General features: G+C 30.0%; 30 protein-coding genes, 12 tRNA genes and 1 other annotated feature. Of the genes, 41 read left to right on the plus strand and 1 reads right to left on the minus strand.

Annotation, left to right across the window (positions count from 1 at the left end; genetic code table 11):
* The first annotated feature begins 81 nt into the window (after positions 1 to 81).
* From KGF46_RS18000 to KGF46_RS18120, 25 genes are all read left to right on the plus strand, one after another.
* Positions 82 to 158, plus strand: a tRNA-Arg gene (locus tag KGF46_RS18000).
* 9 nt (positions 159 to 167) lie between these two features.
* Positions 168 to 243: transfer RNA gene (locus KGF46_RS18005), tRNA-Gln, on the plus strand.
* An 11-nt stretch (positions 244 to 254) separates the two neighbouring features.
* A tRNA-Lys gene (locus KGF46_RS18010) sits at positions 255 to 330 on the plus strand.
* Positions 331 to 332: 2 nt separating this feature from the next.
* Positions 333 to 421: transfer RNA gene (locus KGF46_RS18015), tRNA-Ser, on the plus strand.
* 3 nt (positions 422 to 424) lie between these two features.
* Positions 425 to 500, plus strand: a tRNA-Phe gene (locus KGF46_RS18020).
* A gap of 6 nt (positions 501 to 506) precedes the next feature.
* Positions 507 to 583, plus strand: a tRNA-Met gene (locus KGF46_RS18025).
* 11 nt (positions 584 to 594) lie between these two features.
* Positions 595 to 671: transfer RNA gene (locus tag KGF46_RS18030), tRNA-Ile, on the plus strand.
* A 20-nt stretch (positions 672 to 691) separates the two neighbouring features.
* Positions 692 to 768: transfer RNA gene (locus tag KGF46_RS18035), tRNA-His, on the plus strand.
* 8 nt (positions 769 to 776) lie between these two features.
* Positions 777 to 852: transfer RNA gene (locus tag KGF46_RS18040), tRNA-Lys, on the plus strand.
* A gap of 7 nt (positions 853 to 859) precedes the next feature.
* Positions 860 to 933, plus strand: a tRNA-Cys gene (locus tag KGF46_RS18045).
* A 7-nt stretch (positions 934 to 940) separates the two neighbouring features.
* A tRNA-Arg gene (locus tag KGF46_RS18050) sits at positions 941 to 1,017 on the plus strand.
* A 12-nt stretch (positions 1,018 to 1,029) separates the two neighbouring features.
* Positions 1,030 to 1,105: transfer RNA gene (locus tag KGF46_RS18055), tRNA-Val, on the plus strand.
* Positions 1,106 to 1,179: 74 nt separating this feature from the next.
* Complete coding sequence (locus tag KGF46_RS18060; RefSeq protein WP_227830198.1) at positions 1,180 to 1,593, plus strand: hypothetical protein; 414 nt, start codon at positions 1,180 to 1,182, stop codon at positions 1,591 to 1,593.
* 303 nt (positions 1,594 to 1,896) lie between these two features.
* The gene (locus tag KGF46_RS18065) at positions 1,897 to 5,328 is read left to right on the plus strand and encodes a pyruvate carboxylase (protein ID WP_227830197.1); all 3,432 of its coding nucleotides are present in this window, start codon (positions 1,897 to 1,899) and stop codon (positions 5,326 to 5,328) included.
* A 239-nt stretch (positions 5,329 to 5,567) separates the two neighbouring features.
* On the plus strand, positions 5,568 to 7,496 hold the full coding sequence (locus KGF46_RS18070) for an elongation factor G (RefSeq protein ID WP_227830196.1): 1,929 nt from the start codon (positions 5,568 to 5,570) through the stop codon (positions 7,494 to 7,496).
* 504 nt (positions 7,497 to 8,000) lie between these two features.
* Entirely contained in the window at positions 8,001 to 8,465 is a 465-nt protein-coding gene (locus KGF46_RS18075; RefSeq protein ID WP_227830195.1) for a CtsR family transcriptional regulator, read from the plus strand.
* A 6-nt stretch (positions 8,466 to 8,471) separates the two neighbouring features.
* Positions 8,472 to 8,966: a UvrB/UvrC motif-containing protein gene (locus tag KGF46_RS18080; protein WP_227437113.1), complete on the plus strand. Its 495-nt coding sequence runs from the start codon at positions 8,472 to 8,474 to the stop codon at positions 8,964 to 8,966.
* A 15-nt stretch (positions 8,967 to 8,981) separates the two neighbouring features.
* Positions 8,982 to 10,007, plus strand: a complete 1,026-nt coding sequence (locus KGF46_RS18085) for a protein arginine kinase (protein WP_227830193.1) — start codon at positions 8,982 to 8,984, stop codon at positions 10,005 to 10,007.
* Positions 9,994 to 12,441 carry an ATP-dependent Clp protease ATP-binding subunit gene (locus KGF46_RS18090; RefSeq protein ID WP_227842881.1) on the plus strand — a complete coding sequence of 816 codons (2,448 nt, stop codon included), beginning with the start codon at positions 9,994 to 9,996 and terminating at the stop codon, positions 12,439 to 12,441. The genes KGF46_RS18085 and KGF46_RS18090 overlap by 14 nt, the downstream gene beginning before the upstream one ends.
* 179 nt (positions 12,442 to 12,620) lie before the next feature.
* Positions 12,621 to 13,994, plus strand: a complete 1,374-nt coding sequence (gene radA / locus KGF46_RS18095) for a DNA repair protein RadA (protein ID WP_227830191.1) — start codon at positions 12,621 to 12,623, stop codon at positions 13,992 to 13,994.
* 2 nt (positions 13,995 to 13,996) lie between these two features.
* Positions 13,997 to 15,067: a DNA integrity scanning diadenylate cyclase DisA gene (gene disA / locus KGF46_RS18100; protein WP_227437106.1), complete on the plus strand. Its 1,071-nt coding sequence runs from the start codon at positions 13,997 to 13,999 to the stop codon at positions 15,065 to 15,067.
* An 88-nt stretch (positions 15,068 to 15,155) separates the two neighbouring features.
* Positions 15,156 to 16,250, plus strand: coding sequence for a PIN/TRAM domain-containing protein (locus tag KGF46_RS18105; RefSeq protein WP_227830190.1), 1,095 nt, complete (start codon positions 15,156 to 15,158; stop codon positions 16,248 to 16,250).
* A gap of 128 nt (positions 16,251 to 16,378) precedes the next feature.
* Positions 16,379 to 18,556, plus strand: a complete 2,178-nt coding sequence (locus KGF46_RS18110; protein WP_227862218.1) for a hypothetical protein — start codon at positions 16,379 to 16,381, stop codon at positions 18,554 to 18,556.
* Positions 18,557 to 18,780: 224 nt separating this feature from the next.
* Entirely contained in the window at positions 18,781 to 22,212 is a 3,432-nt protein-coding gene (gene uvrA / locus KGF46_RS18115) for an excinuclease ABC subunit UvrA (protein ID WP_227862219.1), read from the plus strand.
* A 12-nt stretch (positions 22,213 to 22,224) separates the two neighbouring features.
* Positions 22,225 to 23,436 (plus strand): MFS transporter, encoded by a 1,212-nt coding sequence (locus KGF46_RS18120; RefSeq protein ID WP_227862220.1) that lies wholly within the window; start codon positions 22,225 to 22,227, stop codon positions 23,434 to 23,436.
* Here KGF46_RS18120 and KGF46_RS18125 read toward each other — a convergent pair.
* A complete protein-coding gene (locus tag KGF46_RS18125; RefSeq protein WP_227862221.1) occupies positions 23,419 to 24,249 on the minus strand; it encodes a MerR family transcriptional regulator in 831 nt (276 codons plus the stop codon). The two genes, KGF46_RS18120 and KGF46_RS18125, sit on opposite strands and share 18 nt — an antisense overlap.
* 403 nt (positions 24,250 to 24,652) lie before the next feature.
* Here KGF46_RS18125 and KGF46_RS18130 point away from each other — a divergent pair, with 403 nt between their 5' ends.
* The 16 genes from KGF46_RS18130 (at position 24,653) to proS (ending at position 43,738) form a co-directional block, all read left to right on the plus strand.
* Complete coding sequence (locus KGF46_RS18130; RefSeq protein ID WP_227830185.1) at positions 24,653 to 25,606, plus strand: sugar-binding transcriptional regulator; 954 nt, start codon at positions 24,653 to 24,655, stop codon at positions 25,604 to 25,606.
* A gap of 37 nt (positions 25,607 to 25,643) precedes the next feature.
* Positions 25,644 to 26,606 (plus strand): thiamine pyrophosphate-dependent dehydrogenase E1 component subunit alpha, encoded by a 963-nt coding sequence (locus KGF46_RS18135; RefSeq protein WP_227830184.1) that lies wholly within the window; start codon positions 25,644 to 25,646, stop codon positions 26,604 to 26,606.
* A gap of 24 nt (positions 26,607 to 26,630) precedes the next feature.
* A complete protein-coding gene (locus KGF46_RS18140) occupies positions 26,631 to 27,617 on the plus strand; it encodes an alpha-ketoacid dehydrogenase subunit beta (protein WP_227842884.1) in 987 nt (328 codons plus the stop codon).
* Between the two features lie 12 nt (positions 27,618 to 27,629).
* Positions 27,630 to 28,676: a 2-oxo acid dehydrogenase subunit E2 gene (locus KGF46_RS18145; protein WP_227862222.1), complete on the plus strand. Its 1,047-nt coding sequence runs from the start codon at positions 27,630 to 27,632 to the stop codon at positions 28,674 to 28,676.
* 169 nt (positions 28,677 to 28,845) lie between these two features.
* Positions 28,846 to 30,576, plus strand: coding sequence for a dihydrolipoyl dehydrogenase (lpdA, locus tag KGF46_RS18150; protein WP_227857058.1), 1,731 nt, complete (start codon positions 28,846 to 28,848; stop codon positions 30,574 to 30,576).
* A gap of 390 nt (positions 30,577 to 30,966) precedes the next feature.
* Positions 30,967 to 33,918, plus strand: coding sequence for a sigma 54-interacting transcriptional regulator (locus KGF46_RS18155; RefSeq protein WP_227861538.1), 2,952 nt, complete (start codon positions 30,967 to 30,969; stop codon positions 33,916 to 33,918).
* Positions 33,893 to 34,357, plus strand: coding sequence for a PTS sugar transporter subunit IIA (locus KGF46_RS18160; protein WP_227830179.1), 465 nt, complete (start codon positions 33,893 to 33,895; stop codon positions 34,355 to 34,357). The genes KGF46_RS18155 and KGF46_RS18160 overlap by 26 nt, the downstream gene beginning before the upstream one ends.
* A gap of 81 nt (positions 34,358 to 34,438) precedes the next feature.
* A complete protein-coding gene (locus KGF46_RS18165) occupies positions 34,439 to 34,741 on the plus strand; it encodes a PTS sugar transporter subunit IIB (RefSeq protein WP_227437087.1) in 303 nt (100 codons plus the stop codon).
* A gap of 77 nt (positions 34,742 to 34,818) precedes the next feature.
* Positions 34,819 to 36,174, plus strand: a complete 1,356-nt coding sequence (locus KGF46_RS18170; RefSeq protein ID WP_227839845.1) for a PTS galactitol transporter subunit IIC — start codon at positions 34,819 to 34,821, stop codon at positions 36,172 to 36,174.
* A gap of 29 nt (positions 36,175 to 36,203) precedes the next feature.
* A complete protein-coding gene (locus tag KGF46_RS18175) occupies positions 36,204 to 36,677 on the plus strand; it encodes a hypothetical protein (RefSeq protein WP_227839846.1) in 474 nt (157 codons plus the stop codon).
* 175 nt (positions 36,678 to 36,852) lie between these two features.
* Positions 36,853 to 37,503 carry a class II aldolase/adducin family protein gene (locus KGF46_RS18180; RefSeq protein WP_227830176.1) on the plus strand — a complete coding sequence of 217 codons (651 nt, stop codon included), beginning with the start codon at positions 36,853 to 36,855 and terminating at the stop codon, positions 37,501 to 37,503.
* 178 nt (positions 37,504 to 37,681) lie between these two features.
* On the plus strand, positions 37,682 to 38,614 hold the full coding sequence (locus tag KGF46_RS18185) for a lipoate--protein ligase family protein (protein ID WP_227839847.1): 933 nt from the start codon (positions 37,682 to 37,684) through the stop codon (positions 38,612 to 38,614).
* A 277-nt stretch (positions 38,615 to 38,891) separates the two neighbouring features.
* The gene (gene ispD, locus KGF46_RS18190; protein WP_227839848.1) at positions 38,892 to 39,605 is read left to right on the plus strand and encodes a 2-C-methyl-D-erythritol 4-phosphate cytidylyltransferase; all 714 of its coding nucleotides are present in this window, start codon (positions 38,892 to 38,894) and stop codon (positions 39,603 to 39,605) included.
* Complete coding sequence (gene ispF / locus KGF46_RS18195; protein ID WP_227839849.1) at positions 39,602 to 40,087, plus strand: 2-C-methyl-D-erythritol 2,4-cyclodiphosphate synthase; 486 nt, start codon at positions 39,602 to 39,604, stop codon at positions 40,085 to 40,087. The genes ispD and ispF overlap by 4 nt, the downstream gene beginning before the upstream one ends.
* Before the next feature lie 94 nt (positions 40,088 to 40,181).
* Positions 40,182 to 40,390 (plus strand) — a binding site (T-box leader).
* Positions 40,391 to 40,453: 63 nt separating this feature from the next.
* On the plus strand, positions 40,454 to 42,169 hold the full coding sequence (locus tag KGF46_RS18200; RefSeq protein WP_227839850.1) for a proline--tRNA ligase: 1,716 nt from the start codon (positions 40,454 to 40,456) through the stop codon (positions 42,167 to 42,169).
* 123 nt (positions 42,170 to 42,292) lie between these two features.
* The gene (gene proS, locus KGF46_RS18205) at positions 42,293 to 43,738 is read left to right on the plus strand and encodes a proline--tRNA ligase (RefSeq protein WP_227857055.1); all 1,446 of its coding nucleotides are present in this window, start codon (positions 42,293 to 42,295) and stop codon (positions 43,736 to 43,738) included.
* The last annotated feature ends 301 nt before the right edge of the window (positions 43,739 to 44,039 follow it).

A 44,039-nucleotide genomic window follows, 5' to 3' on the forward strand; every position in this document is an offset into this window, starting at 1 on the left:
CGGGTGTAGCTCAATGGTAGAGTTCTGGCCTTCCAAGCCAGCTGTGAGGGTTCGATCCCCTTCACCCGCTCCAAAAAGCGTGGGTGCATAGCTCAGCTGGATAGAGCAACGCCCTTCTAAGGCGTGTGTCCGGGGTTCGAATCCCTGTGCGCTCACCACATATATATTGGGGATTAGCCAAGTCGGTAAGGCACATGACTTTGACTCATGTATGCGTAGGTTCGAGTCCTGCATCCCCAGCCAAATAAAAACATGGTCTATTAGCTCAGTCGGTAGAGCACCTGACTTTTAATCAGGGTGTCCCGCGTTCGAGTCGCGGATAGATCACCAATGGAGAGGTGTCCGAGTGGTTTAAGGAGCTGGTCTTGAAAACCAGTGACTTCGAAAGGGGCCGTGGGTTCGAATCCCACCCTCTCCGCCAAATGCCCAGATAGCTCAGTCGGTAGAGCAGGGGACTGAAAATCCCCGTGTCGGTGGTTCGATTCCGCCTCTGGGCACCAGAATATGGCGGTATAGCTTAGTTGGCTAGAGCGTTCGGTTCATACCCGAAAGGTCATAGGTTCGACTCCTATTACCGCTACCAAAATTTAATGTGGGCCATTAGCTCAGTTGGTTAGAGCGCCCGGCTCATAACCGGTAGGTCTGGGGTTCGAGTCCCTGATGGCCCACCACATTAAATTAAAGATCTATGGTGGGTATAGCTCAGTTGGTTAGAGCGCCAGATTGTGGCTCTGGAGGTCGTGAGTTCGACTCTCATTATCCACCCCAACTAATATGGTCTATTAGCTCAGTCGGTAGAGCACCTGACTTTTAATCAGGGTGTCCCGCGTTCGAGTCGCGGATAGATCACCAAAAAGGTGGCGACATAGCCAAGTGGTAAGGCAGTGGACTGCAACTCCTTGATCCCCAGTTCGAATCTGGGTGTCGCCTCCAATAAAATGCGCTCATAGCTCAACTGGATAGAGTGTCTGACTACGAATCAGAAGGTTAGGGGTTCGAGTCCCTTTGGGCGCACCATATAAACATCGAGGGATTATAGCTCAGCTGGGAGAGCACCTGCCTTACAAGCAGGGGGTCACAGGTTCGAGCCCTGTTAATCCCACCAGTGTAAACCTCTAGTAATTTTACTAGAGGTTTTATTTTTGATTAAAAAAGATTTATATTTAGGAGGTAAAAAATTTGTATATAATTATAGGAAATGAAATAGTTGATAGTGAAGAACTTAAAATAATCATAGATAAAAATAGTAAATTCAAAGTTGAGAAGGATTTAAGTAAAAGTACAAAAAGAGAGGATGTAATAGCTTATCAATTAAGTATAAATTTGGATTACTTAGATACTATTATAAGTGAACAAGATGAGTATATGACTTTATCTGATGAGGAAAAGTTTGATGAGTATATGACTTTATCTGATGAACTTGCACTAGATTTAGAAGAACTTATGCCAAAGTACACAATAATAAATGCTAGAGCATATAAATTAGATGAGGTAGAAGGAGTAGTAAAAATAATACTAGTTATAGCATATGCAGATTTAGGTCATCTAAAACTTTCTGATGTAATAAAACGTTTGTTAAGACAGATAGATTAAGATATGAACTATATTGAGAAAAGTATGTGAAATATTACGTAAAGATGAAAATAATTATGTAAACAGAGAAAAAAATAGTATAAAATAAAATCAATTGTAGAAATTTTCACACAAGTTTGTCTGAAATTCCATAAAAAATCCCTTAATTTTAGTGAGGTAAATTGAGTTTAGACAGTCTAAAAGTTATATATATTTATAAATTTATCTTATTAATTAAGGAACTTGCTTAAACATCTTCAAAAATAAAGTATTTTAGTCTATAATCTTTAATATTACACAAACAATAAAGGAGAAGAATAGAGTATGCTTAAAAAGTTTAATAAAATACTAGTAGCTAATAGAGGCGAAATAGCTATAAGAATATTTAGAGCCTGTTCAGAATTGGGGATAAAAAGTGTTGGTATATATAGTAAAGAAGATAAATATGGATTATTTAGAACAAAAGCAGATGAATCGTATTTAATAGGGGAAGGCAAAGGTCCAATAGATGCATACCTAGATATGGATGGAATAATAGACTTAGCAAAGAGAAAAAAAGTTGACGCTATACATCCAGGATATGGTTTTCTAGCAGAAAATGCAGAATTTGCTCGTAAATGTGAAGAAAATGGAATTACTTTTATAGGCCCATCATCTAAAGTAATGAATATGATGGGGGATAAGATAAACTCTAAAAAAATTGCAAAAGAAGTTAATGTTCAAACTATACCAGGAGTGGAAAAAGCAATAAGAAGTACTGAAGAAGCAAAAGAAGTTGCAAATAAAATAGGTTATCCTGTTATGATAAAAGCATCTAATGGTGGTGGCGGTAGAGGTATGAGAATCGTACATCATGAAAAAGATTTAGAACTTGAATATGAAACTGCTTGTAGTGAATCAAGAAAAGCTTTTGGTGAAGATATTATATTCATAGAAAAATATATAGCTGATCCAAAGCATATAGAAGTTCAAATATTAGGGGATAACTATGGAAATATAGTTCATTTATACGAAAGAGATTGTTCTGTTCAAAGAAGACATCAAAAGATAATAGAATATGCACCAGCATTTTCATTAGATGAAAAAGTAAGAAAAGAAATATGTGATGATGCAGTCAAGTTATCAAGATATGTAGGATATTCTAATGCAGGGACACTAGAATTCTTAGTAGATGCAAATGGTGGTCATTATTTTATAGAAATGAATACAAGAGTACAAGTTGAGCATACTGTAACAGAAATGGTTACAGGAATAGATATAGTTCAAAGTCAAATATTAATAGCTCAAGGATACAGTTTAGATAGTGAAGAAATAAATATAAAATCACAAGATGATGTTGAAATAAGAGGATATTCTATCCAATGTAGAATAACTACAGAAGACCCTAAAAATAGATTTATGCCAGACACAGGTAAAATTCAAGTTTATAGAACTGGTTCAGGATTTGGTATAAGACTAGATGGTGGAAATGGATTTACAGGAGCAAACATAAGTCCTCACTATGATAGTTTATTGGTTAAGACAATATCTTGGGATAGAACATTCCAAGGAGCAATAAATAAAACTATAAGATCTATAAAAGAACTTAGAGTTAGAGGTGTTAAGACTAACGTAGGATTTTTAGTTAATGTCTTAAATAATCCTATATTCTCAAATGGTAAATGTAGTACTAAATTTATAGATGAAAATCCAGATTTATTTGAAATAACAGAAAGTAAAGATAGAGGAACAAAATTACTTCAATTTATAGGTGATGTAATTGTAAATGATAACGCTTGTCAAGAAAAACCATTATTTGATGCGTTACATGAACCAAGAATGAATAAAGATGGTTCAAAGGCAGAAGGAAGTAAGATACTTTTTGATAAGTTAGGTAAATCTGCATATATAGAAAAAATAAAAAATGATAAAAAACTATTATTAACAGATACAACAATGAGAGATGCACATCAATCATTATTGGCAACAAGATTAAGAACATATGACTTACTAAAAGCTGCTAAACCAACAGAAAAATATCAAAAAGATTTATTCTCACTTGAAATGTGGGGTGGAGCTACTTATGATGTTGCATATAGATTCTTAAAAGAGTCACCTTGGCGTAGATTACAAAAACTAAGAGAAGAAATACCAAGTATAATGTTCCAAATGTTGCTTAGAGCATCAAATGGAGTTGGATATAAAAACTATCCAGATAATGTAATAGAAGAATTTACAAAAGAGTCTGCTAAACAAGGAATAGATGTATTTAGAATATTCGACTCATTAAACTGGGTTGAAAATATGAAACCATCTATTAATACAGCTCTAGAAACTGGAAAAATAGTTGAAGCAACTATGTGTTATACAGGTGATATATTAGATAAGACTAAAACTAAATATGACTTAGAATATTATATTAAGATGGCAAAAGAGTTAGAAAGTTTAGGAGCAGATATAATAGCAATAAAAGATATGTCAGGACTTCTTAAACCATACTCTGCTTACACATTAGTCAAAGAACTAAAGAAAAATGTAAAAGCACCAATACATTTACACACTCATGATACAAGTGGAAATGGTGTGGCAACTTGTTTGATGGCATCAGAAGCTGGTGTAGATATAATTGACGCTGCATTAGAATCTATGGCAGGGCTTACAAGTCAACCATCGCTTAATGCAATAGTAGAAGCTCTTAAAAATACAGAAAGAGATACAGGTATAGATTTATTTGGATATGATGAGTTAGGAAAATACTATAAGGATTTAAGAAAAGTTTATAACAAATTTGAAAGTGACTTAACTAACTCTTGTGCAGAAATATATAATTTTGAAATACCAGGAGGTCAATATACAAACTTAAAACCTCAAGCTGATAGTTTAGGATTAGTTAATAGATTTGATGAAGTTAAAGAAAAATATAAAGAAGCTAATGAAGTTGTAGGAGATATAATAAAAGTAACACCATCTTCAAAAGTTGTAGGAGATTTAGCTATCTTTATGACTAAAAATAAATTAGATAAAGATAATATAATAGAAGAAGGTAAGAACTTATCATTCCCAGATTCTGTTGTAGACTACTGTAAAGGTATGATTGGTCAACCAGAAGGTGGCGTACCAAAAGATTTACAAGAAATAGTTTTAAAAGGTGAAGAAGCTATTACAGTAAGACCAGGTTCACTATTACCAGCAGAAGATTTTGATGAGATAGCAAAATATCTAAATGAAAAATATGATATAAATGCAAATATAAGAAATGTTATAAGTTATGCTTTATATCCAAAAGTTTATGAAGACTATATTAAACATTTACAACATTATAATGATATATCTAAACTTGAAAGTGATGTATTCTTCTATGGATTAAATAAAAATGAAGAATGTGAAGTAGAAATAGAAGAAGGTAAAGTATTAACAATAAGATTAGTTGAAGTTGGCGAAGTTAAAGAAGATGGATTTAGAACTATAGGTTTTGAATTAAATGGAATGGTTAGAGAAGTGGAAATAAAAGATAGAAACTTCTCTGGAAAAGTTACTAATGTTGAGAAAGCTGATATGAATGATCCACTTCAAATCGGAGCAAGTATACCAGGAAAAGTTATAAAGATAATGGTTAAAGAAGAAGATGAAGTAAAAGCAAATCAACCATTAATAGTTATAGAAGCAATGAAAATGGAAACTATAATAGTTGCTAAGACTGATGGAGTAATTAAATCAATTAAAGTAAAAGAAGATGATATGGTTGAAGATAAACAATTATTAATGATAATGAAATAATTGAATTAAAATAACTTATAAAACACTCTAAAATATTTTTATTAAATATTTAGAGTGTTTTTATTTATTTAAATTAAATATTTGTTAAAAAAAAGAGGAAAATTATATCCCTATGTAGAAATAAAGCTAGTAAGGAAAATGTTATCTAAAAATTCTAAAAATAATAAACATTTTCTAGACTATTTCTTAGGAAATAACAGCTAAGAGAAAATACATAAATTTAAAAGGTGGGTGCTTATATGAAAGTTTATGATAGTAATATGTTGAGAAATGTAGCGGTATTAGGACATAGCGGATGTGGTAAAACAAATCTAATCGAAACTATAGCTTACACAGCAAACACTAATAAGATACCTAAATTAACTGACAAGGTAAATATGACTTATAGTATGGGATTAATACCTATAGAATATAATGACTATAAGTTTAACTTATTGGATACTCCAGGATATTTTGACTTTAGCGGAGACGTTGTATCATCTCTTAGAGCAAGTGATGCAGCAATAATAGTAATAGATGCAACAGCACCTATTCAAGTTGGTACAGAGAAATCATTAGAACTAACTGAGAGTATTCCTAAGATAATGTTTATAAATAAAATAGATAATGAAAAAGCAAGATATAAAGATGCAATAGCAATGTTAAGAGAAAAATACAATAATAAGATAGTTCCAATGATAAGTCCTATATACAAAGATAAAAACTTTGTCAAGTTACATAATGTATTTGAAAATATAGATGATTTAGAAGGTGAATTTAAAGAACAAGCTATGAGTGTAAAAGAAGCTTTAATGGAACTTATAGCAGAAACAGATGACCAAATATTAGATAAGTATTTTAATGGAGAAGAGTTAACTACAGAAGAAATCCAAAAAGGTATTGTTATAGGTATACAAAGAGGAGATATTATACCTGTAATATGTGGTTCAACTATAAATAACATAGGGACAAAAGAAATATTAGATACAATATCAAATTATATAGAACCTATATTTACAGAAGAGAGTAAGCCATTTAAAGGATTAGTATTTAAAACTATGGTCGACCCATTTGTAGGAAAAATGTCATATATAAAAATTACTCAAGGTACAATTTCTAAAGATAAAGAAATTTTTAATATAAACAAAAACATAAAAGAAAAAATAGCTAACATATATACATTGAGAAATAGTGAGTTAGTTGAAATAGAAAAAGCTAAGGCTGGTGATGTGGTAGTTGTAACTAAAGTTAATTCTCTAAAAACAGGAGATACTATATCTGTAGATAAAGATGCAGAAGCTTTAGATAAGATAGATTTCCCAAAACCACAAATATATTATGCTGTCAATCCTAAAAATAAGGGTGATGAAGAAAAGGTAGCTGCTGTATTAAACAAACTTGTAGAGGAAGACCCTACATTACATTGGTATAGAAATACAGAGACAAAGCAAGCTCTTTTAGGAGGACAAGGGGAACTTCACATAAAAACAATTAAAAATAAAATGAAAGATAAGTTTGGGGTAGATGTTGAATTAAATGACCTTAAAGTTCCTTATAGAGAAACTATAAAGGAAACAGCTGATGTACAAGGGAAACATAAGAAACAATCAGGTGGCCATGGTCAATATGGAGATGTAAAGATAAGATTTGAAAGATGTGAATCTGATTTTGAATTTGCAGAAGAAATATTTGGTGGTTCTGTACCAAAACAATATATACCAGCAGTAGAAAAAGGTTTAAAAGATTCTATGCAAAAAGGGGTATTGGCTGGTTTCCCTGTTACAAATATAAAGGCTACACTTTATGATGGTTCATATCATGATGTAGATTCTTCTGAAATGGCTTTTAAGATGGCAGCAAGTGCAGCCTTTAAAAAAGGTATGGAGGAAGCTCATCCAATATTATTAGAGCCTATTATGAAACTTAAGATAACTGTTCCAGAAGAATATATGGGAGATGTTATGGGAGATATAAACAAGAGAAGAGGTAAAATATTTGGTATGGAGCCAGATAATAAAGGAAAACAAATAATATTTGCAGAGGCTCCACAAGCAGAGACATTTAAATATGCAATAGATTTAAGAGCAATGACACAAGGTAGAGGATACTTTGAAATGGAATTAGAAAGATATGGAGAAGTTCCATCACAATTTGCAGAAAAAATAATTGGATTAGTTACTGCAAAGTAATAAAGAAGATATAATATTATATAATTAATATCCATCTATTATATAATATTATATAAAAATAATTTTGTAATTAAAGCTAGGTATATGCTTATTTTAAATAAGTATATATCTAGTTTTTATGTGTTTTTATAAAAAACAAGAAAAAATCAAATTAAAGTAATAAAAAATGTGAAGAATAAAAGATACTTTCTTAAACTGTTTTAATAAAAGAAAGTATCTTTTTATATTATTATTTTTAGAAATGTTTAATAATAATGATATGAAGGTATATTTACAAATACAAGGTATAGATACATTAAAAATAAATTAATAACCAAGAATTTTAAAACTTAATTATTGTAAATGTAAGAAGTAGAAGCTTATATTTAAAAAAAGATGGACACTTACATTTAAATTATTATGAAAAAAATAAATTTACACAATTTAGGGCTTTAAAAATTTAAATAATAGGTGTAAAATAGTAGTCAAAGAAAGTCAAAAATAAAAAGGTGTGTGGTGATATAAATGGCAACTATGACAGATATAATTGAAAAATTTATTAAAGATTTGATGGAAGAAGATAGTAGTATACAAATTCAAAGAAATGAACTAGCAAACTTGTTTAGTTGTGCACCATCACAAATAAATTATGTTTTAACGACAAGGTTTACCATAGATAAAGGTTATTATATAGAAAGCAAAAAAGGTGGCGGAGGATATGTTCAGATAGAAAAAATACGAAGAAGTAAAGATGGACATATTAGAGAAATATTGAATGAAAGAATAGGAAGCCAAATATCCTATAAGAAGGCAAAAGAGTTGGTAGAAAGTTTGAGAGAATCAGACTTGATTAGCGAAAGAGAATTAAAACTAATATTATATGCAATAGATGATAAGTCATTATGTATGCCAGTATATGAATTAAAAGAGAAGGTAAGGTCTAATGTTTTAAAGAATATAATAATAGGAGTATTTAGTATAGAGGAGTGATAATTTATGCTATGTCAAAAATGTAATAAGAATAAAGCATCTGTATATTACAATAAAATAGTCAATGGAGAAAAGACTGAAATGTATTTGTGTAGTGAATGTGCTAAAGAGAATACAGAGATGAATTTTAATTTAGATATGCCTTTTTCAATGATGGATATATTTTCTAACTTAGGATTTCAACCTAAAAAAGAGCTTGAAGAAAAGTTAGTTTGCCAAAAATGTAATATGACATATAGTGAATTTAAGAATAATGGAAGATTTGGATGCAGTGAATGTTACAATGCATTTAGCAGTCAAGTAAATCCAATGCTTCAAAATATACATGGCCATATAGAACATATAGGTAAGGCTCCTAAAAAATCATTTTATAAAATAAGTGTAGAAAATGAGATTAGAGAATTAAAAGAAGATTTAGATAGAGCTATAAAAAATGAAGAGTATGAATTAGCTGCTCAATTTAGAGATAAGATTAAGTATTTAAAAGGCTCTATTGACTAAGATTGGAGTGATATTATGAAAGAGAATATAGTCATGAAATCAAGAGTTAGGCTAGCTAGGAACTTGAACAATTATCCTTTTCCAAATAGATTAGATAAAGAGTGTGCTATGGAAATAATAGAAAAGGTAAAAAATGCATTTATGAATTCTAGTTTAGAACATAAAGAAGAGTTTGATTTCTATAAGATTGAAGATTTAGACCAATCTAAAAAGATGCTTATGGTTGAAGAGCATATGATAAGTCCAGACTTAGCAGAAAATGATAAAAGCGCTGTTATAGTAAAAAAAGATAAAACTGTAAGTATAATGATAAATGAAGAAGACCATATAAGAATACAAACTATATGTGATGATTTAAATTTAGAAAATGCTTATAACATAGCAAATGAGATAGATGATTTATTAGAATCAAATTTAGAATATGCATTTAGTACAAAGTTGGGTTATCTAACATCTTGCCCAACTAACACAGGAACTGGAATGAGAGCTTCTGTGATGATGCACTTGCCTGCATTAAGTCAATTAGGTTATATGGATGAACTTTATAAGATTTCATCACAAATAGGTATAGCAATAAGAGGTATATATGGAGAGCGAACAGAAGCATTGGGAAATATATACCAAATATCTAATCAGCTTACACTTGGAAGAACAGAGTCTAATATTATAGAGAATGTAAGTGGCCTTACAAAGGATGCAATTTCAAAAGAAGTGAAAGCCAGAGAAATATTACAAAAAAAATTGGGTATAAAATTAGAAGATAAAATATTTAGGTCAATAGGAACACTTGAAAATTCAAGGGTAATGAGTAGTTCAGAGGCAATGAGCCATCTATCAAATATAAAAATGGGAATAGAAATGAACTATATAAAAAAATTAGATTTAAAAGCTATAGAACAACTTATGATAGGTATACAACCAGCACATCAGTCAATAATGTATAAGAGTGATGATGTTGAGAATAGAGATATAAATAGAGCAACATACATTAGAGAAACTTTGGAAAAATTAAGAGGAGGGATAAATTATGAACTTCAATAGATTTACACAAAGAGCTAAAAAAGCAATTGATTTAGCGTTTGAGTCTGCTAAAAACTTAGGACATAATATTGTTGGAAGCGAGCATATACTTTTAGGTCTTTTAAAAGAAGAAGAAGGAATAGCTGCCAAAGTTCTAAGTAAGGTTGGATTTACAGAGGCTTATTTAGAAGGCAAAATAATTGATATGGAAGGTAAGGGTGAAGGAATCCCAGAGGATATAGTATTAAGCCCAAGAAGTAAACAAATATTGGAACTATCAGGAATGTTTGCAAATAAATTAAAAACAAATTATATAGGAACTGAGCATATATTATTAGCTATTATTCAAGAAGGTGAAGGAATAGCCAATAAAGTTTTGAACTATGCAGGTGTAAATGACAGAACTCTAGCCCAATTAACAATTGATATGATGGGTATAAGTGATAATAATCAATATAAATCAGAAAATAGTTACACGGGCAACCAAAATCAAACAGAGTCTAAGATTCTCGATAAATATGGAAGAAATCTTACACTATATGCAAAACAAAATAAAATAGACCCTGTTATAGGAAGAGAAAAAGAAATACAAAGAGTTATACAAATATTAAGTAGAAGAACTAAAAACAATCCTGTGCTAATAGGAGACCCAGGAGTAGGTAAAACAGCTATAGCTGAAGGTCTAGCAACAAACATAGCATTAGGTAATGTTCCAGAAACACTAAAAAGTAAAACGCTGTATTCTTTAGAGATGGGTTCTTTATTAGCTGGTGCTAAGTACAGAGGAGAATTTGAAGAAAGAATTAAAGAAGTTGTAGATGAAGTTGTTAAAAACGGAAATATAATTTTATTTATAGACGAGATGCATACCATAATAGGAGCTGGGTCTACAGGAGAAGGCTCTATAGATGCGTCAAATATATTAAAACCTGCGTTAGCTAGAGGCGAAATACAAGTTATAGGTGCAACAACAATAGATGAGTATAGAAAGCATGTTGAAAAAGACTCTGCACTAGAAAGAAGATTCCAACCAGTTATGGTGGATGAACCAAGTAAAGAAGATTCAATAAAAATATTAGAAGGATTGAGAGATAAATATGAAGCTCATCACAAAGTCAAAATAACTGATGATGCTATAAAAACAGCTGTAGAATTATCAACTAGATATATATCAGATAGATATCTACCAGATAAAGCGATAGATTTGATTGATGAAGCAGCATCAAAAGTTAGGCTAAAGGAAAATACTCCTCCAGCCGAAATAAAAAAATTAGAATTAGAAATAGAAAATATAGATAAAGAAAAAGAAGAGGCAGTAAGATGCCAAGATTTCGAGAAAGCAGCAAAAATAAGAGATGAGCAAGGTATACTTAAAAAACAATTAGAAGATGTTAGAGAAAGATGGAATAAATCATCTAAACATTCTGATTTAGTTGATGGAGAAGTCATTGCTGAAGTAGTAGGTTTATGGACAGGAATACCTGTTAATAAAATTCTTGAGGAAGAAGCTGATAGACTTTTAAAACTTGAAGAAATCTTACACAATAGAGTTATAGGTCAAGAACAAGCAGTAAAATCTATTTCCAAGGCAATAAGAAGGTCAAGAGCGGGTCTTAAGGATCCTAATAGACCAATTGGTTCATTTTTATTTTTAGGGCCTACAGGAGTAGGAAAAACAGAATTATCTAAGGCATTAGCAGAAGTGCAATTTGGAGATGAAAATCAAATAATAAGAATTGATATGTCTGAATATATGGAAAAACATGCTGTATCAAGAATGATAGGTTCACCTCCTGGTTATATAGGTCATGATGAAGGAGGTCAATTAACTGAAAAAGTAAGAAGAAACCCATATTCAGTTATTTTATTTGATGAGATAGAAAAAGCTCATCCAGATGTGTTTAATATTCTATTACAAATTCTAGATGATGGTAGATTAACAGATTCAAAAGGAAGAACTGTTGACTTTAAGAATACTATTGTTATAATGACATCAAATGTTGGTGCATCTACAATTGGTAGACAAAAAACTTTAGGGTTTAGTATAGCTAAAGGAGACGAAGAAGAAAAGTCTCAATATGAAAAAATGAAAGAAAACATAATGGGTGAATTAAAGCAAAGATTTAGACCAGAGTTTTTAAATAGAATAGATGATATAATAGTTTTCCATTCATTAAATGCAGAACACATATCTAAAATAGTAATTTTAATGGTAGACAAATTACAAGAAAGACTAAAAGATATGGATATAAAACTAGAAATGAGTGATGAAGCTATAAATTTAATTTCTAAATCTGGGTTTGATTTGGAATATGGAGCAAGACCTCTTAAAAGAGCCTTACAAAAAGAACTAGAAGATGAGTTATCTGAAGCGATTTTAAAAGGTGATGTAAAAAAAGGAAGTAATATAATAGCAAAAGTTAAAGATGAAAAAATAGTTTTTGAAACTAAATAATTCAATAGAGTTGCATTTTAAAATCTTATAGATATAAGTTTTATAGTTTAAAGAAAATTTTAAGGGCAATGAATCTATAATAATTCATTGTCCTTAATTATTTTATTTAATCTTTACCTATTCTCTTTCACATATGCTAAAATTATAGTATAGAATAATAAATTAAGGATGATTAAAATATGGCAAAAATAAAAACTAAATATGTATGTCAATCCTGTGGATATGAAACAGCTAAGTGGCTTGGAAAATGTCCAGAGTGTACAAAATGGAATACATTTGTAGAAGAAGTAGATCAAAAAAGCACAAAAAAAGAGGTCTTTATAATAGATAAATCTTCATCTAAACCAGTTAGTATAACTTCAATAGAGAGCAAAGAAGAAGAAAGGTTTACAACAGATATAAAAGAATTAGATAGAGTACTTGGGGGAGGTATAGTTAAAGGTTCTCTAGTACTTGTTGGTGGAGACCCTGGTATAGGTAAATCCACACTTTTAATTCAAGTTTCTAGTAATGTAGCTAAGTTAGGAAAGACTGTTTTATATATAACTGGAGAAGAATCAGAATCACAGATAAAAATGAGAGCAAAAAGATTAGGTATTAATTCAGAAAATTTATATATATTTGCCGAAAATAATTTAAGTATAATTGAATCTTATTTAGAAAGTGTAAATCCAGAATTAATAATTCTAGACTCAATTCAAACTGTCTTTAGTCCAGAAATATCTTCAGCACCAGGAACTGTCAGTCAAATTAAAGAAGGTACTTCAAAATTCATGAAGATTTCTAAAAAAATGGGAATTTCAACATTCATAGTTGGTCATGTAACCAAAGAAGGTTCACTAGCAGGGCCAAAATTATTAGAGCATATGGTTGATACTGTTTTATATTTTGAAGGTGAAAGATATAATACATATAGATTAGTAAGGGCTGTTAAAAATAGATTTGGTTCAACAAATGAACTTGGGGTATTTGAAATGAGGGACTTGGGATTAGTAGAGCTTGATAACCCGTCTAAGATTTTGATATCTGAAAAACCAAAAGATGTAGCAGGCTCAGTTATAATATCTACTGTAGAAGGTACAAGACCAATGTTACTTGAATTACAAGCATTAGTTTCGCCGACAAGTTTTGGTATAGCAAGAAGAACATCTACAGGAGTAGATTATAATAGAGTTGGTATGTTATTAGCAGTCTTAGAAAAACGTGTTGGTCTGCAAATACAAAATCAAGATGTATATATAAATATAGTTGGAGGTATAAAGATAAATGAACCTTCGATTGACTTAGGAATAGCTATTTCTGTAGCATCTAGTTTTAGAAATATACCTATAGATGAAGATATAGCTGTTACAGGAGAGGTAGGGCTTACAGGAGAAGTTAGATCAGTAAGTTTTATAGAAAAAAGAATTGCTGAGTGCAAAAAACTTGGATTTAAAAAGATAGTAGTTCCTAGAAGTAATTATGAGGTTGTAAAAGATACTAAGGGTATAGAAATATGGCCAGTAGATAACTTAAGACAAGCTATAAATATAGTACTTGGGAGGAATCAATAAATATGGAGAATTTTTTGGATAATAAAAATATGCTGTATGCATTAAAAATGATATCTCCTGGAACCCCTCTTAGATTAGGTCTAAACAATGTACTAAGAGCTAAGACTGGTGGTTTAATTGTAATTGCGACAAATGAAGATGTAATGAAAATAGTAGATGGAGGATTTGCTATAAATGCAGAGTATTCACCATCATATCTATATGAATTAGCCAAAATGGATGGAGCGATAGTTTTAAGTGGTGATGTAAAGAAAATATTATTTGCTAATGCACAACTTATACCAGATTACTTTATAGAAACGTCAGAGACTGGAACTAGACATAGGACGGCAGAAAGAGTAGCAAAACAAACTGGTGCTATAGTCATAGGAATTTCACAAAGAAGAAATGTTATAACAGTTTATAGAGGAAATGAGAAGTATGTGGTCGAAGATATATCTAAGATATTTACTAAGGCAAATCAAGCAATACAAACTTTAGAAAAATATAAAACAGTATTAGACCAAGCTATAACTAATTTAAATGCTCTAGAGTTTAATGATTTGGTAACTATTTATGATGTAGCACTAGTCATGCAGAAAATGGAAATGGTAATGAGAGTTACAAGTATAATTGAAAAATATGTAATAGAATTGGGGGATGAAGGAACTTTAGTAAGCATGCAATTAGAGGAATTAATGGGTACAACTAGAATAGATCAGAAATTAATATTCAAAGATTATAACAAAGAAAATACTGAAATAAAAGAACTTATGAAAAAAGTTAAAAATTTAAATTCAGAAGAACTAATAGAATTATTTAATATGGCAAAACTATTAGGGTATAGTGGATTTTCAGAAAGTATGGATATGCCTATAAAAACAAGAGGCTATAGAATTCTTAGCAAAATACATAGACTACCAACAGCAATAATAGAAAACTTAGTAAATTATTTTGAAAACTTCCAAGAAATATTAGATGCATCTATTGAAGAGTTAGATGAAGTTGAAGGAATAGGCGAAATAAGAGCAACATATATAAAAAATGGACTTATAAAAATGAAACAATTAGTATTATTAGATAGACACATATAATGAATTTTAAGTGAATTTTACTACTTTTTTCTTGAATATAATATACACTTTGGTCTATAATAGATAAGTATAACTAGGGGGTGAAGCATTGATAAGGAAAGTAACAAGGATATTGTTTATTTTACTTGGATTTACGATAGGTATAACGACCTATTTAACATTGATGAGAGATTTTGAAATATTAACATTTGGAAAAGAAACGTATGGTTATATAGCAGCTGTAGTAGCAGGTATAGTAATAGCTATTTTAGGATATCTTATAGAGCCGTGGGTTGTAAATAGAACAAAAGAAATTGCTAAAGTTGTGGATAAAGAGTTATCAAAATATCCTCAAACGGATATATTATTAGGGTCTATGGGTCTTATAGTAGGATTCGTAATTGCATATTTATTGAGTGGATTAGTAAACAGAATACCAATAGTAGGTGGAATACTATCTTTACTATTATATTTATTCCTAGGATATCTTGGAATGAAAGTTGCGCTTAAAAGTAAAAATGATTTATTTAATATTGGAAAATTAGGAAGATTAGCAAATCCTATTAAAGATAAGGATAAAGACAAAGATAATAAAAAAGAAGTAAAGGCGATACCTCCAAAAGTATTAGATACAAGTGTAATAATTGATGGAAGGATAGCTGATATTTGCAAAACAGGATTTGTAGAAGGAAAACTTATTATCCCTGCTTTTGTTTTGGAAGAACTAAGACATATTGCAGATTCTTCAGATGATTTAAAAAGAGTAAGAGGTAGAAGAGGTCTGGATATATTAAATATAATTCAGAAAGAATTAAATATAGAGGTTGAAATAAGTGAAAGAGACTTTGATGATATAGCAGAAGTTGATAGTAAATTATTAAAGCTTGCCCAAGTATTAAATGGAAAAGTTGTTACTAATGATTATAACTTAAATAAAGTTGCTCAATTTCAAGGTGTTGAAGTATTAAATATAAATGAGTTGGCTAATGCTATAAAACCAGTTGCAATACCAGGTGAAGATATGGTTGTTCAAGTGGTTAAAGAAGGAAAAGAAGCTCAACAGGGTGTTGCATATCTAGATGATGGAACTATGATAGTTGTTGATGGAGGAAGAAAACATATGAATGAGACTATAAAAGTTTTAGTAACTTCTGTTCTTCAAACTCCTGCTGGTAGAATGATATTTGCAAAACCTAAAAATTGATATATTCAAATAAACCTAAAATTTGGGCTGTTTATTGTAAATAGATGGTCCAAATTTATTTATTTATAACGATAATGTTTAATGTATTCTTAAGTGTGAGGATTTAAATCAGAAAGCAGGGAGAATTTATGAGAAAAAAGATTATATCTTTCTTAGCAACATTTATCATAATATTAATATCGATGAGTCAGTATAGCTTTGCAGATGATATACCAACGCATGGAAAAGTAATATTTATAGATATGAATAGAACTAGTATGAACAATATGTTAAGAATAAAATCATTGAGAGAAGAGCTAGAAAATAGAGGGTATATTGGCTTGATGAACATAAGAGGCGATAAAGGTAGTGATGATAGAAGGTCATATGCCAGTATGGGTGCTGGTGGAAGAGCCAATGTAGCTAATGAAGAAGATATTAATTTTGAAAGCTCAAGCAAAGATAGAAATATAGTTTTTGAATCAGTTACAGGTAAGAAAGCAAAAGGTATAAATGATTTGACTATAAATATGTCAATAAATGAGAATCTAAACTTTGGAGAATATGGCTCTACATTGGGTTCATTAGGTCAAAGTTTATCTGAAAATGAACTGAAAACGTCCATATTAGGAAATGCAGATATAGTTGAAGGTGGTCAACTTGTAAAAAATAGAAATTTATGCCTAACAGCTATGGATGAGTATGGTAGAATTCCTTATGGAAATGTAGATAATATCAATAAAAAAGATTTATCTATGCCTTATGGAATATCAACTGATTATACTAAGCTTGTTGCTGAAACTAAAGAAGCTTATAAAAACAGTGATGTAGTTTTTGTAGAACTTGGAGATACATATAGATTAGATTTATATAAACCAAACTTGAATGAAAATACATATAAAAACATGAAAGACAAGATAGAAAAAAATATAGATGAATATTTAAAAAATATATTTTCTATGGTTGGAGAAAATGATACTGTTTACATATCCAGTGCATTTCCAAGTGATTTAGATTATAAAAATAAAAGAAGACTTTCTCCAATAATAAAGTTAAGTGGGAATGGAAAAGGATTGTTGTCATCTTCAACTACTAGAAGAGAAGGTATTGTAACTAATTTAGATGTAGGAGTAGACATACTAGATAGTTTTGATTTAAAAAATCCAAATATGGTTGGAAGAAAGTATGAACTTATCAATAGAGATGATAATAAAGAATATTTAATGGATGAATATCAAAAGATAGTATCTATTTCAAGTATAAGGTCTGTGATATTAAATGGTTTTGTAAATGTAGTTTTTTTGTCGTGGATAGTTGCGATGATTGCAATTTTATTTAGAAAACATATATCAAAAAAACACAAAGAAACAACATACTTTATACTAAAAGAACTTTTAAAAATAGGAATAGTAATGCCTCTGTCATTTATGATAACCCCAATAATGAACTTTAAAACACCAGTAGCAATTTCCTTAGGCATAATTATAATAACACTTACTATATATTTAATAAGTAAAGTTTTAATAAAAAATGACCTAAAAAATATTCTATTCTTTACAGGATTAACTATATTGATTATGGTTATAGATTCTGCACTTGGTGCATATCTAATGAAAGGTAATGTAATGAGCTATGATTGTATAATTGGAGCTAGATATTATGGTGTAGGAAATGAATATCAAGGTGTGGCAATAGGGAGTGCAATTTTTACATTTGCAATTTTATTGACATATAAAAAGATACCAAAATGGTCTGTAATAGTCTTTTCTTTAGCCATTTTAATTACTAGTGCATCTCCAATTATGGGAGCAAATGTAGGAAGTGCTATTTCTGAATGTGTAGCATTTTTACTATTTATATTATTGATATATGATGTAAAGATAGATTTTAAAAAAGTTATATTGTTAGGCATAGCAGTACTACTTGTTTTAGGAGTTTTTGTAACAATAGATATAGTTTCAGGAAGCAACTCACATTTAGGTATGTTTGTAAAAGACATTTACTTTAATGGTCCAGGAGAAATAATACAAACATTTAGTAGAAAGATAGAAATGAATTTAAAATTAGCTCAAACCAGTGCATGGGTAAATATATTATTAACTGGAATAGGAGTAATTTTAGTACTTATGCTTACTCAAATTAGATATTTCAAACAATTAATTAATGAATATCCAATTGTATTTAAAGGGTTTATAGCATCCGTAGTAGGATGTTTTGTCACTCTTTTAGTAAATGATTCTGGTATAGTTTCATCAGCTACAGCTTTTATATATGTAATTGTACCTATGATTATATTAAGTATAAATATGACAGCATTAAAAGAATAAATTATAGACATCACTATATAAAGGTTAAAATATTAATTTAAATTGATTTTTATATAATACAATTAAAGAGAGTGTCTCAAAATAATTTTTTAAGATTATAGATGAGACACTCTTTTTTATGTAAATACAATATATTATATATTTGTTAATAAAAAATAAAGAAAAAAATATCCCTTGCTATTGACACAGTGTCATGTTGTAACCTCTATTTAGAGAGGTGAATGATGATCAAAATATTAAACTATACAAATCAAAGTATAATTACTAATCCTACAAAATTTGAAAAAGAGTATAAGAACCTTCCTACTACTCCTACTGAACTATTAGAGATTGTTCAGAATTTAATTATTCATGGAGAACATGGAAATCTATATGGTGTATCGTTTAGTAAGCAACAATCAGAAGAAGAATTACTACGTACAGTTTCACAAATGCTAGGGAAGATTATGAAAATAAATTCTCAATCGATAACTATACCTAGAGAACCAAAGCAACGATTAGTAGGTATGTGTAGAGATTATTCTTTACTCTTTGTTTCTTTTCTTAGGTATCAGGGTTACGAAGCCAGAATGAGAGCTGGGTTTGCCAGCTACTTTCAAAGTGAGATTCCTTACGAGGATCATTGGGTTGTTGAATATTATAATAAAATCCAAAACAGATGGATAAAAATTGATGCTCAGATTGATGAGATTCAAAAGAAACATTTTCAACTTGATTTTGATACTCATGATATTGGTAAAGAAAATGGATTTTTAACAGGAGCAGAAGCTTGGATAAATTGCCGACAAGGTACTGCTCATCAGTATGATTTTGGATACAACAAAAACTGGAAAGGATGGCACTCAGTAAAAGGAAATCTTTTACATGATTTTAATAATCTCATTGGATTAGAGTTACTTCCTTGGGATTTATGGACAGAATTGAGTACAAAAAAATATAGTCAACTAACTATAGAAGAAAAAAATTTATTAGATGAAATCGCCGAAATAATATCTGATAAAGATATGAAGATAAATAACATAAATAAGCTGATTTCTAAATTACCAGAAGAATACATTACATCTATTTTTTCTCAACTTAAACTATTAGGTATTTTAGAATCAAAACAATTTAGCAATCCTAAAGAATTGGAGAAAAAATTTGAACTTATTAAGACTTCGAAAATACCTAGTAAATACATACCTTCTTCTAACAAAGATACAATTTATTTAAAAGGAGGGAGACAAAATAATTTAAAGGATATAGAAGTGAGTATTCCCAAAAATAAGTTTACAGTAATTACGGGAGTAAGTGGCAGTGGAAAATCATCCTTAGCTTTTGATACAATTTATGAAGAAGGAAAAAGACGTTATTTTGAGAATCTAAGCAATGCTGCAAAGTTACAAGAACAAATTCAAAAGCCTGAGTTTGATTTGCTTCAAGGGTTAACACCTACAATTTCTATTGAACAGAAAAAAGGAAGTAAAAATCCACGTTCTACAGTAGGAACTCTTACTGGTATTTGGGATTATTTACGAATGCTATTTGTTTCAATTGGGAGAAGCTATTGCCCATACTGTAAAGTACCCTTAAAGAAAAAGAATAAAACAAAAAATTATTGTCCACATTGTGAAACTCTTTTTTCGAAAATAAATACTTCAACATTCAATGCTAGTTCCCATACAGGAGCATGCCATACGTGTAACGGTTTAGGTATTATTTATGAAGTTAACCCTCAATTAATCGTAAAAAATCCTAATATTTCCATATTAGATGGAGCTACTTATTATTGGGGAAAATTAAGAGGTAAAAAGCTAACAGGAAACTGGATGGTAGGCGAATTATTTGCAATTGCAGAACATCAAAATATTGACTTATCTACACCTTGGAACTTACTTCCTAAGGAATTTATTGATGCTATTTTATATGGTACTGGAAATAAAATATATGAATTTAGCTATGAATCAAAAGGTAGATTAGCAAAAATCAAAAGACCTGCTTCTGGAGCAATTAATCATATTCAGCGACTTTTTAGAGAATCTAGTGCAAATAATAATGCTTCACAACAATACATGGAGGAAGTACCATGTCATACGTGTAATGGTGAACTACTTAGCACAGAAGCAAGGTTTACTACCATTCAAGGTTATAGGTTTCCTGAATTAGCTAAACTGACAATAGAACAATTATGGGATTGGTTATCTGAATTACCAAACTACCTTCAACAAAATGAAATAAAGGTTGTACAAGATATACTAATGGAACTAGAAATTCGAGTTAATTATTTACTAAAAGTTGGGCTATACTATTTGACTACTGACAGAACGGCACCAACATTATCAGGCGGAGAATTACAACGTGTCCGTTTATCTAGCCAATTAGGTAGTGAATTAATTGGATTAACTTATATTTTAGATGAACCTTCTATTGGATTACATCCTAGAGATCACCATTTAATGATTAAGATGATGAAAGAACTCAGAGATAAGGGTAACACTGTTATTGTCGTAGAACATGACAAGGATACCATGCTACAGGCAGATTATATTATTGATGTAGGGCCTGGTGCAGGTATAAATGGGGGAAAAATAATTGCGAAAGGAACCGTTCAACAAATTATAGAAAATCCAAACTCTATTACTGGGAAGTATCTTCAAATAACAGAGAAAAAAGGAACACTAACTAAACAAGTACCTAAAAAATGGTTAAGCTTAAAAGGATGTAATGCCCATAATTTAAAAAATATTGATGTAGAAATTCCATTGAACTGTATGTGTTGTATTACAGGTGTGAGTGGTTCTGGAAAAAGCTCGCTTATTTTTCATAGCTTAATACCAGCTTTAGAAGAACAAATAAATCAGAAAATTAATCGTAACAAAAAATATGATGAACTAACTGGAACAGAGCATATTGATGGTTTCATAACGATGGACCAAACACCTATAGGAAAATCAAATCGATCTACTCCAGCTACTTATATCAATATTTTTGATGATATTCGCTATATATTTGCTCAAACACCAGAGGCCAAGATGAGATTATTTGATGATAGTTGTTTTAGCTTTAATAGCAAAAACGGTCAATGTCCTAATTGTCAAGGATTAGGAAAAACAAAAATTACTCTACAATATATGGCTGATAGTTGGGCAACTTGTTGTGAGTGTGGCGGGAAACGATATAAAAAGGAAATTTTATCAATTTTATACAAAGAAAAATCTATTGTAGATATTCTTTCCATGGAAGTACGAGAAGCAAAAGAGTTTTTTAATGACAATTCTGAATTATTTAGAAAATTATCTATATTAGAAGAGGTTGGGCTAGGTTATTTAAAATTAGGACAAAGTACATTAGGTTTGAGTGGTGGAGAATCTCAAAGAATGAAGTTAGCGAAAGAATTGGGAGCAAAAACGAAAAAGCGAATGCTATATATCCTAGATGAACCTACTACAGGTCTTCATTTTCAAGATATTGAAAATTTACTAATTACATTTAAAAAATTAGTAGAAGAACAACATTCTTTGTTAGTTATTGAACATAATACTGAAATTATGAATGCATCTGATTGGATAATTGATGTAGGTCCTAATAGTGGTGCTCAAGGGGGAGAAATCATTGCTTTTGGAACACCTAATGATATAAAAAATAACCATGATAGCATAACTGGAAGATTCTTATAGGAGGAGAAATACATGAGAAAAGAAAAAAGTTGGCAAATGAAATTGACTGCTTACATGTTTAGTCAAACAATCTCCATGTTAGGCTCCTCTATTGTATCTTTAGCAATGATATGGCATGTCACTCTTCAAACAAACTCAGGAATTAGTATTGCAGGAATTACAATAACTACATTTCTCCCACAAGCACTCATTATGTTAGCGGGAGGAGTAATTGCAGACCGCTTTTCCATGAAAAAGATTATCATTTTGTCTGATATTTTTATTGCAGGAGCTACACTCTGCTTAGCAATTTTATACTTTTTAGGTTATCAGTCTATTTTATGGATTTACATTTTTAATACTTTCAGATCTTTGGGGACTGGAATTCAATTACCTGCCTCAAAAAGTATCCTTCCTCTATTTATTCCAGAAGAGGAATTATTGCGAGCAAATAGCTATTCAACAACTATTTGGAGTGTAATACAACTTATCTCCCCTGGTTTAGGAGGATTGGCACTAACCATGTTACCATTAGGAGAAGTTTTTCTTATTGATGTTGTAACTGCACTTATTGGTGTTAGCTTATTGTCAACCATTTCAATACAGGAAACAGAGCAAAAGGTAGCAGAAAATAGTATCAGAGAAATGAAAAAAGGATTTCAATATCTGTCTCGCTCAAAAACATTGAAAAGTATATTAATACTATATACAGTTTTTCAATTTCTAGTTGTTCCTGCTTCTCAACTAACTCCTCTTCTAGCTTCAAATAATTTGGGAGAAAAAGTGTGGATATTAAGTGTAATCGAAATTTCTTTTTCAGTAGGGGCACTGGTATCAAGTCTAGTAATGGGTTATAAAAAGATTAAAATTTCACATTTTAAGCTAATTGGTTGTTCTGCCTTTCTATTTGGCTTGATGATGATTTTAGTAGTAATTAGTAAACAAGTGCACCTATTTCTGGTGAGTATGTTTGTTATGGGTATAGGAAGCCCTCTCTATTATACGCCACTCATTACAATTATCCAGAAAGAAACACAATTAGAATATATGGGACGTGTTTTCTCCTATGTAGACTTATTGGGAACTTTGGCTACACCATGTGGGATGTTTATATTTGGACCATTAAGTTCTATAAATTTGAGCAGTGCCTTTATCATACCTGGATTATTTCTGGCATTTTTAGGTGGAAGCATACTAATAAAAAAGGAAACAATTCTATCCAACAAATCAGATAGAATCGATTAAAACTAGAGGAATTTGAATTTCGGTTAAGTATTCTTGTGGATTATCTGTATGTCTATAATCAACAATGGTAATTTGGCGTGAGTAATCACCGATTGAATATTCATTATGTTCAATTAACCATTGCACAAGTGATGAATAAGCAACCTCAAGATTAGAATAAGGTCCATAAACCATCATTGAAGCCATAACGTCAACAGATTCCAACATTCTAAAACAAATACTACCAGAAGAAGTTCCAAGTTTCTTTACAATGAAAGCAACTTCAATGTCAACTCTATCATCTGCGTGTTCAATATCATGATAAATAGCTATATTGTTGTATCTAGTTTGGTCAATAGTAATATTATTCTGTATGACAAATTCAGTTAGCTCTTTCCAAAGGAGTTCTTCTTCGAAAGGGCTGTTCATCTTTCTTCTTAATGAAATGATAGGAATTGCTTCTACTCTTTTTAAAGATATATTGTAATGTTTTTCAATTTCATTTTTTTGAATATGCTCAATTGCTTCTTTTAGTTTGTTGGCACGAAGTTTTTCTTCTTCTATGTATTCATAGGTTGCATTTAATTTCTTTGACATTTTATCTAAAAGATACTGCTGATTCCAATGGTCAACTATATCTTTTATTTCTACGATACTAAAATTTAAGTCTCTTAACATTATAATTTTTTGAAGCAAAGGGGCTTGATTAGTTGAATATAATCGGTGACCTGTAGAGGAGTCAATGTATTCGGGTTTTAAAATTCCTTTCTTATCATAATACCTCAACATTCGTACTGAAACTTTTGTTAATTTTGAAAAATCACCTATTTTCATTTGTTTCACCTCCATAAATTTAGTATATAAGATTAATTTTGATACTTCAAGATTTAATATAAACAAGAAATAAAAAATAATTTTATTAATGTTTATAAAAAATGAGTTATGATATAGATTTATATTAAAAACTAATTCTTCAAATAAAGTCAATATAACTTACAAAATAGGACATATCCATGTTACTAATAAAATATTCTTACACAAAGGTGAATCTTGTATATCAGGATTTACCTTTTTATATAGGAGAATCTCTATTTTATTTTAAAACAGTATATTTTTTGTTATACAAAAAAACAGTTGACTTTTTATATATACCACTTCTATAATGTTATTGAAATTAAGTAAAATCATTGAACAAATGTAAAAATAATTAAAAAATCTTGATTTTGGAGGAAGGGAAATGAAAAAAATTGGAGATTTAAGATTAATGATGAAATGTTGTTCACTTTATTATGAAGATAATTTGAATCAACAAGAAATAGCAAATCAATTGGGAATATCAAGACCAACAATATCAAGAATACTAAAAGAAGCTTTTGAGCAAGGAATAGTAAAAATACAAATAGTTGATGTTTTAAAAAATGACTATCAAAAAATAGAGAGAAGTTTAGAAAGAAAATATAAATTGAAAGAAGTAATAGTAGTAGATGATAAACAAGATTCATTAACACAAAAGCAAGAACTGGCAAGAGCTGTGTCTGAATATCTTACCAGAGTAGTAAAAGAAAATGATATAATTGGGGTTTCCATAGGAACAACTCTAAAAGAAATTCCTAGATATGTAGAAAAAAATAACTGCAAAAATGTTACATTTATACCTTTACTAGGTGGAATTGGAGATAATGAAATAGATATACATGCAAATCAAATAGCTGTAAGCTTAGCAAGAGCTTTTGGAGGAGATTTTAAGTTATTACATGCTCCTGCTGTGATGTCTGATTTATCTACAAAAGAAAAACTTTGTAAAGATGAAAAAATTAAAGAGGTACTAGATTTAATAGATAAAACAACTATTGCAATTGTAGGTATAGGAAATCCTATGAGTTTAAACTCAACGATAATGGCTTCAGGATATATGCATGAAGAAGATATAGACGATTTAAAAAAGTATAACTCAATAGGTGCAATTTGTTTGCAAGCTTTTGATAAGGAAGGAAAAACTTCAATACTTGAATTTAATCAAAGAGTATTAGGAGTAAAACTAAATGATTTGAAAAAGATAAAAAGAACAATAGGTGTTGCTTCAGGAGATGAAAAAATAGAAGCAATAAAAGCATCATTAAAAGCCAAATTTATAAATAGCTTAGCAATTAATCACAGTTTAGCACTTGAACTATTAGAAGATTGTGACTAATAAAAAGATAGATAAAAATTAATAGGAGGGAATTTATATGACAGTATCAAAAGAAACATTGCTTGAAATGTATAAGAGAATGAATCAAGCTAGAAAGTTTGAAGAGAAAGTTAGTTGGTTTTTTGCAAGAGGTATGGTACATGGAACAACTCATTTATCAGTAGGTCAAGAAGCTTCAAGTGTAGCCGCAGTAATGGCATTAGAAAAAGGCGATTTGGTTTCATTAACTCATAGAGGTCATAGCCAATTTATAGGAATGGGAATAGATTTAAATAAAATGATGGCTGAACTTATGGGGAAAGAGACTGGGTTTTGTAAAGGAAAAGGAGGCTCAATGCACATAGCAGATATTGAGTCAGGCAACTTAGGAGCAAATGGAGTCGTAGGTGGAGGTCTTACTATAGCTCCTGGAGCTGCACTTACACAACAATATAAAAAGACAGGAAAAATAGTTTTATGTAGTTTTGGTGATGGTGCATCAAATGAAGGTACATTTCATGAAGGAATAAACTTGTCATCAATATGGAAATTACCAATAATATTTTATTGTGAAAACAACCTATATGGTATGTCAACAAGTATAAAACGTCATATGAATATAGATAGTGTTGCTACAAGAGCAGCATCTTATGGTATAGAAGGGATATCTATAGACGGATATAATCCAATAGAAGTATATGAAACAGTACAAAAAGCTGCTGAAAAATGTAGAAGAGGAGAAGGGCCTGTACTAATTGAAAGTAGAACTTATAGATGGTTAGGTCATTCGAAATCAGATGCAAATGTATATAGAACAAAAGAAGAGATAGAATCATGGAAGTCAAAAGACCCTATAAAATTTTTAAGAAATTATCTTATAGAAAATAATATGGCAAATGAAAATGAATTAGATACAATTGAAGATTTTGCAAAACAATCAATAGAAGATGCAGTAGAATTTGCTCAAAATAGCCCAAATCCAAAAATAGAATCTTTATTAGAGGATGTATATGCAGACTAAAAATAGTAAAGGAGGAAAATAAAAATGAGTACAAGAGAATTAACATATGCACAAGCAATAAAAGAAGCAATGTCAGAAGAAATGAGAAGAGATGAAAATGTAGTATTTATGGGAGAAGATATAGGAATATACGGAGGAGCATTTGGCGTATCAGTGGGAATGATAGATGAATTTGGTCCAGAAAGAGTAAGAGATACACCTATATCAGAGGCAGCTATAGCAGGTGCAGCAGCAGGTGCAGCGGCAACTGGGTTAAGACCTATTATGGAAGTAATGTTTATGGATTTTGTTACAATATCTATGGATGCGATTGTAAATCAAGCAGCAAAAATGAGATATATGTTTGGTGGGAAAGCCCAAGTTCCAATGGTTGTTAGATGTCCTGGAGGTTCTGGAACTGGTTCAGCAGAACAACATTCACAAAGTTTGGAAGCATGGTTTTGTCATGTACCAGGAGTAAAAGTGGTTGCACCTTCAACACCAGCAGATGCTAAGGGATTATTAAAAGCAGCTATAAGAGACAATAATCCAGTAATATTTGTTGAAAACAAATTGTTATATAGAAAAAAAGGAATTGTCCCAGAGGGAGATTATGTAATTGATATTGGAAAGGCAGATGTTAAAAAAGAAGGTTCTGATGTTACAGTAATCACTTACGGAAGGATGTTGCAAAGTGTTGAAGAAGCTGTAGAAACTCTATCAAAAGAAAATATAGATGTAGAAATTATAGATTTAAGAACTTTATATCCACTAGATAAAGAGACAATCGTAAAAAGTGTATGCAAAACTGGTAGAGTTTTAATTTGTCATGAAGCAGCTAAGACTGGTGGTCTAGGTGGAGAAATATCAGCATTAATAACAGAAAGTGAATCATTTGATTATTTAGATGCACCAGTAAAAAGAATATGTGGAAAAGATGTGCCAATACCATATAATCCAGAACTAGAAAAAGCAGTAGTCCCAAGAATTGATGAAATAGAAGATGCAATAAGATCTTTAATTGTTAGATAAGGGGGGATAGAAATGGTGGCAAATAAAGTAAAAGCCACACCAGCAGCCAGAAATCAAGCAAGAAAAGGCAACATAGAGTTAGATAGGCTGATTGGAAGTGGAGAAAATGGAAGAATACATCTAGTAGATGTGTTAAATTATATAGAAAATAATAAAGTAAAAGCAACTCCTTTAGCAAAAAGAATAGCGGAGGATTTAAATATAGATTTAGAAAATGTTGTAGGTACTGGATATAATAGAAAAATAAAAAAATCAGATATAGAAAAGATACATACAAAAGAGACTCTCGTATCAACTGATGTATCTAAATCTAATGATACAAAAGAAATAAAATCAAAACATGAAAATTTAAGTACATTTAATACTGTAGAAGGAGAGTTTGAAAAGCCAAATCCAATGAGAGCAACTGTAGCAAAACGAATGTCAGAAAGCTACTTCAGTGCTCCTGTATTTACATTCAATATAGAGGTAGATGCTACAGAACTTAAAGCACTTAGAGCAAAATTAATAGATACAGTAAAAGAGTCAACTGGAGTAAAATTAACAATGACAGATTTAATAGTAATGGCTGTGTCTAGAGTACTTCCAAAGCATCAAGCATTAAATTCAGCATGGACGGATAATGGAATATTTAGATATAAAGATATAAATATAGCTATTGCTGTTGGGCTGGATGAAGGTTTATATGTCCCAGTAGTAAAAAATGTAAATGAAAAATCGTTAAAAGAAATAGCCAAAGAAAGCAAAGAACTTGCTGAAAAAGTAAAAACAGGAAAGCTTTTACCAGCAGACCAAGAAGGTAACACATTTACTATAAGCAATGTTGGAATGTATGGAATAACGACATTTACCCCTATAATAAATATGCCTTCAAGTGCGATACTTGGTGTGGGAGCAACTCAAGATAAGTTTGTTCCAGTAAATGGGGAGGCTAAAATAAAACCTATAATGAATTTATCATTAACATCAGACCACAGAATAATAGATGGTACAGTAGCAGCTAAATTCTTAAAGGATTTAAAAGAATTATTAGAAAATCCATTATCAATGCTTGTATAGGTTTTGATATCTTACTCTTTATGTAAATAGATTTAATAGAATACATAAAAGGATGTGTGTAATTTTAATAAATTTAAAATTATTATGTGCAATGTTATTTGTAAAAAATATCTGTATGAATATAAGAGGATTAACTAAAATATATAAAAAATAAATAGGAGGATAGCCTATGTCAGTAGAAGTCATAATGCCAAAAGCTGGAGTAGCTATGGAAGAAGGTACTATAGTATCTTGGCTAAAACAAGAAGGCGAAGAAGTAAAAATTGGAGAACCTATATTAGAGATAACAACAGATAAAGTCAACATGGAAATAGAATCAGAAGGAGAAGGTATACTTGCTGCAATTATACACAAAGAAGAAGGAGAGGTATTACCAGTATTTACAGTAATAGGTGTAATAGCAGAAAAGGGAGAAAAGCAAGAAGAAATAAAGGCTAAATATTTATCTGGAAATATATCAAAAGAGGATTTAATTGTTGAAACAGAAAAAATAGAAATAGAAGAAGAAAAGACAATCAAAAAAGAGGGTAATCATGATTATGATGTGGTAGTAGTAGGTGGAGGTCCTGGAGGGTATTTATCAGCACTAAAAGCAGCTATATTAGGAGGAAAAGTTGCATTAGTAGAAGAGGACACATTAGGAGGAACTTGCCTAAATAGAGGTTGTATTCCTACAAAAACTTATGTAAAAACAGTAGAAATATTAGAAGAAATTGAACAATTATCAAAGAGAGGTGTGAAAGTATCTGTTGATAAGGAACAAGATATAAAAAAGGCTATAAAATATAAAAATAGAGTGGTTAAAAAGCTTACAGCTGGTGTTGGTGGATTGTTAAAAAGCAGAGGAGTAGATGTTTTTAATCTTAAAGCTACTGTCAAAGAAGCACATAAAGTAATATTATCAGATGGAAAAGTTTTAGATACAGAAAATACAATAATTGCCACTGGTTCTAAGGTGAGAATCTTACCAATAAAAGGGATAGAATCAAAATTAATAATAACTAGTACGGAAGCTTTAGATTTAGACATAGTACCAGAAGAGTTAGTAATAATTGGTGGTGGAGTAATAGGTTGTGAATTTGCAGAGATATTCAACTCAAGAGGCTCTAAAGTAACTATAATAGAAATGGAAGACAGAATAATTCCAAGAATGGACAAAGAATTGAGTCAGTCTTTAAGAGATTCACTTAAGAAAAAGGGAATAACTATATTAACTGAAAAGAAAGTTTCTGAATTTAAGGAAGAAGGAAATAAAATAGTAGTATGTATTGAAGGAGAAGAACCAATAAAGGCAGATTTAGGTCTATATGCTATAGGAAGACAAGCTAATCTATCTGGTATAGAAGACTTAGATGTTAAAATAGATAGAGGTTCAATAGCTGTAAATAGCAAAATGGAAACAAGTATACCAAGTATATATGCAGTAGGTGATGTTACTGGAGGTATAATGCTAGCTCATGCAGCTTTTAAAATGGGAGAGGTAGCAGCTTCAAATGCTTTAGGTATGGATGAAGCAGTAGATTTAAGTGCATTACCTAGTTGTGTTTATACAGTTCCAGAGGTTGCATCAGTTGGACTTACAGAAGAAGATGCTAAACAAAAATATAATATAAAAATCGGTAAATTTAACTTTGCTGGAAATGGAAGAGCTTTAGCTTCTGGGCAAGAGCAAGGATATGTAAAAGTAATATCAGATGCTAAATATGGAGAAATTTTAGGTGTGCATATGTTTGGATGTGGTGTAGCAGAACTTATAAATCATGCAGCATCATTTAAGGCATTAGAAATACCTGCCGATGAAGCTAGTGATTTGATTTTTGGTCATCCATGCACTTCAGAAGCTCTAATGGAAGCTTTAGCAGATGTAAATGGTGAGTGTTTACATTTACCAAAAAAATAAGCTATTAACCTAAGTTTATATAATATATAAAATCTTGAAACACTCAATTAGCCATACCCTTTTTGTATAAATGTATGTATTTATACAAAAAGGGGTATTTTTTTGGAAAAATATAACATAGAGTTATTTGTAGTTTTTGTTGTACAAAAAAGATAGTAATATAGAATAATAGTGTCATTTTATATTTATTACAGAAAGATTTAGGAGAAAAGACTTTTTTGTTTTTTAAGATAGTATTATTTGTAAAAAATAAAAAAAATTTTCTTAATATTTAAATAAAAGAATAGCTTGATTTAAACGTTATAAGTTTATGAAGTAAAAAATGGCACAAAAAAAACACTATGTGGCATGTAAGTTGCTTATATAAATAGTAAGGAGGGACAATTACAAATGAGGCAAAGAATAAAAAACTTAATTGAAAATGAAGATAAAAAAAATCCTTTAACAGATGAAGCAATTTCAAGTATGTTAAATATTCGAAGAGAAGATGTTACCTTTTTAAGAAATGAATTAAAAATAGAAGATTCTAGACAAAGAAGAAAAGTTGTTTTGATTAAAGCTATAAAAGATATTGTAAAAGAAGAAAAAAATATAAATAAAAATGATATAACAAGAAGATTAAATAGTATTGGATTTACTGTATCGAGATTTACAGTTATACAGTATTTAAAAGAAATCCAAGATTCTGGTGATTTAAAACATGATAAAGAGCATGATGATAAAAAAGAGAAACTAAATGATAAAGAAGAAAAAATAGATGTAGCCTTTGATAAATTAATAGGAAGTAGTGGAAGTTTAAGTACAATCATCAAATTAGCTAAGGCAGCTATACTTTATCCACCTCATGGATTGCATACTATTATTATGGGTCCAACTGGTGTTGGAAAAAGTGAGTTAGCAGAGTGCATGTATAACTTTGCAGTAGAATCATCTAGATTTCCTAAAAATGCACCATTTATAGTCTTTAATGCAGCTGACTACTCAGAAAATCCACAACTTTTGTTATCTCAATTATTTGGTCATGTTAAGGGTGCTTTTACAGGAGCTGATGAAACTAAAGAAGGTCTGGTAACAAAAGCAGATGGGGGAATCTTGTTTATAGATGAAATACATAGATTGCCGTATGAGGGTCAAGAAATACTCTTTCAATTGATTGATAAGGGAATGGTTAGAAAATTAGGAGAAACAAAGCTTACAAATAAAATAAATGTAATGATTATTTCTGCAACTTCTGAACCAATAGATTCTCATTTACTTAATACCTTTAAAAGACGTATACCTGTGACAATTGAAATACCAGAATTAGTTGCAAGACCATTAAACGAAAGATTTGACATTATAAACAATTTTTTCTTGATAGAAGCCCAAAGAATGGGAGCAAACATACACATAAAATCAGATGTCTTAAAAGCCCTTATGCTTTATGATTGTATAGGAAATGTAGGTCAGCTTAGAAGTGATATTCAGGTAGCTTGTGCTAGAGGACTATTAAATCAACTTACAAATAAACAAAAAGAAGTAACTATAAATATATCAGATGTACCTGGGTATGTGAAACAAGGTCTTATAAGGATAAGAAATTGTAGAGGAAAGATAGAAAATTATGTAGATGGAGATTTAATTATAGATTCAGACTTTCAAATTGAGATAGAAAAGAAAAATGAAGATATATATACTTTCCCAGATGAAATCTACAAACTTACTGAAAGAAGACACATTGATTTATTAGAACAAGGTTTAGACTTTGATGTTATCAATAGGATTGTCGGAGGAGAATTAGAAAGCTGTATTCAGAAGTACATAAAACAAGTTAAAAAAGTTTCTATAACTGAGACTTTACCTGATATAAGTCCTATTGTTGGAAAATACATTGTAGAGTTAACTTATGAAGTAATCAAAATAGCATCACAGTATCTTAATTCATTAGAACCAAATCTACATTTATGTTTAGCAGTTCATTTAAAAGCAGCTTTTGAAAGATTAAAAGAAGGAAAGGTAATATCAAATGCTCATTTGAAAGAGATAATAGGAAATTATCCATTAGAGTATTCTGTAGCAGAAAAGGTAGCACAACATTTAAAGGAAAGATACAATATAAATTTGCCAAAAGAAGAAATAGGTATAATAGCAATATATTTTAAAATGAGTAGTAGAGGAGAAATTTCTGAACAAAAAAAGATAGGTGTACTTCTCATGGCTCATGGAAGAGTTGCATCATCTGTGTGTGAGGTTACTAATAAGTTATTAGGTATTAATCACGCAAGGTATTTGGATATGCCATTTGAGAAAAAGCCGGAAGACATGATTGAAGAAGCTACTACTGTAATAAAAGATATTGATGAAGGAAGAGGAGTAATTATATTAGTTGATATGGGTTCACTTTCATACTTTGGAGATATTATCTCTGGAAAAACAGGGATTGATATAAGAACAATATCTAGATTTGATACATTACTCTGTATAGAAGTCATACGAAGAGCAGTTCTACCAGATTTAACAATAGATGAGATAGTTGATGAAGTTAAAAATATAGAGCCATTAGTAAAAGATAAAGTTAGTAAAGAGGACAATTCAAAAGTAGATAATAGAAAGCCTATAATTGTAACATTATGTATTACTGGATTGGGAGGAGCTTGTAAGATAAAGCAAAGTTTAGAGGAAAGTATTAAAGGGATAAATGAAAAGGTTGATATAGAGACTATTGGTATGATTGAATATCCAAGTCTTGATTTAGAGATAAAACAAATCAGTAATGAAAAAAATGTAATCGCAATAGTTGGAACAATTGATCCTCAGATACCAAACATCCCATTTTTTAGCCTAGTAGACATTAATGATAAAACAAAATTAAATCAAATAAATAACTTAATTGATACAAATCAAATTGCCAAAACAAATAAAAAATATGAATTATCTGATTTAATTCAAAAAGAAGACATATTTGTAGATTTAGAAATTAAATCAAAAGAAGAAGTTCTCAAATATATGAGCAAAAAACTTAGAGAAAAAGGCTATGTAACAAAAAATTTCTATAAAAAAGTAGTGGAAAGAGATAACTTATTTCCAACTGAGTTGTCAGATGGAATAGCAATACCTCATACAGATGGAATTGATGTAATCAGACCAGCAATAAGCATAGCAATCTTAAAAAATCCTATTGTATGGAGTAAAAACAAAGTAAAAATAATACTTCTACTAGCTGTAGACCAGAAATGTTTTAATCCATTGAATACTCTACTTACATTTATAGAAACAGATGAATTTAAAAAAATAAAAAACATTAAAGATAGAGATTTTATTAGGGAGATGATATTAGATGGAGTCAATGCAAATAATCAGTAGCAATTTAATTTTTAAAGATATTGAAGTATCAAGTAATGAAGATGCTTTGAAGTTTTTGGGACAACGTTTATTTGAGGAACAATATGTAAAAAAAAGTTATATAGAAGCAGTCATAGCAAGAGAGAAAAAATATGCAACAGGACTGCCAACAGGAATTTATGGAGTAGCAATACCACATACAGATATAGTCCATGTAAATGAACCAGGGATAGCTATTGGTATATTAAATGAACCTGTAAAATTCATAATGATGGGTACAGATGATACTGAAATTGATGTAAAGGTTATATTTATGTTGGCAGTTAAAGAGCCACAAGAGCAATTACAACTATTAGAAAGACTTATGACAATATTTCAAGATGAAAATATTTTAAATAATATTATTGATTTAAGTGAAGAAAGTGTAAGTGATTTATTAAATTCTAAACTGAATAATTAAACATACACAAATAGTATTAAAAATATAAAAAGTTATCAAAGATTTCTAATTACAGATATCTTTAAAAATAAAATAATTTTAATGGGGGTGAATAATGTGGCTAAAAAAATATTAGTTGCATGTGGAACAGGAGTATGTACTTCAACAATTGCTATAAACAAATTAAAGAAGGCATTAGAAGAAGCTGGTAAATTAGATAGGGTTAGTATTACGCAATGTAAAGTAGTAGAAGTGGCTTCAAAAGCACCAGATTATGATTTAATAATCTGTACTACACAAATATCTAGTAGTATAAAAACACCTGTAATAAATGGGCTACCTTTTTTAACTGGAGTAGGAATGGATAAATTAATCAAAGAAGTGCTTGAAAAATTAGAGTTATAATTTGAATTTTTAAATGAAATAGTCTCTAAAATTTTTCGGTTTTAGAGACTGAAAATTAAATAGAGGAGGAAATTTAGATGGCGATATTAAATTTCATTGTTGGTTTGGGTGCACAAGTAATGATGCCAATAATAATATGTATTTTTGGCTTGATATTAGGTACAAAGCTGGGGAAATCTTTAAGAGCTGGTTTAACAGTAGGTGTTGGATTTATAGGTCTTAATACTATTATAGCTTTGTTAACAGATAACTTAGGTCCAGCTACACAACAAATGGTCAAAAATTTAGGGCTAAGCTTATCAATAATAGATGTTGGATGGCCAGCAGCATCAGCTATAGCTTTTGCATCAACAGTGGGTGCTTTAATTATTCCAATAGGTCTTGTAGTAAATATAGTTATGTTAATTACTAATACAACTCAAACTGTTGATGTAGATATATGGGATTACTGGCATTTTGCATTTACAGGAGCTTTGGTGGCAGGGGCTACACAAAGTGTTATGTGGGGTGTATTTGCAGCAGTAGCAAATATGGTAATTGTTTTAGTAATGGCAGATTTAACAGCTCCAGGTATAGAAGAATACTTAGGAATGCCAGGTATATCTCTTCCTCATGGATTTACACAAGCATTTGTTCCAATTGCTATAGTTGTAAATAAAGTACTAGATTTGATTCCAGGGATAAATAAAATTGAAATAAATGCTGATACATTACAGAAAAAATTTGGTCTATTTGGAGAACCTTTAATAATGGGGTCTTTAATAGGGATAATAATTGGTATTGCAGCGAAGTATGACATAAAAGGTATATTGCAGTTAGGAATAACTATGGGAGCTGTTTTAATACTAATTCCAAAGATGGCAGCTTTGTTAATGGAAGGTTTGTTGCCAGTTTCAGAGGCAGCACAAGAATTTATTGAAAAGAGATTTAAAAATAGAGGTAAAATATACATCGGTTTAGATTCAGCAGTAGGAATAGGACATCCTGTTACATTATCAGTTGCATTAGTACTAGTACCTCTAACTATAGTTATAGCAGCTATCTTACCAGGTAATAAAGTTTTACCTTTTGCAGATTTAGCTGTAATACCATTTGCACTTGTTTTAATCGTCCCAATTACAAAAGGGAATGTATTTAGAACTCTAATAATAGGAATAGTTATTATTACTTCTGGGCTACTAATTGCAACTAATTTAGCACCTCTATTTACCCAAATGGCTTTAAATGCAAGCTTTAAAATGCCTGAAGGAGCAACTATGATTTCAAGTATTTGTGATGGTGCAAATCCATTAAGCTGGGTATTTGTAAAAATTATGAATTACAAAGTAATTGGAGGAATAATTTTGGCAGTTATAGCTTTAGGGATGGCTATCTATAATAGAAGTAGAATAATAAAGGAAAATAAAGCATTGTCTACACAAGATGAAGCTTAAATGCAATTTTATTAAGGAGTGTGTAAATTATGAAAAAATATATATATGATTCTAAAAGATATATAGTTAGTGTAACAATACCAGGAATTTTTATGATTTTAATATTGATTTATGCACTATTTAATAATTATATAAATCCTAGTATTAATATATATAGCCTGATGATAGTTATTTGTACTTATGGAGTATTTAATACGTTTGTATCTTCAAGTAATCCTAAAATGATTACTATGGACAATAAATACATATGTTTTAGTTCATTTAATATTACACATAAGTATGAAATTAAAGATATAAAAAAAATAAGAATAAGAGAATTTCATGACAAAAAAATGTATCTAAAAATTAATGATGGTAGTTTTCTTAAGGGGAGATATTGGATAAAAACAAACATGTTTAATGGCAATATAGAATTATATAATTATTTTATTGAATTAGAAGAATGTTTGCACCCAGAATCATTAAAATTTAGAAATAAAAGCTTAAAGAGTAATGAACTATAAAAAATGAAAATTTCAAATTAAAATCGACTTGTGTTTAGTATAAGTATATAAGTTTAAATTTTATAAAGAGTTTTTAGAATTTTCAATTAAAATGTCAAGAGTAATATCTTATTGTGTAAGATATATAACAGGAACATATAAAACTATGTTTCTAATAAATGGGAGGATTTAGCTAATGTTATTAGAAAATTTGAGAAAAGAGGTATTACAAGCGTCTTTAGACCTTCTAAACTATAATTTAGTTACATTGACAGGAGGAAATGTCAGTGGAAGAGATGAAGAAACTGGATATATAGCAATCACACCAAGTGGAATGGATTATAGAAATCTTACACCAAGTGATATTGTTGTAATAGATATAGATGGAAATACTGTAGATGGTAAATGGAAAGCATCAGTGGATTCACCAGACCACTTATATATATATAAACATAGAAATGATATAAATAGTATAATACATACACACTCTACATATTCAAGTTGCTTTGCAATTTTAAATGAGTCTATAGAGTGTGCAAGTACAACTCTTGCAAATGAAGTAGGAGGTTCAGTTCCAGTTGCAAAATTTTCACCACCAACATCTAATCAGATGGGAAAATGTGTTATTGATGCAATAGGTGATAAGAGAGCTTGTCTTTTAGCAAATCATGGAGTAATTGCAGTTGGACCATCTGTAAACCATGCATTTACAGCAGCAGTAATGTTAGAAGACGCAGCAAAAGTATATTATTTGGCAAAGTCAATTGGTACACCAGTATTATTGCCAGATGAAGAAATTCAAAGAGCTAGAAATGTATTTCTTAATGTGTATGGTCAAGACAAGTAAACCTAATAAAACTCTCATAGTAATATAAAAACACAGATGTTCAGTAATAGTAAGGTGTTGTATTATGTTATAATAAGTTTAATGATTTAGAAAGAATAATTTAAAGTTAAATACTATGTAAACTTATTTAAATTTAAAATAAATAGGAAGATAAAATATAAAAGGAGTCTATATTTTTATGTATTACTTATTAAACAAAAACACCAATCCTTACTTTAATTTAGCTCTAGAAGAGTATCTATTTTTAAATGAGAAATATAATGATGATATCATAATCATATGGAGAAATGAAGAATCTATTTTTATAGGAAAAAATCAAAATCCATATCAGGAGATACATCATGATGTTATTGAAAATGGCGAAATTCCCATTTTAAGAAGAATATCTGGTGGAGGTACTGTGTATCATGACTTAGGAAACATCAATATGTCATTTATACAAAAAAATAGAAATCTTCATGAAATAGATTTTTTAGAACATACTAAATTTATGCAAAGTATGCTTTTATCATTTGGATTAGATGTATCCATAACAGAAAGAAAAGATTTATTCTTGAATGGCAAAAAAATTTCTGGTTCTGCACAATCTATAAAAAGGCAAAATTCTCTTTATCATGGAACTCTTCTTTATGATTCAGATTTAAATAAATTAACTAAGTATTTAAATTCAGATAAATCAACAGAATCAAAGGCAACTAAGTCTGTTTCAAGCAAAGTTACAAATATTAATTTTCTACTTAAAAAAGATATATATTATTTTTTAGATTATTGTGTTAATTATATAAAAAATAATATAAAAAATATAAAAGAAATTGAATTAGACGATGATGATATCAAAAGTGTATACAATCTGGTAGAAGATAAATATAAAAAAACAGAATGGATATATAATAAAACGCCTAAGTTTCAAATAGTTTTACCAATTGATAATAAAAGGAAAATCAATGTACATGTTAATAAATGGAAAATATCAAAATGTTTTATTTCTTGTGAAGATGGTATAGTCAATATGGATAAATTGATAGAAGTAGATTTTAACAAACAAGAAATAAAAAACAAAATTTTAGAAAATTATCCAGATTACATGGATTTAATTGATTTAATATTTTAATACAAAACCTCTAGATTGATAAACTTGTTTTATATCAATCTAGAGGTTTAAATATTTTTTATAGATATACAAACTGTTACAAAGTTGTAAAATAAAAAGATGAAGCTATTGAAAAATCAATATAATTTGCAACAAACACACATATTTTAGGCTAGAAAATGGATATTACCTATTTATACAACTGAAAATTTAATATATAATTAATCAGATGGTTAAAATATAAAAACATTAAAAGTTTTAATAAATGATAGGTAAAAATAAAATACGAGGTGATACCATGTATAGTGTTATAATTGTTGCGGCAGGAAGCGGAAGGAGAATGAACTTAGACGTAAATAAGCAGTTCATAAAATTAAGAGAAAAAGAAATCATAGCGCATACAATTCAAGTTTTTTACGAAAATATAAATATAGATGAAATTGTGGTATGTATAAAAAAAGAAGAGGAAGATTTTTTTAAGGAAAATATAATAAATAAATATAACTTTAAAAATATAAAAATAGCATATGGTGGAAAAGAAAGACAAGACTCAATATATAATGGATTAAAAAAATTAGATAAAAATTGTGATATAGTACTTATTCATGATGGAGCGAGACCTTTTGTAGACCATAGAATAATAAATGAATCTATAAAAATGGCTAAAGAAAAAAAGGCCGTAGTTGTAGGTGTACCAGTAAGTGATACTATAAAAATAGTATCTGATGGTACAGTACAAGAAACTCCAGAAAGAAGTCTATTGTGGGCAGCACAAACCCCTCAAACTTTTGAATATAATCTTATAATAAATGCTTATGAACAAGCGTATAAAACTAACTATTATGGAACAGATGACTCAATGCTAGTAGAAAATATAGGGCAAAGTGTTACGATGGTAATGGGTTCTTATGAAAATATAAAAATAACTAGTCCAGAAGATTTAAATATAGCAGAACAAATATTAAATATGGAAAAAAGAGATGAAGTGAATAGTAGAAGGAGAATTATATGAGAATAGGATTGGGATATGATGTACACAAATTGACAGAAGAAAGAAAACTTATAATTGGTGGAGTAGAGATACCACATGATAAAGGTTTACTAGGTCATTCTGATGCTGATGTATTGATACATGCAATAATGGATTCTATTTTAGGGGCATTAGCTTTAGGCGATATAGGTAAGCATTTCCCAGATACAGATGAAAAATATAAGGGAATAGATAGTATGAAATTATTAGAACATGTATATAATCTAATAACAAGTAAAGGATATAAAATTGGTAATATAGATAGTACTATAATTGCTCAAAGTCCTAAGATGGCTCCTCACATTGAGCGTATGAGAAAAAACATAGCAAAAGTTTTAAATACAGATATTGAAAACATAAATATAAAAGCAACTACAGAAGAAGGTCTTGGTTTTACAGGAGCAAAACAAGGAATAGCTTCACAAAGTATTTGTTTATTATTATTGACAAGTCAGAATAATTAATATATTATTAGTAATAAGTTTAATGGATATCAAATAATAGGCCTATATAGAATATCTATAATATGTGAATTTAAGTAAAATTAATATAAATATAAAATTAGCTATGATAAAGAAATAGTAAAATGACGAAATCTTCACAGAGAGAAAACAGAGGTGAGAGTTTTCAAGAGGAAGTCTTTGAACCTGTCTTTTAGCTTAAAGGTATAAAAATCTTTACGGTAGGAACCGTTACATTCCCTAAAGAGAGCTATTTATATAGCTAACTAGAGTGGTACCGCGGAAATCAAACCTTTCGTCTCTATACTTGTATAGAGATGAGGGGTTTTTTATATTTTCAGGAAAACAATATTCAGGAGGAATTTATTAATGAAAATGTCTAAAATGTTTATGCCAACATTGAAGGAGATTCCAGCAGATGCTGAAATCACAAGCCATCAATTAATGGTGAGGTCAGGAATGATAAAAAAAATGACTTCAGGAGTTTATAATCAATTGCCAATGGGGTTAAGGGTATTCAAAAAAATTGAGCAAATAATTAGAGAAGAATTAAATAAAAAAGATTGTCAAGAAATATTATGTGCGGCTTTACTTCCATCAGAATTGTGGAAAGAATCTGGAAGATGGACTGCTATGGGTGCAGAAATGTTTAGGTTAAAAGATAGAACAGAAAGAGAGTACTGCCTTGGGCCAACGCATGAAGAAGCTTTTACTGACATAATAAGACAAGAGATTACTTCATATAAACAATTACCACTGAACTTGTATCAAATACAAGTAAAGTATAGAGATGAGAGAAGACCAAGATTTGGTGTTATGAGAACTAAGACTTTTACAATGAAGGATGCATACAGCTTTGATGTAGATGAAGCAGGGTTAGATAAATCATATCAAGATATGTTTGATGCATATGTAAGTATATTTGATAGATGTGGATTAGACAATAGCCCAGTACAGGCAGACTCAGGAGCTATAGGAGGTTCTACATCAGCTGAGTTTATGGTTAAATCAGAAGTTGGAGAAGATGAAGTTGTATTCTGTAGTGGATGTGACTATGCAGCCAATGTAGAAAGAGCAGAGTCTTGTAATGCAGTATCAGAAAAAGAAGAAATGAAGGAATTAGAAGAAGTTCATACACCAGGAGCATCTACAATAAAAGAATTAGAAGAGTTTTTAAATGCTTCTCCAGATAAATTTGCTAAGACTTTAGTATATGAAGCAGATGGGAAAACAGTTGTAGTTGTTGTAAGAGGAGATAGAGAAGTTAATGAAGTTAAGGTATCTAATGCAATAGGTTCTGTTATAGAATTTGCACTTGCTACAGACGATGTTGTAAGAGAAGTAACTAATGCAGAGGTTGGGTTTGCTGGGCCAATAGGAGTAAATGCTGATTATGTCTTTATAGATAAAGAAATTGTTGAGCAAAGAAATATAGTTGTTGGAGCTAATAAAACTGAGTATCACATAAGAAATGCTAACTATGGAAGAGATTTTGAAGGTATAGTTGGAGACTTTAGAAATGTTCAAGAAGGTGACAAATGTATAGTGTGTGGTAAACCTCTTGAAATAGCTAGAGGTGTTGAAGTAGGACACATATTTAAGTTAGGAACTAAATACTCAGAATCTATGAATGCAAACTTTATTGATAGAGATGGTAAATCAAAACCTATAATAATGGGATGCTATGGTATAGGTGTAGAAAGAACAGCAGCAGCTATAATTGAGCAACATAATGATGAAAAAGGTATAATTTGGCCTTTATCAGTAGCTCCATATCATGTTGTGATAGTTCCAGCAAATATGAAAAATGAGGAACAAATGTCATTAGCTGAAAAGATATATAATGATTTACAAGATATGGGTGTTGAAGTCTTATTAGACGATAGAGATGAAAGAATTGGTGTTAAATTCAACGATTCAGAATTAATAGGAATACCTATGAGAATTACAGTAGGTAAAAATATTGATGAAGGTAAAGTAGAATTTAAACTTAGATACGAAGAAGATAAAGAGTTAATTAAAATAGAAGAAATAAGTGAAAAAGTAAAAGCAGAATTTATCAAAAACAATGTTAAGTTAGGATAATAATTTAAAGAAAGCTACTGTATAGATAATCAGAGTTGTACTTTATAAATGCCCTTTTATCTATATAAAAAAGATAAAAGGGTGTTTTTGTATAAAAACATAATAAATGAGGAGGTAATTAAGATGGCAAAAAATGAAAAACAATTTGTTGAAGAAATAACAAAGATGGAAGATGATTTTCCACAGTGGTATACAGATGTTATAACTAAGACTGATTTAGTTGATTATGCACCAGTAAAAGGATTTATGGTCATAAAACCATACGGATATGCTTTATGGGAAAAAATGCAAGAATTTATGGATAAAAAATTCAAAGAAACTGGACACAAAAACTGTTATTTTCCATTATTGATACCAGAAAGTTTATTAAACAAAGAAGCAGAGCATGTTGAGGGGTTTGCTCCAGAAGTTGCATGGGTAACACATGGAGGAAATAAAAAACTAGAAGAAAGATTATGTGTAAGACCTACTTCAGAAACTATAATATGTACAATGTATGCTAAATGGCTAAAATCATATAGAGAGTTACCATATCTTTATAATCAATGGTGTTCAGTTGTTAGATGGGAAAAATCAACTAGACCTTTCTTAAGAACATCTGAATTCTTATGGCAAGAAGGTCATACATTACATGAAACAGCAGAAGAAGCACAACAAGAAACAATACAACAATTAGAAATATATAAAGCTTTATGTGAAGAATTGCTTGCAATGCCAGTTGTATCTGGTCAAAAAAGTGAAAGTGAAAAATTTGCAGGTGGTGAAAGAACATATACTATAGAAGCTATGATGCATGATGGGAAAGCATTACAATCAGGTACAAGTCACTTCTTAGGACAACACTTTACAAAAGCGTTTGATATTACTTTTGCAGATAGAGAAGGTAACTTAGCTAATCCATATCATACATCTTGGGGAGCATCTACAAGACTTATAGGTGGGCTTATAATGACTCATAGTGATAATAGAGGTTTAGTATTACCACCAAGAGTAGCCCCAATACAAGTTGTTATAGTTCCTATAGCTGCTAAAAAAGGCAATGTAATGGAAACTGTTGATAAAATATATGCAGATTTAAAAGCTAAAGGAGTAACTGTAGAAGTTGATGATAGAGATAACTATACAACTGGATGGAAATTTAATGAGTGGGAAATGAAAGGTGTACCAGTAAGAATTGAAATTGGACCAAAAGATATAGAAAATAATCAAGCTATGATATTTAGAAGAGATACTCTAGAAAAGAGTTCTATGCCTCTAGAAGGATTAGCTGATGCTGTATATGATTTATTTGATGTTATACACAATGATATGTTTGAAAAAGCAAGAAAACATAGAGAAGATAATACATCTGTAGTTGAAAATATGGATGAATTTAGAAAGGCCTTGGAAGAAAAACCAGGATTCATAAAAACTATGTGGTGTGGAGATGCTGAATGTGAGGCTAAGATTAAGGAAGAGACAGGGGCGACTATAAGATGCCTACCTTTTGAACAAGAAAACTTAGGTCACAAGTGTATATATTGTGGAAAAGAAGCAGACCATATGGTAGTAATGGCAAAAGCTTACTAGAATCAAATATTTAAATGTAAAAATAATTTAGCTGGGATGTAAAGTATTAAATACTTTATCCCAGTTTTTTATTGTTTAATATTCTACTAAGATTAATAATACTTTCAATGGGTGATAATAATATAACTGAGTAGATTAAAGATTTGAAAAAGTAAAATTTTAAATTTAAATAATGTTAAAGAAGATTCTAATAGCAAGGAACATGTAGAAGAAGGATTTAGAAATTACAATAAAATTGCCGAAAAGCCCCCTTCTTTAGATGTGGGGATGAAAGGCAAGGTCTTAATATAAATAAAAGTCA

This window comes from Clostridioides sp. ZZV14-6153 (assembly GCF_020657855.1).
GTDB lineage: Bacteria > Bacillota > Clostridia > Peptostreptococcales > Peptostreptococcaceae > Clostridioides.

What these genes read in the sequence shown, in the direction of transcription:
- KGF46_RS18065 (WP_227830197.1), top strand. Translation starts at nt 1,897, where the DNA reads ATGCTTAAAAAGTTTAATAAAATACTAGTAGCTAATAGAGGCGAAATA.
- KGF46_RS18070 (WP_227830196.1), top strand. Translation starts at nt 5,568, where the DNA reads ATGAAAGTTTATGATAGTAATATGTTGAGAAATGTAGCGGTATTAGGA.
- KGF46_RS18075 (WP_227830195.1), top strand. Translation starts at nt 8,001, where the DNA reads ATGGCAACTATGACAGATATAATTGAAAAATTTATTAAAGATTTGATG.
- KGF46_RS18080 (WP_227437113.1), top strand. Translation starts at nt 8,472, where the DNA reads ATGCTATGTCAAAAATGTAATAAGAATAAAGCATCTGTATATTACAAT.
- KGF46_RS18085 (WP_227830193.1), top strand. Translation starts at nt 8,982, where the DNA reads ATGAAAGAGAATATAGTCATGAAATCAAGAGTTAGGCTAGCTAGGAAC.
- KGF46_RS18090 (WP_227842881.1), top strand. Translation starts at nt 9,994, where the DNA reads ATGAACTTCAATAGATTTACACAAAGAGCTAAAAAAGCAATTGATTTA.
- radA (WP_227830191.1), top strand. Translation starts at nt 12,621, where the DNA reads ATGGCAAAAATAAAAACTAAATATGTATGTCAATCCTGTGGATATGAA.
- disA (WP_227437106.1), top strand. Translation starts at nt 13,997, where the DNA reads ATGGAGAATTTTTTGGATAATAAAAATATGCTGTATGCATTAAAAATG.
- KGF46_RS18110 (WP_227862218.1), top strand. Translation starts at nt 16,379, where the DNA reads ATGAGAAAAAAGATTATATCTTTCTTAGCAACATTTATCATAATATTA.
- uvrA (WP_227862219.1), top strand. Translation starts at nt 18,781, where the DNA reads ATGATCAAAATATTAAACTATACAAATCAAAGTATAATTACTAATCCT.
- KGF46_RS18120 (WP_227862220.1), top strand. Translation starts at nt 22,225, where the DNA reads ATGAGAAAAGAAAAAAGTTGGCAAATGAAATTGACTGCTTACATGTTT.
- KGF46_RS18125 (WP_227862221.1), bottom strand. Translation starts at nt 24,249, where the DNA reads ATGAAAATAGGTGATTTTTCAAAATTAACAAAAGTTTCAGTACGAATG.
- KGF46_RS18130 (WP_227830185.1), top strand. Translation starts at nt 24,653, where the DNA reads ATGAAAAAAATTGGAGATTTAAGATTAATGATGAAATGTTGTTCACTT.
- KGF46_RS18135 (WP_227830184.1), top strand. Translation starts at nt 25,644, where the DNA reads ATGACAGTATCAAAAGAAACATTGCTTGAAATGTATAAGAGAATGAAT.
- KGF46_RS18140 (WP_227842884.1), top strand. Translation starts at nt 26,631, where the DNA reads ATGAGTACAAGAGAATTAACATATGCACAAGCAATAAAAGAAGCAATG.
- KGF46_RS18145 (WP_227862222.1), top strand. Translation starts at nt 27,630, where the DNA reads ATGGTGGCAAATAAAGTAAAAGCCACACCAGCAGCCAGAAATCAAGCA.
- lpdA (WP_227857058.1), top strand. Translation starts at nt 28,846, where the DNA reads ATGTCAGTAGAAGTCATAATGCCAAAAGCTGGAGTAGCTATGGAAGAA.
- KGF46_RS18155 (WP_227861538.1), top strand. Translation starts at nt 30,967, where the DNA reads ATGAGGCAAAGAATAAAAAACTTAATTGAAAATGAAGATAAAAAAAAT.
- KGF46_RS18160 (WP_227830179.1), top strand. Translation starts at nt 33,893, where the DNA reads ATGGAGTCAATGCAAATAATCAGTAGCAATTTAATTTTTAAAGATATT.
- KGF46_RS18165 (WP_227437087.1), top strand. Translation starts at nt 34,439, where the DNA reads ATGGGGGTGAATAATGTGGCTAAAAAAATATTAGTTGCATGTGGAACA.
- KGF46_RS18170 (WP_227839845.1), top strand. Translation starts at nt 34,819, where the DNA reads ATGGCGATATTAAATTTCATTGTTGGTTTGGGTGCACAAGTAATGATG.
- KGF46_RS18175 (WP_227839846.1), top strand. Translation starts at nt 36,204, where the DNA reads ATGAAAAAATATATATATGATTCTAAAAGATATATAGTTAGTGTAACA.
- KGF46_RS18180 (WP_227830176.1), top strand. Translation starts at nt 36,853, where the DNA reads ATGTTATTAGAAAATTTGAGAAAAGAGGTATTACAAGCGTCTTTAGAC.
- KGF46_RS18185 (WP_227839847.1), top strand. Translation starts at nt 37,682, where the DNA reads ATGTATTACTTATTAAACAAAAACACCAATCCTTACTTTAATTTAGCT.
- ispD (WP_227839848.1), top strand. Translation starts at nt 38,892, where the DNA reads ATGTATAGTGTTATAATTGTTGCGGCAGGAAGCGGAAGGAGAATGAAC.
- ispF (WP_227839849.1), top strand. Translation starts at nt 39,602, where the DNA reads ATGAGAATAGGATTGGGATATGATGTACACAAATTGACAGAAGAAAGA.
- KGF46_RS18200 (WP_227839850.1), top strand. Translation starts at nt 40,454, where the DNA reads ATGAAAATGTCTAAAATGTTTATGCCAACATTGAAGGAGATTCCAGCA.
- proS (WP_227857055.1), top strand. Translation starts at nt 42,293, where the DNA reads ATGGCAAAAAATGAAAAACAATTTGTTGAAGAAATAACAAAGATGGAA.